Source organism: Mycolicibacterium austroafricanum (assembly GCF_000612725.1).
GTDB classification, from domain to species: Bacteria; Actinomycetota; Actinomycetes; order Mycobacteriales; family Mycobacteriaceae; genus Mycobacterium; species Mycobacterium austroafricanum.
Map to the genome: position 1 here is coordinate 143,951 of NZ_HG964454.1, position 57,671 is coordinate 201,621.

General features: G+C 68.4%; 49 protein-coding genes and 2 pseudogenes (1 of these 51 cut by a window edge). 27 read left to right on the forward strand and 24 right to left on the reverse strand.

The window, feature by feature from the left end; genetic code table 11:
* Positions 1 to 483 (forward strand): annotated as a pseudogene (locus BN976_RS17810) (hypothetical protein); the annotation flags it as partial.
* 52 nt (positions 484 to 535) lie between these two features.
* Positions 536 to 1,834, forward strand: a complete 1,299-nt coding sequence (locus BN976_RS17815; RefSeq protein WP_036372614.1) for an acyltransferase family protein — start codon at positions 536 to 538, stop codon at positions 1,832 to 1,834.
* On the opposite strand, the gene BN976_RS33860 is transcribed toward BN976_RS17815, so the two are convergent.
* Positions 1,788 to 1,931: a hypothetical protein gene (locus tag BN976_RS33860; protein WP_158498032.1), complete on the reverse strand. Its 144-nt coding sequence runs from the start codon at positions 1,929 to 1,931 to the stop codon at positions 1,788 to 1,790. The two genes, BN976_RS17815 and BN976_RS33860, sit on opposite strands and share 47 nt — an antisense overlap.
* A 255-nt stretch (positions 1,932 to 2,186) precedes the next feature.
* On the opposite strand from BN976_RS33860, the gene BN976_RS17820 reads away from it, so the two are divergent.
* Both BN976_RS17820 and katG read left to right on the forward strand, forming a co-directional pair.
* Positions 2,187 to 2,621, forward strand: coding sequence for a Fur family transcriptional regulator (locus tag BN976_RS17820; RefSeq protein ID WP_036372616.1), 435 nt, complete (start codon positions 2,187 to 2,189; stop codon positions 2,619 to 2,621).
* A 25-nt stretch (positions 2,622 to 2,646) separates the two neighbouring features.
* Positions 2,647 to 4,890 carry a catalase/peroxidase HPI gene (gene katG / locus BN976_RS17825; protein ID WP_036372617.1) on the forward strand — a complete coding sequence of 748 codons (2,244 nt, stop codon included), beginning with the start codon at positions 2,647 to 2,649 and terminating at the stop codon, positions 4,888 to 4,890.
* 10 nt (positions 4,891 to 4,900) lie between these two features.
* On the opposite strand, the gene BN976_RS17830 is transcribed toward katG, so the two are convergent.
* Both BN976_RS17830 and BN976_RS17835 read right to left on the reverse strand, forming a co-directional pair.
* Positions 4,901 to 5,656 carry an STAS domain-containing protein gene (locus BN976_RS17830; RefSeq protein ID WP_036372620.1) on the reverse strand — a complete coding sequence of 252 codons (756 nt, stop codon included), beginning with the start codon at positions 5,654 to 5,656 and terminating at the stop codon, positions 4,901 to 4,903.
* On the reverse strand, positions 5,649 to 6,662 hold the full coding sequence (locus tag BN976_RS17835; RefSeq protein WP_036372622.1) for a chemotaxis protein CheB: 1,014 nt from the start codon (positions 6,660 to 6,662) through the stop codon (positions 5,649 to 5,651). Before BN976_RS17835 ends, BN976_RS17830 begins: the two co-directional genes overlap by 8 nt.
* Before the next feature lie 175 nt (positions 6,663 to 6,837).
* On the opposite strand from BN976_RS17835, the gene BN976_RS17840 reads away from it, so the two are divergent.
* Positions 6,838 to 7,425, forward strand: coding sequence for a glycosyltransferase (locus tag BN976_RS17840; protein WP_235622076.1), 588 nt, complete (start codon positions 6,838 to 6,840; stop codon positions 7,423 to 7,425).
* A 10-nt stretch (positions 7,426 to 7,435) separates the two neighbouring features.
* Here the strand turns inward: BN976_RS17840 and BN976_RS17845 are convergent, their stop codons facing one another.
* Positions 7,436 to 8,140, reverse strand: a complete 705-nt coding sequence (locus tag BN976_RS17845; protein ID WP_036372624.1) for a phosphate signaling complex PhoU family protein — start codon at positions 8,138 to 8,140, stop codon at positions 7,436 to 7,438.
* A gap of 113 nt (positions 8,141 to 8,253) precedes the next feature.
* Between BN976_RS17845 and BN976_RS17850 the strand changes: the two genes are divergently transcribed.
* Positions 8,254 to 10,104, forward strand: a complete 1,851-nt coding sequence (locus BN976_RS17850) for a CheR family methyltransferase (protein ID WP_199558971.1) — start codon at positions 8,254 to 8,256, stop codon at positions 10,102 to 10,104.
* Between the two features lie 250 nt (positions 10,105 to 10,354).
* On the opposite strand, the gene BN976_RS17855 is transcribed toward BN976_RS17850, so the two are convergent.
* Positions 10,355 to 11,008: a UdgX family uracil-DNA binding protein gene (locus BN976_RS17855; protein WP_036372630.1), complete on the reverse strand. Its 654-nt coding sequence runs from the start codon at positions 11,006 to 11,008 to the stop codon at positions 10,355 to 10,357.
* 77 nt (positions 11,009 to 11,085) lie between these two features.
* A complete protein-coding gene (locus tag BN976_RS17860) occupies positions 11,086 to 13,233 on the reverse strand; it encodes a catalase (protein WP_011780408.1) in 2,148 nt (715 codons plus the stop codon).
* 219 nt (positions 13,234 to 13,452) lie between these two features.
* Here BN976_RS17860 and BN976_RS17865 point away from each other — a divergent pair, with 219 nt between their 5' ends.
* Together BN976_RS17865 and BN976_RS17870 are read left to right on the forward strand one after the other, a co-directional pair.
* Positions 13,453 to 15,774 (forward strand): Tex family protein, encoded by a 2,322-nt coding sequence (locus BN976_RS17865; RefSeq protein ID WP_199558972.1) that lies wholly within the window; start codon positions 13,453 to 13,455, stop codon positions 15,772 to 15,774.
* A complete protein-coding gene (locus BN976_RS17870) occupies positions 15,771 to 16,433 on the forward strand; it encodes a sensor domain-containing protein (RefSeq protein ID WP_051558485.1) in 663 nt (220 codons plus the stop codon). The genes BN976_RS17865 and BN976_RS17870 overlap by 4 nt, the downstream gene beginning before the upstream one ends.
* On the opposite strand, the gene eutC is transcribed toward BN976_RS17870, so the two are convergent.
* The 3 genes from eutC to eat are packed head-to-tail and all read right to left on the reverse strand — an operon-like array spanning position 16,434 to position 20,028.
* Positions 16,434 to 17,186 carry an ethanolamine ammonia-lyase subunit EutC gene (gene eutC / locus BN976_RS17875; protein WP_011780405.1) on the reverse strand — a complete coding sequence of 251 codons (753 nt, stop codon included), beginning with the start codon at positions 17,184 to 17,186 and terminating at the stop codon, positions 16,434 to 16,436.
* Positions 17,183 to 18,592, reverse strand: coding sequence for an ethanolamine ammonia-lyase subunit EutB (locus tag BN976_RS17880; RefSeq protein WP_036372634.1), 1,410 nt, complete (start codon positions 18,590 to 18,592; stop codon positions 17,183 to 17,185). The genes eutC and BN976_RS17880 overlap by 4 nt, the downstream gene beginning before the upstream one ends.
* Positions 18,589 to 20,028 carry an ethanolamine permease gene (eat, locus tag BN976_RS17885; protein WP_011780403.1) on the reverse strand — a complete coding sequence of 480 codons (1,440 nt, stop codon included), beginning with the start codon at positions 20,026 to 20,028 and terminating at the stop codon, positions 18,589 to 18,591. Before eat ends, BN976_RS17880 begins: the two co-directional genes overlap by 4 nt.
* Positions 20,029 to 20,383: 355 nt before the next feature.
* Between eat and BN976_RS17890 the strand changes: the two genes are divergently transcribed.
* Together BN976_RS17890 and BN976_RS17895 are read left to right on the forward strand one after the other, a co-directional pair.
* A complete protein-coding gene (locus BN976_RS17890; RefSeq protein ID WP_036372636.1) occupies positions 20,384 to 21,226 on the forward strand; it encodes a DUF7159 family protein in 843 nt (280 codons plus the stop codon).
* Positions 21,227 to 21,274: 48 nt separating this feature from the next.
* Positions 21,275 to 22,408 carry an acyl-CoA dehydrogenase family protein gene (locus BN976_RS17895; protein ID WP_051558514.1) on the forward strand — a complete coding sequence of 378 codons (1,134 nt, stop codon included), beginning with the start codon at positions 21,275 to 21,277 and terminating at the stop codon, positions 22,406 to 22,408.
* Positions 22,409 to 22,411: 3 nt separating this feature from the next.
* Here the strand turns inward: BN976_RS17895 and BN976_RS17900 are convergent, their stop codons facing one another.
* Positions 22,412 to 23,686 (reverse strand): spinster family MFS transporter, encoded by a 1,275-nt coding sequence (locus BN976_RS17900; RefSeq protein WP_036372642.1) that lies wholly within the window; start codon positions 23,684 to 23,686, stop codon positions 22,412 to 22,414.
* Between the two features lie 146 nt (positions 23,687 to 23,832).
* Here BN976_RS17900 and BN976_RS17905 point away from each other — a divergent pair, with 146 nt between their 5' ends.
* Both BN976_RS17905 and BN976_RS17910 read left to right on the forward strand, forming a co-directional pair.
* The gene (locus BN976_RS17905) at positions 23,833 to 24,108 is read left to right on the forward strand and encodes a hypothetical protein (protein ID WP_036372645.1); all 276 of its coding nucleotides are present in this window, start codon (positions 23,833 to 23,835) and stop codon (positions 24,106 to 24,108) included.
* 96 nt (positions 24,109 to 24,204) lie between these two features.
* Entirely contained in the window at positions 24,205 to 24,675 is a 471-nt protein-coding gene (locus tag BN976_RS17910; RefSeq protein WP_011780398.1) for a DUF5078 domain-containing protein, read from the forward strand.
* Positions 24,676 to 24,777: 102 nt separating this feature from the next.
* Here BN976_RS17910 and BN976_RS17915 read toward each other — a convergent pair whose 3' ends face one another.
* The 3 genes from BN976_RS17915 to BN976_RS17925 are packed head-to-tail and all read right to left on the reverse strand — an operon-like array spanning position 24,778 to position 28,432.
* The gene (locus tag BN976_RS17915) at positions 24,778 to 25,104 is read right to left on the reverse strand and encodes a DUF732 domain-containing protein (protein ID WP_036372648.1); all 327 of its coding nucleotides are present in this window, start codon (positions 25,102 to 25,104) and stop codon (positions 24,778 to 24,780) included.
* Positions 25,101 to 28,007 carry an MMPL/RND family transporter gene (locus BN976_RS17920; protein WP_036372650.1) on the reverse strand — a complete coding sequence of 969 codons (2,907 nt, stop codon included), beginning with the start codon at positions 28,005 to 28,007 and terminating at the stop codon, positions 25,101 to 25,103. Before BN976_RS17920 ends, BN976_RS17915 begins: the two co-directional genes overlap by 4 nt.
* Entirely contained in the window at positions 28,004 to 28,432 is a 429-nt protein-coding gene (locus BN976_RS17925; RefSeq protein ID WP_036372652.1) for an MmpS family transport accessory protein, read from the reverse strand. Before BN976_RS17925 ends, BN976_RS17920 begins: the two co-directional genes overlap by 4 nt.
* 221 nt (positions 28,433 to 28,653) lie before the next feature.
* On the opposite strand from BN976_RS17925, the gene BN976_RS17930 reads away from it, so the two are divergent.
* Entirely contained in the window at positions 28,654 to 29,844 is a 1,191-nt protein-coding gene (locus BN976_RS17930) for a cytochrome P450 (protein ID WP_199558973.1), read from the forward strand.
* Here the strand turns inward: BN976_RS17930 and BN976_RS17935 are convergent.
* Positions 29,824 to 30,261 carry an Rv0313 family protein gene (locus BN976_RS17935; RefSeq protein ID WP_011780393.1) on the reverse strand — a complete coding sequence of 146 codons (438 nt, stop codon included), beginning with the start codon at positions 30,259 to 30,261 and terminating at the stop codon, positions 29,824 to 29,826. The genes BN976_RS17930 and BN976_RS17935 overlap by 21 nt on opposite strands.
* A 66-nt stretch (positions 30,262 to 30,327) precedes the next feature.
* Between BN976_RS17935 and BN976_RS17940 the strand changes: the two genes are divergently transcribed.
* The gene (locus BN976_RS17940; protein ID WP_036372658.1) at positions 30,328 to 31,134 is read left to right on the forward strand and encodes a nuclear transport factor 2 family protein; all 807 of its coding nucleotides are present in this window, start codon (positions 30,328 to 30,330) and stop codon (positions 31,132 to 31,134) included.
* 78 nt (positions 31,135 to 31,212) lie between these two features.
* Positions 31,213 to 31,797 (forward strand): hypothetical protein, encoded by a 585-nt coding sequence (locus tag BN976_RS17945; RefSeq protein WP_011780391.1) that lies wholly within the window; start codon positions 31,213 to 31,215, stop codon positions 31,795 to 31,797.
* A gap of 21 nt (positions 31,798 to 31,818) precedes the next feature.
* Here the strand turns inward: BN976_RS17945 and BN976_RS17950 are convergent, their stop codons facing one another.
* Entirely contained in the window at positions 31,819 to 32,589 is a 771-nt protein-coding gene (locus BN976_RS17950; protein WP_036373185.1) for an SGNH/GDSL hydrolase family protein, read from the reverse strand.
* A 51-nt stretch (positions 32,590 to 32,640) separates the two neighbouring features.
* Here BN976_RS17950 and BN976_RS17955 point away from each other — a divergent pair, with 51 nt between their 5' ends.
* The gene (locus BN976_RS17955; protein WP_036372661.1) at positions 32,641 to 33,132 is read left to right on the forward strand and encodes an NUDIX hydrolase; all 492 of its coding nucleotides are present in this window, start codon (positions 32,641 to 32,643) and stop codon (positions 33,130 to 33,132) included.
* A 22-nt stretch (positions 33,133 to 33,154) separates the two neighbouring features.
* Here BN976_RS17955 and BN976_RS32755 read toward each other — a convergent pair.
* The 4 genes and pseudogenes from BN976_RS32755 to BN976_RS17970 form a co-directional block, all read right to left on the reverse strand.
* Positions 33,155 to 33,547, reverse strand: a pseudogene (locus tag BN976_RS32755) (nuclear transport factor 2 family protein); the annotation flags it as partial.
* 4 nt (positions 33,548 to 33,551) lie between these two features.
* Positions 33,552 to 34,649 (reverse strand): PDR/VanB family oxidoreductase, encoded by a 1,098-nt coding sequence (locus BN976_RS17960; protein ID WP_011780387.1) that lies wholly within the window; start codon positions 34,647 to 34,649, stop codon positions 33,552 to 33,554.
* Positions 34,646 to 35,548, reverse strand: coding sequence for a metal-dependent hydrolase (locus tag BN976_RS17965; protein WP_011780386.1), 903 nt, complete (start codon positions 35,546 to 35,548; stop codon positions 34,646 to 34,648). Before BN976_RS17965 ends, BN976_RS17960 begins: the two co-directional genes overlap by 4 nt.
* Before the next feature lie 83 nt (positions 35,549 to 35,631).
* Positions 35,632 to 36,117, reverse strand: a complete 486-nt coding sequence (locus BN976_RS17970) for a hypothetical protein (protein WP_011780385.1) — start codon at positions 36,115 to 36,117, stop codon at positions 35,632 to 35,634.
* 248 nt (positions 36,118 to 36,365) lie between these two features.
* Between BN976_RS17970 and BN976_RS17975 the strand changes: the two genes are divergently transcribed.
* The gene (locus BN976_RS17975) at positions 36,366 to 37,370 is read left to right on the forward strand and encodes an IS1595-like element ISMva1 family transposase (protein ID WP_036373187.1); all 1,005 of its coding nucleotides are present in this window, start codon (positions 36,366 to 36,368) and stop codon (positions 37,368 to 37,370) included.
* Between the two features lie 34 nt (positions 37,371 to 37,404).
* The gene (locus BN976_RS17980) at positions 37,405 to 39,198 is read left to right on the forward strand and encodes an HNH endonuclease signature motif containing protein (protein ID WP_036372664.1); all 1,794 of its coding nucleotides are present in this window, start codon (positions 37,405 to 37,407) and stop codon (positions 39,196 to 39,198) included.
* 15 nt (positions 39,199 to 39,213) lie between these two features.
* Here BN976_RS17980 and malQ read toward each other — a convergent pair whose 3' ends face one another.
* Positions 39,214 to 41,361: a 4-alpha-glucanotransferase gene (malQ, locus tag BN976_RS17985; protein WP_036372668.1), complete on the reverse strand. Its 2,148-nt coding sequence runs from the start codon at positions 41,359 to 41,361 to the stop codon at positions 39,214 to 39,216.
* 74 nt (positions 41,362 to 41,435) lie between these two features.
* Here malQ and BN976_RS17990 point away from each other — a divergent pair, with 74 nt between their 5' ends.
* Entirely contained in the window at positions 41,436 to 42,626 is a 1,191-nt protein-coding gene (locus BN976_RS17990; protein ID WP_011780381.1) for an MFS transporter, read from the forward strand.
* Positions 42,627 to 42,642: 16 nt separating this feature from the next.
* Here BN976_RS17990 and BN976_RS17995 read toward each other — a convergent pair whose 3' ends face one another.
* Positions 42,643 to 43,890, reverse strand: a complete 1,248-nt coding sequence (locus BN976_RS17995; RefSeq protein WP_051558486.1) for an acyl-CoA dehydrogenase family protein — start codon at positions 43,888 to 43,890, stop codon at positions 42,643 to 42,645.
* Positions 43,891 to 44,014: 124 nt separating this feature from the next.
* On the opposite strand from BN976_RS17995, the gene BN976_RS18000 reads away from it, so the two are divergent.
* From BN976_RS18000 to BN976_RS18015, 4 genes are all read left to right on the forward strand, one after another.
* Positions 44,015 to 45,586 (forward strand): carboxylesterase/lipase family protein, encoded by a 1,572-nt coding sequence (locus BN976_RS18000; protein ID WP_011780379.1) that lies wholly within the window; start codon positions 44,015 to 44,017, stop codon positions 45,584 to 45,586.
* Positions 45,587 to 45,646: 60 nt separating this feature from the next.
* A complete protein-coding gene (locus BN976_RS18005; protein ID WP_051558515.1) occupies positions 45,647 to 46,534 on the forward strand; it encodes a sterol desaturase family protein in 888 nt (295 codons plus the stop codon).
* 10 nt (positions 46,535 to 46,544) lie between these two features.
* The gene (locus BN976_RS18010; protein WP_036373193.1) at positions 46,545 to 47,954 is read left to right on the forward strand and encodes an NAD(P)/FAD-dependent oxidoreductase; all 1,410 of its coding nucleotides are present in this window, start codon (positions 46,545 to 46,547) and stop codon (positions 47,952 to 47,954) included.
* 81 nt (positions 47,955 to 48,035) lie between these two features.
* Positions 48,036 to 48,737: an Rv1815 family serine proteinase gene (locus BN976_RS18015; protein WP_011780376.1), complete on the forward strand. Its 702-nt coding sequence runs from the start codon at positions 48,036 to 48,038 to the stop codon at positions 48,735 to 48,737.
* Here the strand turns inward: BN976_RS18015 and BN976_RS18020 are convergent.
* On the reverse strand, positions 48,734 to 49,171 hold the full coding sequence (locus BN976_RS18020; protein WP_036372674.1) for a nitroreductase/quinone reductase family protein: 438 nt from the start codon (positions 49,169 to 49,171) through the stop codon (positions 48,734 to 48,736). The genes BN976_RS18015 and BN976_RS18020 overlap by 4 nt on opposite strands.
* Positions 49,172 to 49,281: 110 nt before the next feature.
* On the opposite strand from BN976_RS18020, the gene BN976_RS18025 reads away from it, so the two are divergent.
* The 3 genes from BN976_RS18025 to BN976_RS18035 are packed head-to-tail and all read left to right on the forward strand — an operon-like array spanning position 49,282 to position 52,004.
* Positions 49,282 to 49,974, forward strand: coding sequence for a TetR/AcrR family transcriptional regulator (locus tag BN976_RS18025; RefSeq protein ID WP_036372677.1), 693 nt, complete (start codon positions 49,282 to 49,284; stop codon positions 49,972 to 49,974).
* Positions 49,975 to 50,019: 45 nt separating this feature from the next.
* Entirely contained in the window at positions 50,020 to 50,496 is a 477-nt protein-coding gene (locus BN976_RS18030) for a VOC family protein (protein WP_011780373.1), read from the forward strand.
* Positions 50,497 to 50,498: 2 nt separating this feature from the next.
* On the forward strand, positions 50,499 to 52,004 hold the full coding sequence (locus BN976_RS18035; protein ID WP_036372680.1) for an FAD-binding protein: 1,506 nt from the start codon (positions 50,499 to 50,501) through the stop codon (positions 52,002 to 52,004).
* Here BN976_RS18035 and BN976_RS18040 read toward each other — a convergent pair.
* A complete protein-coding gene (locus BN976_RS18040; RefSeq protein ID WP_011780371.1) occupies positions 52,001 to 53,914 on the reverse strand; it encodes an ABC transporter ATP-binding protein/permease in 1,914 nt (637 codons plus the stop codon). The genes BN976_RS18035 and BN976_RS18040 overlap by 4 nt on opposite strands.
* Before the next feature lie 46 nt (positions 53,915 to 53,960).
* Complete coding sequence (locus BN976_RS18045; protein WP_011780370.1) at positions 53,961 to 55,859, reverse strand: ABC transporter ATP-binding protein/permease; 1,899 nt, start codon at positions 55,857 to 55,859, stop codon at positions 53,961 to 53,963.
* A gap of 86 nt (positions 55,860 to 55,945) precedes the next feature.
* Between BN976_RS18045 and secA2 the strand changes: the two genes are divergently transcribed.
* Positions 55,946 to 57,671 carry the 5' portion of an accessory Sec system translocase SecA2 gene (gene secA2, locus BN976_RS18050; protein ID WP_375167619.1) on the forward strand. Its footprint extends 692 nt past the window's final position, so the window shows 1,726 of its 2,418 coding nt (coding positions 1–1,726); it begins with the start codon at positions 55,946 to 55,948; the stop codon falls past the right edge of the window.

The following is a 57,671-nucleotide window of genomic DNA, read 5'->3' on the forward strand; positions in this document are numbered from 1 at the left end:
GGGGTGGTCCTGTACGCCTTCGTCGGCGGCTCACCGTCGCACGAGGTCCCCGACAACGCCGTTGCCGAGGCCGTGCTGCCCGCCCCGCCGGCTGCCGTCCCCGCCGCGCCGGTTCCCGCTCCGGTGCCCGCCGCCGCGCAGGCTGCCCCGCTCCCGGAGCCCGTCCCCGAAGCGCTGCCCGAGATCGCCACGACGCCCGAGGACACCTGGGTTCCCGACGTGGTTGACGCTGAGATCGCGGCGACTCCCGCAGCCGAACCCGTCGCCGAGGTGATCGAGGCGCCTGAGGTTGCCGTCGTTCACGGCCTCGACCCGGCTGCCCCGCAGGCAGTCTCGGCGGTCACCGGAGTGCCGCACCTGTCCGGTGCGGGGCCGGTGGCCGGGCCCGTCGCGCAGGCGGTGCCCGCTCCCGCGGCACCGGTGGCACCCGCCCCGCCGGCGCCCGCGGGCCCGCTGGGCGCTCTGTTCCGCGCTCTGCCCTGAACCCCGTAGTACTACTCATGCCCGGCCGGGCTGAGCCCGGCATGCTTGCCCCATGACACACGCAACGCGTGACCGCGCCGTCGACGTCGCCCGCCTCGCCGCGTTGGTGGTGGTCATGTTCGGGCACTGCGCGCTGCTGCTGGCCACCATCGACGGTTCCGGGGTGCGCATCGGCAACCTCATCGGACAGGTGCCTGCGGTCGCGCCGGTCACCTGGATCGTCCAGGTGATGCCGCTGTTCTTCCTGGCGGGCGGGGCGGCCGGGGCGTACGGACATCGTGCCGGAACACCCTGGGGCGCTTGGCTGTTCACTCGCGCGCAGCGGCTGTACCGGCCGGTGTTCTGGTACCTGGCCGCCTGGTCGGTGGGCCTGCTCGCCGCATGGGCGGCGCTCGGCGCCGACTCTGCGGCCGGGCTGGGGGGCGAGAGCGTCGCGCTGCTGTGGTTCCTCGGGGTCTACGTCGTCACGCTCGCGTTCGTACCCGCCCTGGTGCGGATGCGGACGGGCCGGGCAGCGGCGGTCGTCATCGCGTTCCTCGTCGCTGCCGCCGCAGCCATGGATGCGGTCCGGCTGAACACCGGCACCCCGGCCGTCGCCGTGGGCAACTTCCTGTTCGTCTGGCTGATCCCGGTGGCCCTCGGGGTGGCCTACGCACGCCGCCTCATCGGCCGTCACGTTGCGCTCGCCGTCGCGGTGGCCGCCTTCGCGGTGCAGACGGTGCTCGTCGCGGCCGGACCCTACGGGGTTTCGCTCGTCGTCACCGGGACCGAGCAGATATCCAACGTCTCGCCGCCGACGCTGCTGCTGGCGATGCACTGCCTCTGGATGTCCTGCCTGTTCGTCGCTGCGGCCGGCGCCATCGGCCGCTGGGCGCAGCGTCCGCGAGTGTGGACGGTGGTGGCCGCGGGCAATGCGGGAGCGATGACGCTGTACCTGTGGCACATCGTGGCGATCGCGATCGCCGCCTTCGGCCTGCACGCACTCGGCCTTGACGCCTACGACGTCACCGCATCCGGGTTCTGGGGTCTGCTCGCCCTGCGGGCCCTTGTGTTCTCCGTCGTGATGTTCGCGCTGTTCCGGCTGCTGGCACCGCTGGAGCGCCACCCGTTGCCGTGGTGGGACGCACCGGCGACCGCGGGCGGTGCCCGTGCCACCGCCGCCGGCGCCCTGCTGTGCGCCTCGGCCGTGGTGCTGGTCGTGATGGCCAAGTTCGGGCTCGGCGACGGGACGGGATGGTCGGCGCTGGCAGTCTTCCTCGGCCTGGCCGCGGCCGCCCGGACCTGCGCCGCGGCACCGGCGGCCGTCAGCGGCCCGCAGGCACCGACAGAAGTCGGCTCGCGGCGGCCTTGACCGGGTCGGGCAGCACCCGCATCGCCTTCGACATCACCGACGACGCCACCACCTGCCGGTCGCCGCGCATCAGCGCGTCGAACCCTTGCCGGGCCACCTGGTCGTGCTGCGAAAGAGGTGTTCCACTCCGTCGGGGGTCCGCAGGTCCACTTGGATCGGTTGCACGGAGACACCGGACGCGGCCAGGTCGCCGACCACGGCATGGATCCCGTCGTCCTCGGAGGCGACCACGAGGTCGTACCCGTTTTCGCCATGTGGATTGCGGTGCAAAATGCGAACAGATATGACTTGCTGCTGACAGGTTCGCCGGAAGACTTGATCCCATCCAGAGAAGGGGCAAGTATTGGAACCGATGACCGAAGAACCCGATTACTCGGCAGTGCTGAGGTCGGCGGCCTTACGTGTCACGCGGCCGCGGATGGCGGTGCTGCACGCCGTCGGACGACATCCTCACGCCGACACCGAACTCATCATCAATGCCACCCGCGAGCTTGTGCCGGACGTGTCCCGGCAGACGGTGTACGACGCGCTGAACGCGCTTGCCGCAACGGGATTGGTGCGACGCATCCAGCCGGCCGGATCGGTGGCCCGGTACGAGACCCGGGTCGGCGACAACCACCATCACGTCGTGTGCCGAAACTGCGGGGTGATCGCTGACGTGGACTGCGCGGTCGGTGAGGCCCCGTGTCTGACCGCATCGGACGACCTCGGCTTCGAGGTCGACGAGGCCGAAGTCATCTACTGGGGTATCTGCCCCGCCTGTTCGACAGCCCCATCACCGCAATGATGTCCGGATTACGAAAGGGAACACCGTGACCGATACCTCCGACGCCCGCCCACCGCACTCCGACGACAAGACCCGCAGCCACAGCGAATCCGAGAACCCGGCGATCGACTCGCCGGAGCCCAAAGTGCATGCGCCGCTGACGAACAAGGACTGGTGGCCCGAGCAGGTCGACGTCTCGGTGTTGCACAGGCAGAACGAGAAGGGCAACCCGCTCGGCGAGGACTTCGACTATGCGACCGAGTTCGCCAAGCTCGACGTCGAGGCGTTCAAGCGTGACGTCATCGACCTGATCAACACCTCCCAGGACTGGTGGCCCGCCGATTACGGCAGCTACGCCGGCCTGTTCATCCGGATGAGCTGGCATGCCGCGGGCACCTACCGCATCTTCGACGGCCGCGGCGGTGCCGGTCAGGGTTCCCAGCGGTTTGCGCCGCTCAACAGCTGGCCGGACAACGCCAATCTGGACAAGGCTCGCCGGCTGCTGTGGCCGATCAAGCGCAAGTACGGCAACAAGATTTCGTGGGCCGACCTGATCGCGTACGCCGGCAACGCCGCGCTGGAGTCGGCCGGCTTCCAGACCTTCGGCTTCGCGTTCGGCCGTGAGGACATCTGGGAGCCCGAGGAGATGCTGTGGGGCCAGGAGGACACCTGGCTGGGCACCGACAAGCGCTACGGCGGCACCAACGACAGCGACACGCGGGAGCTGGCAGAACCCTTCGGCGCCACCACGATGGGCCTGATCTACGTCAATCCCGAAGGCCCCGAAGGCAAGCCGGACCCGTTGGCGGCCGCCCACGACATCCGCGAGACGTTCGGCCGGATGGCGATGAACGACGAGGAGACCGCGGCGTTGATCGTCGGCGGCCACACGCTGGGCAAGACCCACGGCGCGGCCGATGTGAACGTCGGTCCCGAACCGGAGGGCGCGCCGATCGAGCAGCAGGGCCTGGGCTGGAAGTGTCCGTTCGGTACCGGCAATGCCGGTGACACCGTCACCAGCGGTCTGGAGGTCGTGTGGACCACCACGCCGACCAAGTGGAGCAACGCCTATCTGGAACTGCTGTACGGCTACGAGTGGGAGCTCACCAAGAGCCCGGGCGGCGCATGGCAGTTCGAGGCCAAGGACGCCGAAGCGATCATCCCGGATCCGTTCGGCGGGCCGCCGCGCAAGCCCACCATGCTGGTCACCGACGTCTCGATGCGGGTGGATCCCATCTACGGCCCGATCACCCGGCGCTGGCTCGATCATCCCGAGGAGATGAACGAGGCGTTCGCCAAGGCCTGGTACAAGCTCATGCACCGCGACATGGGGCCGGTCAGCCGCTACCTCGGGCCGTGGGTGGCCGAGCCCCAGCTGTGGCAGGACCCGGTGCCGGCGGTCGATCACGAACTGATCGACGAATCGGACATCGCGGCACTGAAAGCCGCTGTGCTGCAATCGGGTCTGTCGGTCCCTCAGCTCGTGAAGACGGCCTGGGCCTCGGCGTCGAGCTTCCGCGGGACCGACAAGCGCGGCGGCGCCAACGGTGCGCGGCTGCGGCTCGAGCCGCAGCGCAGCTGGGAGGCCAACGAGCCGTCCGAGCTCGACAAGGTGCTGCCGGTGCTGGAGAGGATCCAGCAGGACTTCAACGCCTCGGCGACCGGCGGCAAGAAGGTCTCGCTCGCCGATCTGATCGTGCTGGCGGGTTCCGCGGCGGTCGAGAAGGCGGCCAAGGACGGCGGCTACGAGATCTCGGTGCACTTCGCGCCCGGCCGGACCGACGCCTCGCAGGAGCAGACGGACGTTGACTCGTTCGCAGTGCTCGAACCGCGTGCCGACGGCTTCCGCAACTTCGCCAGGCCGGGGGAGAAGACCCCGCTCGAGCAGCTGTTGGTCGACAAGGCGTACTTCCTCGATCTGACCGCTCCGGAGATGACGGCCCTGATCGGCGGCCTGCGCACGCTGAACGCCAACCACGGCGGCAGCAAGCACGGGGTGTTCACCGAGCGGCCCGGCGTGCTGAGCAATGACTTCTTCGTCAACCTGCTCGACATGGGCACCGAGTGGAAGCCGTCGGAGCTGACCGAGAACGTCTATGACGGCAAGGACCGAGCCACCGGCCAGCCGAAATGGACCGCCACGGCGGCCGACCTGGTGTTCGGCTCGAACTCGGTGCTGCGCGCGGTGGTCGAGGTGTACGCCCAGGATGACAACCAGGGCAAGTTCGTCGAGGACTTCGTTGCCGCCTGGGTCAAGGTCATGAACAACGACCGGTTCGATCTGGGCTGAGCCCCGGCGGTCAGAGCCGACTCTCGGGTCCCAGGACCGTCCACACCGTCTTCCCGTTCGCCGTCGGAATCGAGCCCCATGATCGGCTCAACGTCGCCACGATGGCCAAACCGGAGACGGTGTGGGCGCCGGACCCCGAACTCTCGTGCAGGGCAGCGGGTGTCGGGCATTGGTCGCTGACCGCTACCGTCACGCAGCCGTCGAAGGCCTCAAGGACCAGGATGGGTCGGCTTGAGGTGTGCTCTAGGACGTTCTCGATCAGCACGGTGGCCACCGTGGACGCTGCCAGGATCAGGTCGGGGCACGCCCACTCCGTCAGCCATCGAGCGACCAATCCACGGGCCCGGGTGAGGCTGATCCGGTCAGCCGCCAGTTCGTCGCGGGCGCGCCTGCGGAGGCGGTGCGGTTCGCCGATCGAAGCCGCAGCGGAGGCTTCGTCGGGGTGTACCGGAACCCATCGGGAAGCACCGGATCGCTGGATGGCAGCGCGTCGCTCCTCCTGGGCGCACACCAGCACGATGGGAACGTCGGGCCACGTACTGACGTGCCACCTCGCGCTGGTGAACGCCGTCCACGCACTGCTGGCGGGAACGTGTAGATCGCTGACGTCGACGACGACCGCCTTCGGCTCGTCCAGCGCGGCCTTGATCACGCTGTTGCGAACCTCGCGGTACGTCCAGCTGTCCAGCGTCCCGGAGAGGACCAGCATGGCGCATCCGTCCAGCGATCTGCTCGCCGATACGTGAACGTGGGTACGGTCAACCATCGTCGGACGCGCCCGTCTCGGCGACGGCGACGGCAATCCGCTCCCGCAGCACGGCGAGTGCTTTCTCGGTTTCGGCGGCCAGCGCCGCATATCGTTCGTGAACGAGGTCGGAGACCGCCTTGCCGGCGAGTTTGCGGGCCAGCCGGGATTTCTCCTCCAGGCTGCGAACTGCGATCAGCAGCGCACCCTGTACCTCACGATCGCGCGCAGACAGCAGCGCATCGGCGCTCCAGGCGTGGCCGATGTGACACCGGTAGTAGCCGTCGGCGACGGTCAGAAGCGATCCGTTGCAGTCCGGACAGGTGAATCCCGAAGGCGGACCAAGGGTCTGGAGATCCAGCTCGGCGAGCGGCTCCGTCATCGCGATGTGGTTCTCCAACTCCAGATACGCGTCAGTTGACTTCGCATGCCCCGAAGATCCGCGCCGTGCGAGCCCCATGAGAACCGCCCCCATGTCCGCGGCAACGGCGGTGCGGTCCACGACACCTGCGCGCAGCGCATTACTCGGCATGGCGGCGAACAGCGCGTCGTCGGGGGACTGGCACAGCGTGGTGCCACCCCGCGCCCGAATCGCGGCCAGGCCCAGCACCCCGTCGTCGAGTACACCGGAGAGCAGCACTCCGATGGCTCGCGGCCCGAAAGAGACTGCCACAGAACGAAACAGCGCGTTGAGCGCCGGGCGGTGCCCGCTCTCGCTCGGGCCGTTCGACAGCACGATTCGGTGATCGCGGGTGAGCAGGTGCCGGCCGGGGACGGCCACATAGATGCGGCCGGGCTCCAGCGTCGCACCGTTCTCTGCGGCCACGGCAGGCAGCGGGCCGGCCCGATCGATGATCTGCGCGAGCACGCTAGGGCCCTGCTCGGGCAGGTGCAGGGCCATCAACACCGCGAACGGCAGGTCCTCAGGCAGGCCTGCGGCGACTCTCGACAGGGCTTCCACGCCGCCTGCGGAGCCTCCGATCGCCACAACTCCGCGCAGAGGATCGTCAGTCGACGTCACGGTCACCTGACCAGTGTTACCCACGCGCGGAACCGACAATCGCGTTTCATCGTGAAGTCCGGCAAGCGAAAGGGTCGGGACGCCAGGCGAAGAGGGCGGTCTCCGCCAGGGTTGCACCCGGGCCAAGGCGTCGGTACTCGCCCCGGGCATCGATGTCGATGATGTCTGCGCCGAGGAAATCGTGTTCCGCCACGGCGAGTCGTCCGGCCGGGTCGTGGCCGTCGCCAGAGACTTCTCCCCCCAGCAGGGCCTGGGCCAGGTGCTCCGGGTGTTCCCGTCGTCGAACGCGGCCGAACTCGTACTGGTCACCAGGGAACCTGACGACGAACCAGACTACGACGACATCCTCTCTCTCGCCCGCGAAAAGAAGGCCGCCAAGCGCGTGAACCTGGTCGCGGGTGCAGCCGGCGACGATCTCACTGCGCTGTTCCGGTCCGCCGATGTGGTTGTCGCGCCGGCGCGATGCGAACCGTCCTGCGCGACGGTATTGCAGGCGATGGCGTGTGGTGCGCCGATCGTGGCGACCTCCGCCGGAGGGGCCCGCGATGCCGTGATCGGGGAAGTGACCGGACTTCTCGTGCCGCCGGGCAACGCCGACGCGCTCGGTCGTGCGTTGCGGTCGACCCTCGGCCAAATGGTGCTGCGGGAGGGCATGGGACTCGCCGGCCGCTCCAGGGCCCGGTCGCGGTACAGCTGGGACCGCATCGCCACCGATGCCGAAGTGGTGTACGCGTCGGCGACAACCCGAGAATCCGCCTTCGCGTGTTGATCATCCGGGCCTATCTGAGCGCCGGGTGTGCCGACGGGTTCTGAGCCGCGATGCCGGGCCCGTCACCGCTGCCGCGCAGCTGCGTGCCGGTGGCCTGGAAGTGGACCCGACGGGCGATCTCCACGGCATGGTCGGCGAACCGCTCGTAGAACCGGCCGACCAGTACCAGATCGGCTGCCACCGTCGGGCCGTGCCGCCACCGCGGACCCATCAGCCGCGAGAACAACTGCCGGTGCAGCTCGTTCATCTGCTCGTCGCCGTCGCAGACCCGCCAGGCCAGCGCCGGGTCGCCGGTGCGCACCGTCGACTGCGCCAGCCCGGCCAGTTCGATCGCCGTGGCGGCCATGCCGGCGAACAGATCGTGGACGTCGTGCGGGACGACGCGGTCCGGATCGCGGCGGCGCGCCGCGCGGGCCACGTTCGATGCCAGCCCGCCCATCCGGTCGGCGTCGGCGGCGATGTAGAGGGCCGACACGACGACGCGAAGATCGCGGGCGACCGGTGCCTGCAGTGCGAGCAGGCAGTACGCGCGGTCGTGGACTGCGTTGCCCAGCCGGGTCAGTCGCTTCAGGTCGAACGCGACCGTGTCCGCACGCCGGATGTCGGCTTCGAGCAGTGCGGCCGACGCGGCCTGCATGAGAGCCGCGGCGCGACCGCACATCTCGGCCAGGTCGACTGTCAGTCGATCTAGTGCCTGATGGAATTCGATGCGCATGGCTCTCCCCGGATCTGTGCGGTACCGGGGGCCTTACCCCGTGGGCGCCATATCAAACTCGCCGTCCGAGTAAGTTCGAGGGCGTCTGACCACCGAGGCGAATGGATCGCGGTTTGAACGCACGAGCCGACAACGAGGCGAACGAGTCCTTCGAGGCTGTGCTGCGGTACATCCGCGATGCGCGGGGCTTCGATTTCACCGGCTACAAACGCGCCTCGTTGATGCGGCGGGTCCGCCACCGGATGGACCAGGCCGGCTTCAGCACGTTCGAGGAGTACCTCGACACCCTGCAGGCCAGTCCCGACGAGTTCTCGGCGCTGTTCAACACGATCCTCATCAACGTCACGAGCTTCTTCCGCGACCCGCCGGCCTGGGATTACGTCCGGGACGAGGTTGTGCCGACACTGCTGGCCGAGCGCCGCCCGAACGAGGCGATCCGGGTGTGGAGCGCCGGCTGCGCATCCGGAGAGGAGGCATACACGCTGGCGATGATCTTCGCCGAGGCGATGGGCGTCGACGACTTCCGGGCGCGGGTCAAGATCTACGCCACCGATGTCGACGAAGAGGCCCTCAACGAGGCCCGTGCCGCCTCTTATGACGCCAAGGCCGTTGAGCCGGTGCCCGCCGAGCTTCTCAGCCGTTACTTCGAGTCGGTCGGCGGCCGATACGTCTTCCGCAAAGACCTGCGGCGGGCAGTCATCTTCGGTCGCAACGACCTGGTCAAGGACGCGCCGATCTCACGGGTGGATCTGCTGGTGTGCCGCAACACCCTGATGTACCTGAACGCCGATACGCAGCGCACCGTGCTGGGCCGTCTGCACTTCGCGCTCGCGCCCCGAGGGGTGCTCTTCCTCGGGCACGCCGAGATGCTGCTGAGCCACGCCGACCGGTTCACTCCGCTGAATCTGAAGTACCGGATCTTCCACAAGGTGCTCACCGCGGGGGGCGCAGGTGGACGGCATCCCGGCGCCGTGCCGCTCGACCCTCCGGCCGACGCGTCGGGGCTGGCGACGGTCCGGGATCTCGCATTCCGGGCCAGCCCCGTGGCGCAGATCGTCGTCACCGGCGATGACACCGTCGCGATGATCAACAAGCAGGCCGAGACCACGTTCGGGCTCTCGGCCCGCGACATCGGCCGACTGCTGCGTGACCTGGACGTGTCCTACCGGCCGGTCGAACTGCGCGCCTACCTCGAACAGGCCAAGGTCGAGCGCCGGTCCGCGCGCATCCAGGACGTCCAGTGGTCGCGGCCCGGCGCCGACCCGGTGTGGTTCGAGATCCATGTGAACCCGCTGGTGGACACCGAGAACGGACTCCTCGGCATCTCGGTGGTCTTCTTCGACGTGACCTCGACGCGCGTACTGCTGGACAAGGTCGTCCAGACCAACCAGCAACTGGAGACCGCCTACGAAGAACTGCAGTCGACGAATGAGGAACTCGAGACGACCAACGAGGAACTCCAGTCCACCGTGGAGGAGCTCGAGACGACCAACGAGGAACTCCAGTCGACCAACGAAGAGCTCGAGACCATGAACGAGGAGTTGCAGTCGACCAACGACGAACTCCATACGATCAACGACGCGATGCGCGAGCGCAGCATCGAACTCGACGAAGCGACCGGTTTCCTCGATTCGCTCGTCGACTCCATCCGGCTTTGTCTCATTGTCGTCGACCAGCAGATGCGGGTGGTGGTGTGGAATCGTGGCTGCGAGGAACTGTGGGGGCTCCGTTCGGGCGAGGTCATCGGTAAACCGTTGTCCGCCTTGGATATCGGCCTACCCACCGATGAAGTCAAACCACTGATCGGCCGGGTTTTCGTCGACGCCGACCTCAGCGAAGAAACCACGGTGGACGCCGTGAACCGGCGCGGTCGATCGACCCGCGTGCGCGTACTGTGCTCGGCCTTCCGCGCCGGCGACGGTTCGGTCAACGGCGCGGTGCTGCTGAGGGAGCCGCTGGACTGACCAGCGTGGGGCAGCCCTGCGAGGCGCGTAGCGCAGGATCGCCGCGACGATCGAGGACCGGTCGGACCCCAGCTCGGAGAGCACCTCGGCAGTCGGCGCCACAGCGGTCGAGTTCGGCAGCTCGGCTTGTTTCTGCGCGTCAGCGGTGTCGTGTGAATCATCGACATACACCGAAGCGAACGGGCCCCTTCGCGTCGGTCAACGGGCTGAAGCGGCACGGCCGCATGAGATGTCCTCTGTCAATGCGTTGTCAGGCGTCGAGAAGCTCACCGGCGAACCTGAGGTCGGAAACCAGCGAGCGAAAGGACTCCTCACGTGCCTGCGAAGGTCCTCTCAGCACCGACGACGGGTGGACGGTCACCACGACTTTGGCGTCCCGGCCGCCCACTGGTTTGGTCTCCGCAGGCAGGCTCAGCACCTCGCCGCGATGTGCGGTCAGCCGAAACGCATTGCCAAGCAGGGATTTCGCGGCCGTGGCGCCCAACAGGACGACAACAGCAGGCTCTACCGCCTGCATCTCTGCGATCAGCCACGGCCGGCAGGCCACCACCTCGGTGCGGCTCGGTGTCTTGTGGATGCGGCGCGTACCGCGTTCTGCGGGAACGAACTTGAAGTGCTTCACCGCGTTGGTGAGATAGACGGGGGCGCGGGGCAGACCTGCCTCGTTCAGAGCCTTGTCGAGCAACCTGCCGGCCGGGCCGACGAACGGTTCACCGGCGACGTCCTCCCGATCGCCTGGCTGTTCCCCTACCAACATCATGCGGGCGCCGACCGGGCCGCTTCCGAACACGGCCCGGCTGGCGTTCTCGAAGAGGTCGCAGCCGCGGCACGACTGCGCGGCGGCGGCGAGCGTCGAAAGCTCCCGGGTCTGCGGGACGAATTCGGCGGCGCCCACGATCGTCATGACACCATGGGTACCCCGTCACGGTCGGTGCAAAAGGGTGCGACTGACGGCACATCCGGCCGGTCGGCGACGTCAGCTCACCGGCGGCGAGTCCTTTTCGTGGTCGGCGCCGCCGGACGCACCGGCGCCACCGCCGACGACATCACCGCGTCGGCTCGGTCCCACACCCGGTGCAGGCCGAGCGCGGCCAGCAGTTCCGCGCCGAACGACGACGAAGCGTCGTCGTCGGTCACCACGCCGGGATCCTGCAGGTCGATGTCGACCCTCTGCAGCGCGTTGCGCGCATCGCCCCACGCGCCCAGCGGCTTGCAGTGCCGCAGCATCTCGTGCAGCAGAACCACCATCTTGATGTCGAGCCGTTCCAGCGCACCCCCGGCCACCACGACGGCGTCGAACTCGATCGAGCGCGCGGTGTCGAAGGTGCGGTCCACGGTCAGGGTGCGTCGGCCGGACTTCAGGATGCCGCCCGCCGGCGCGACGATCGCCGGGATGACGCCGGCCTTATCCAACGCCTTGACCAGCTTGGCCACGCCGGCGAGGTCGGAATCGTCGTCGGCGATGATCGCCACCTTGCGGCCCTTCACGGGGCCGGGCGTGGTGACGACCTGTGACAACGCCGGTGACAGCGTGACCTCGGCGGGCGGCTTGCCTTTGGGCGCAGGCAGGCCCAGGCCCTGCGCGACCTGCTCACAGAGTTCGGCGTCGACATCGGCCAGAACCTCCAGCTGACGTTCCTTGACGGCCTGCTCGTAGCACTTGCCGAGCTCGAACGTGAACGCCTCGACGATGTGGGCCTGCTCGATCGGTGTCAGCGACCGGTAGAACATCGCCGCCTGGGTGAAGTGATCGTCGAACGATGTCGGCGCGACCCGCGCGACCCGGCCCTCGACCGGCCGGGCGGACTGCACATACCCGCCCTCGTCGGCGTCGGCAACCAGGGGTTCGCCCCCGTCGATGCTGTTGGGCCGGTACGGCGCCTGCCCGGTGTGGATCGCCGTCTGATGCATGCCATCCCGCAGCATGTCGTTGACCGGGCAGCGGGGGCGGTTGATCGGCAGCTGGGTGAAGTTGGGCCCACCGAGCCGGGTCAGCTGAGTGTCGAGATACGAGAACAACCTGGCCTGCATGAGCGGGTCGTTGGTGACCTCGATACCGGGCACCAGGTTGCCGGTGTGAAAGGCCACCTGCTCGGTCTCGGCGAAGTAGTTGGTGGGGTTCCGGTTGAGCGTCAGCTTGCCGATCAGCTGCACCGGCACCAGTTCCTCGGGGACGATCTTGGTCGGGTCGAGCAGGTCGATGCCCGCGTAGGTCTCGGTGCCGTCGTCGGGCATCACCTGCACGCCGAGCTCGTACTCCAGCGGGGCGCCCGCCTCGATGCCGTCGGCCATGTCGCGGCGGTGGAAATCCGGATCGAAGCCGGCGGCCAGCTGCGCCTCCTCCCACACCAGCGAGTGCACGCCCGCGACCGGCTTCCAGTGGAACTTCACCAGGCTGGTTTCACCTTTGGCGTTGACGAGCCGGAAGGTGTGCACCCCGAAGCCCTCCATGGTGCGGTAGGACCGGGGAATGCCGCGGTCGCTCATGTTCCACAACACGTGGTGGGTGGCCTCGGTGTGCAGGGACACGAAGTCCCAGAACGTGTCGTGCGCGGACTGTGCCTGCGGGATCTCCCGGTCGGGATGCGGCTTGCCCGCGTGGATCACGTCGGGGAACTTGATTCCGTCCTGGATGAAGAAGACCGGGATGTTGTTGCCGACGAGGTCGAAGGTGCCTTCCTCGGTGTAGAACTTCACCGCGAAGCCCCGGGTGTCGCGCACGGTGTCGGCCGACCCGCGGGAACCCAGCACCGTGGAGAAGCGGCAGAAGACGTCGGTCCGCTTTCCCTTGGACGCCAGGAACGCCGCTTTGGTGATCGAGGCGGCGTTGCCGTAGGCCTCGAAGACACCGTGGGCCGCAGCGCCTCTGGCGTGCACCACCCGCTCGGGGATGCGTTCGTGGTCGAAGTGGGTGATCTTCTCCCGCAGGTGGAAATCCTCCATCAGCGTGGGCCCGCGGCTGCCCGCCTTCAGCGAGTGGTCGGTGTCGGGGATCCGGACGCCCTGCGCGGTGGTGAGGAACCGGCCCGACTGGGCCCGCGGATCAGGTTGCTCGTCAGTGCTTTTCGACGCACCGGTGGGGCTGACCCTGGTTGGTGCGGACTGGTCTCGTTTACGCGGAGCGGGCATGTGGTGCCTCCGGAGGATGGTGGTACGGGGAGCCCTTGCGCTGTACCCCGCCAGGAACAGGCCAAACGCGCGTCCGCTTCCCGATGGCTCCGGGCCGCCGAAGTGTCCTCGATATCCCACCACCGCGGGGCGGTCGATGAGAAAGTCGGAGACCTCGGTATCCATCCGAGGGCGGCTACCCTGTGGGCGGCCACTCGAGAATCGAGTAGGGTTCCGCGCGTGATCAAGTCTGTAAACGTCCGTCTCGCTGAGGAACTGGAGGTGGCAGAGACGCAGGTGGCTGCGGCTGTGCGCCTGCTCGACGAAGGTGCCACGGTGCCTTTCATCGCCCGCTACCGCAAGGAGGCCACCGGCAGCCTTGACGACGGCCAACTTCGGGTTCTGGAGGAACGGCTGGCGTACCTTCGCGAGCTCGACGAGCGCCGCAGTGCGGTGCTTGCCTCGATCAAGGAACAGGGCAAGCTCACCGACGATCTGACCGCCGCGCTGATGGCCGCCGACACCAAGGCCCGCGTCGAGGACATCTACCTGCCCTTCAAACCCAAGCGGCGGACCAAGGCGCAGATCGCCAGGGAAGCCGGGCTGGAGCCGCTGGCAGACCGATTGCTGGCCGATCCGACACTGGTGCCCGAGCAGACGGCAGCGGAGTTCGTCGGCGAGGAGGTGGCCGACGTCACGGCGGCACTCGAGGGCGCACGGCACATCATCGTCGAACGCGCCGCCGAGGACGCCGAGCTCGTCGGCGGGTTGCGGGAACGGTTCTGGGAGTCAGGAACGCTGCGCACCCGGCCGGCCTCCGAGGCCGCCGCGAGCGCGGAGAAGTCGCAGAAGTTCCGCGACTACTTCGACTACGCGGAACCGCTGACGGAGATGCCGTCGCACCGGGTGCTCGCGGTGTTGCGCGGCGAGAAGGAACAGGCGCTGGCGCTGACCCTGGACGGGGGTGAGGAGGACTCCTACCTGGCGATGATCGCCTCCGCGCTGGGGATCGACCTGACCGCGGCCGCACCGGCCACCCGATGGCTGGCGTCCACCGTCGGCTTCGCGTGGCGCACCCGGCTCTCGGTGTCGGCGTCGGTGGATGCGCGGGTGCGGCTGCGCCTGCGCGCCGAGCAGGACGCCGTGACCGTGTTCGCCAAGAACCTCAAGGACCTGCTGCTGGCGGCACCGGCGGGCAACCGGACCACGATGGGCCTGGATCCCGGCTTCCGGACCGGCGTCAAGGTTGCCGTCGTCGACGGCACCGGCAAGGTGCTCGACACCTGCGCGATCTACCCGCACCAGCCGCAGAAGCAGTGGGATGCGGCCAAGGCGACGCTGGCTGCGCTCGTCGCGCGGCACGGCGTCGAGCTGATCGCGATCGGCAACGGCACCGCGTCGCGTGAAACAGACGCGCTGGCAACCGAACTCATCGCGGACATCCGCACGGCCGGGGCGAACGCGCCGGCCAAGGCGATCGTCAGCGAGGCCGGCGCTTCGGTGTACTCGGCGTCCGCCTACGCCGCCCACGAACTGCCCGACCTCGACGTCACGCTGCGCGGCGCGGTGTCCATCGCCCGCCGCCTGCAGGACCCGCTCGCCGAGCTCGTCAAGATCGAGCCGAAGTCCATCGGTGTGGGGCAGTACCAGCACGACGTCACCCCGGGCACCCTGGCCAGGAGCCTGGGAGCGGTGGTCGAGGATGCGGTGAACGCGGTCGGCGTGGACCTCAACACGGCGTCGGTCCCGCTGCTGGCGCGGGTCTCCGGGATCACCGAGTCGCTGGCCGAGGCGATCGTCGCCCACCGCGACAAGACCGGCCGCTTCCAGAACCGTCGCGCGCTGCTCGACGTTCCGCGGTTGGGCCCCAAGGCTTTCGAACAGTGCGCCGGGTTCCTGCGGATCCGTGACGGCGAAGATCCGCTCGACGCCTCCGGCGTGCATCCCGAGTCCTACCCGGTGGTGCGGCGCATCCTCGACCGCGCCAACGTCACGCTGGCCGAGATCATCGGTAACGAGCGCACGCTGCGCGCGCTGCGTCCCGCAGACTTCGCCGACGACCGGTTCGGTATCCCGACCGTCACCGACATCCTCGGTGAGCTCGAAAAGCCCGGCCGTGACCCGCGCCCGGCCTTCACCACCGCGACGTTCGCCGCGGGCGTGGAAAAGGTGGCCGACCTCAAGGTCGGGATGATCCTCGAGGGTGTGGTGACCAATGTGGCGGCCTTCGGCGCGTTCGTCGACGTGGGGGTGCACCAGGACGGTCTGGTGCACGTCTCGGCGATGGCCGACCGCTACATCTCCGATCCCCACGAGGTGGTGCGGTCCGGGCAGGTGGTGCGGGTGAAGGTGGTCGACGTCGACGTCGACCGGCAGCGCATCGGGTTGAGCCTGCGCCTCAAGGACGACGTGAAGCCCGAGCGCGGCGGCGGCCGGCGAGGTGACCGGCCCGCCAATCCGAAACGAAATCCGCAGCGCGCCAACAACTCCGGTCGCCGGGAAGCCGGCAGCGGTGGCGGGTCGATGGCCCAGGCGCTGCGGGACGCTGGTTTCGGTCGATGAGTCGGGCAGCGCGACGGTGGCCGGCCACGGCGGTGGCCGTGGCCGGTGTCGTCGCGCTGCTGCTCGCCGGCTGCACCCGTCACGTCGACAGCCCGCAGGCCAGGCCGGAGTCGCTGGCCGCACCGATCACCACACTGCAGGTCGTGGACCTGCTCAGCCCGAAGGTGGTCGGTGACGAGGGGAACCTGTTCGCGGTCGCCGAGCCGGAACGCTGTGCCGGCCTGGCGCGGGAGGTCGACCCGCCGTTGCTCGACGCCCACCGCCCGCTCGCCTCCGACGGCGGCCACTGGACCGGCGAGGAAGGCGAGTTCTACATCGAGGAGATGGTCGCGGTCTACCGGGCCGAGTTCGACCCGGCGGCCGCACTGGACATGGCGCGGCGGACCGTCGACGAATGCCTCGGCACCACGCTGAGTGTCACCACGATGCGGGATCGCACCTACGAGTTCGACGTGCAGCCCGCGGCGGCCGAAGGCCCCGACGGCAGCGTGCTCTGGTCGCTGCGCGCGGTCGACTGGAACTGCGACAACCTGTTCGTCGCCGCCCACAACGCCGCGATCGAGATCACCACCTGCGGACCTGTGCCCGGCTACGACGTGGTGTCGCTGGCCGGGGAGGCACTGGAGCGGATCGACGCGCTGGCCAACACCGCCGCGTGATCAGCCCGGCAACTCGGCGGGGGAGGTGTCCTTGAGGGCGACGCCGGAGCGCCCCAGCTGCCGGGCGCCGGCCACCAGGGTGGCCGCGATGCGCGCCGCGCGCCGGTAGTCGAGTCCGTCGGGCGGATGGATGTTGGAGATGCAGTTTCGGTCGGCGTCGGTGCGGCCCGGCCGCGGCAGATGCGTCAGATAGATACCGAGGCTGTCGGCCACGGACAGTCCGGGGCGTTCCCCGATGACCATGAGCAGCGTCGACACCCCGAGCGCCGCGCCGATGTGATCGCCGAGCGCCACCCTGGCCTGCGTGGCGATCACCGGCGGCGCCAGCCGGTAGCGTCCGCCGAACTCGTCGATGAGCGCGGCGAGCAGGCCGGCGCCGTGTTCGGCCAGCGCACGCGGTGAGAGCCCGTCGGCCAGCACGATGCCGACGTCGGCGCCCGAATTCGGCAGCGCGCTCAGATCCGCGGGTGCGCGTCCCAGGTCGGGACGACGCAGGTACTCGCCGCGGTCGGCGGCGCGACTGCACACCTGCGCCGGTGCGCCCAGGCCCAGCGTCTCGACCTCGATGGCCAGCGCCTCGGCGTCCAGCGGCACGTGCACCGCGTCGCGGGCGGCCGCATGTGCGGCCTTGAACTCCAGAACACGTTGGGAGGGAAGGGCATTGCCCGCACGTCCGAGCCCGATCCTGGCCTGCGTGGTGCGGCGCAGAGGCGCCCAGACGTCCTCGACGGGCAGCTCGTCGGCGGCGCTCATTCGCCGGCCGCCAGCGCGAGCAGGGGAGAGCCGGCCGGATCCACCGGCAGCACCCGGCCGTCACCGTCGGCCATGCCCAGCCGCGCCAGCCAGGCCTCGAACTCCGGTGCGGGCCGCAGGTTCAGCGCCTTGCGGACATAGAGCGCGTCGTGGAACGACAGGCTCTGGTAGCCCAGCATCACGTCGTCGGCGCCGGGCACGGTGATCACAAACGCGGCCCCGGCGACGCCGAGCAGGGTAAGCAGCGTGTCCATGTCGTCCTGGTCGGCTTCGGCGTGATTGGTGTAGCAGACGTCGACGCCCATCGGCAGGCCGAGCAGCTTGCCGCAGAAGTGGTCCTCCAGCCCCGCCCTGACAATCTGTTTGCCGTCGTAGAGGTACTCGGGACCGATGAAGCCGACGACGGTGTTCACCAGCAGCGGGTCCAGAGCACGGGCCACCGCGTAGGCCCTGGTCTCCAGCGTCTGCTGATCCACGGGCCGACCGCCGGTGCCTAGGTGCGCACCGGCCGACAGCGCCGAGCCCTGCCCGGTCTCCAGGTACATCACGTTGTCGCCGACGGTGCCGCGGCCGAGCGCCCGGCCGGCCTCGTTGGCCTCCCGCAGCATCGGCAGCGTCACCCCGAAACTCGCGTTCGCGCCCTGGGTTCCGGCGATCGACTGGAACACCAGGTCGACCGGTGCGCCGCGCTCGATCAGCTCCATCGTGGTGGTGACGTGGGTGAGCACGCACGACTGCATGGGGATGTCGAAGCGCTGCCGGATCTCGTCGAGCAGATGCAGCAGATCACTGGTGGCCCTGGGGGAGTCGGTGGCCGGGTTGATGCCGATCACCGCGTCCCCGCAACCCATCAGCAACCCGTCCAGGGTGGCCGCCGCGATGCCCCGGGGATCATCGGTCGGATGGTTGGGCTGCAGGCGCGTCGCCAGGGTTCCGGGCACCCCGATCGACGTCCGGAACCCGGCGCTGACGGTGGTGGCCGCCGCGACCGAGATGAGATCCTGGTTGCGCATGATCTTCGACACCGCCGCGACCATCTCGGGCGTCAGCCCCGAAGCGACCGCCGCGATTCGCTCGGCGCTGCGCGGTCCGGAAGCGGTGTCGAGCAGCCAGTCCCGGAACCCTCCGACCGTCAGATGCGAGATCGAGGAGAACGCGTCCCGGTCGTGGGTGTCGACGATCAACCGGGTCACGTCGTCCGTCTCGTACGGCACCACCATCTCGTCGAGGAACAGCGACAGCGGAAGGTCGGCCAGAATCCATGCGGCAGCGGCTCTTTCGGCATCCGATTGGGCCGCGCAACCCGCGAGCTCGTCACCGGAGCGCGGCGGGGACGCCTTGGCCATCAGGTCGACGAGCCCGTCGAACTGATAGGTGTGGCCGGAGACCTGCTGACGGTAGCTCACTTGAGTTCGCCCTCGGCGGCGGCGAGCGCGGCGAACTCCTCGTCAGGTGAGTTGGCTACCAGATGGTGCCGGCTGTAGATGCCGAAGTACGCCATGAACGCGGCGAACACCACCAGGCAGCACAGCGCGGCGACACTGTCGACGAGGAAGGTCGCGATGACCGCCAGCACCGCGATCACGAGCGCGAAGCCGGTCGTGACCACGCCGCCGGGGGTGCGGTACGGGCGGGGCATATCGGGCTCGCGCCTGCGCAGCACGATGTGGCTGACCATCATCAGCACGTAGCTCAGCGCGGCGCCGAACACGGCCATGTTCAACAGCAGCGCCCCCTGACCGATCAACGACAGCAGGAACCCGATGACGCCGGGCACGATCAGCGCCAGCGTCGGCGCCTTGCGCGAGTTGGTCACCGACAGCACGGTCGGCAGATAGCCGGCCCGCGACAGCGCGAACAGCTGCCGCGAGTAGGCGTAGATGATCGAGAAGAAGCTCGCGATCAGACCGGCGAGGCCGATGTAGTTGACGACCTTGGCCCAGCCGCTGTCGCCCAGCGCCTCCACCAGGGGGTTACCCGACTCGGACATCGCGGCCGCACCGCCCGCGCCGGTGGTGAGCACCAGCACCGTCACGCACGTGACGAGCAGCACCGCCATCCCGGCGATGATGCCCTTGGGCACGTTGCGCTCCGGTTCGGCGGTCTCCTCGGCGGCCAACGGCACGCCCTCGATCGCCAGGAAGAACCAGATCGCGAACGGGATGGCCGCCCAGATACCCAGCAGCCCGAACGGCAGCAGGGCCGACGCGCCTGCGGCGTCGGTGACGGCGATATCGGTCAGGTTGGTGGAGTCGAAATGGGGGATCGCCGCCACGGCGAACACGACGAGGCCGACCAGAGCGATCGCGGTGATGACGAACATGACCTTGAGCGCCTCACCGACACCGGACAGGTGGATGCCGATGAAGATGGCGTAGGCGGCGAGGTAGACCCACCAGCCGTCGGTGATCCCGAAAAGGCCGAGCGATTCGACATAGGCGCCGATGAACGTCGCGATGGCCGCCGGCGCGATCGAGTACTCGATCAAGATGGCGGTGCCGGTGGCGAAACCGCCCCACGGCCCGAGCGCGCGGCGCGCGAACGTGTAGCCGCCCCCGGCTGCGGGCAGCGCCGACGACATCTCGGCCATGCCGAGCACCATCGCCAGATACATCGCGGCGATCACGACGGCCGCGATGGCGAGGCCGCCGAAGCCGCCCTGACCCAGACCGAAGTTCCATCCGGAGTAGTCCCCGGACACCACGTAGCTGATTCCCAGTCCCGCCAGCAGGATCCAGCCCGCGCTGCCCTTCTTGAGCTGACGCTTCTGCAGGTAGGCATCGGACTCCCGATGCGCTTCCACGCCGCGCGTTGTGTGTGTGCTGTGAGCCTCGCCGCTCATGAAATCGAGCTCCCTTCAACGGTGTGACCTGGCACACTACTGACCGCGGGGTTGCAACAACGTTGCATCCGGAGTTCGAAATGCGTTGATACGCAAAGGTATTGGAGCATTTTTCAGCGCACTTCGGACCGGCGCGACGACGATGTCGCATCGCGCACGCCGCGCGGAACCCGCGTATCGGCGTTAGGCTCCTGCCGGTCTGCCGAGGACAGGTGCCGATCTAAAGGTCTGCCGATAGACCTTTAGGGGAAGCCTATGGGGCGCGATGGGCTCTGTCCAGCCGGCTGGTTTGTAACAGCACTGCGGTGGTGCCCGATAGAGGGCACACACCGGTGAGACGACGGAAGGGATCCACGTGGGCGTGGTGCTGGGGCTGTCACTGACCACTCGGGCCGTCGTCTGGGTGTTGGTCGATGACACCGACGGCAGCATGATCGACCACGACGTGCTCCAGTCCCGGGCCGACACCGAGATCGCCGGTGCCGCCGCCCGCGGTGCCCAGGTGATCGCGGCTGCCGGCGGCCACCACATCGAGCGAGTCCGGCTGACCTGGACCGACGACGTCGCGGAAGACGCGATGGAGTTGCGGACCCGGCTGGACCGCACGGGCTTCGCCGAGGTGGCGACCGTCCCGCTGGACTGCGCGGGGTCCGTCGAGGTCGATCCCGACGCCACGCCCGGCCTCGCATTGGCCTACGGCGCCGCGCTCGCCGACATCACGCCCGCCGACCCGGTCGCCGTCCCGGCTCGGCGGCGGGTTCGCGCCCGGCGCGGCGTCACGCGGATCGCGGTCGCGGTCCTCGGCGCCGCCGCTGCAGCTGCCGTCGGCGGCCTACTGTTGACCTCGGGTTCGGTGTCCCCGGTTCAGGAGACCGCCGTCGTGGGCGATCAGCCTGCCCCCTCGGGCCCCGGCTGGGTCGCCGTGCGCGCGCCCTCCGACGGTGCCGCCCATCCGGTCCGTAAAGTCGTCGAGCCGACGGAGGGCGACGACACCGAGGCATGGGCGCCACAGCCCGCGGTGGTGGCCCCCGTCGCAGTACCCCTCGCTGTGCCTGCCGAGGAGCCGGTTCCCGAACCGCTGCCGGCCGCGCAGGCGCACCTGTCCGGGGAATGGCCCGGGCCGGCGACCGTCGTCACGGCGGTGCCGGCGCTTCCCGAGATGACAGATCCGGCGAATCTGTTCACTGCGCTGCCCTGACCCGCTAACGTCGACGCCGTGACGGCGGTGGTGGAACGTGCCCGCGGGATGCGGGACCTGGTGCGCGCGCAGGCCGCCGAATCCGAACAGATCCGCACGATGACACCGGCCATCGTCGAGGCGATGTGGTCGACCGGACTGATGTCGGCGTTCAACCCCGCACCCGCAGGAGGAGTCGAACCCTCGTTCGCCGAGATGATCGAGACGTGGATCGAAATGGCTTGGCAGGATGGATCTTTCGGCTGGGTGGGGATCGCCAACCTGCCGTCGTCGTTCGCCGCCGCCACCTATCTTCCCGACGGCGGCTTCGCCGAGGTCTTCACCGCCAACCACAACCGCGTCACGATGGGCGGCCAGTTCTTCCCCAACGGGCAGGGACACGCCGTCGACGGCGGGTACCGGCTCACCGGGTCGTGGAGCTTCGGTTCGGGCACCGGGCATGCCGAGTACGTGGCGGCCGGGTTCCTGCCGATGGTCGACGGCGAGATCCGCTGGGCCGGCGACGGCGTGCCCGACATGCAGGTGGCCGTGGTTCCGCGCGCCGAGGTCTCCTTCAAGGACGGCTGGCATGTCCAGGGGTTGAAGGGAACCGGGTCCTACGACTACTCGATCGACGATGTGTTCGTCCCGCATGACCGCACCTTCGCGCTGTTCACCCGCGAACCGCGGCGGGGGAGCTCACCGGCCACGCGGATGGGCATGATGCCGGTGACCGCCGCAGGCCACGCGGCGTGGGCACTCGGGGTGGCCAAGAGCATGCTCGACGACGTCTCGGAGCTGGCGGCGACGAAGTTCCGGATGAGCGACATGGCGGCGCTGGCCAGCCGTCCGACCTTCCAGAAGGGTTTGGCGCACCACGTCGCCGCCTGGCGGGCGGCGCGGCTGCTGGTGCTCGACGCATTCGGCACCGCAGAGGCGGCCGTGGCCGGCGGCGACGACCTGACCCCGACGCTGCGCGCCGACATGAGGGTGGCCGCGGTGTTCGCCACCGACACCGCGCGGGCCTGCGCCGAGTGGGCCCATCTGGTTGCGGGTACGAGCTCCATCCGCGAGGGCAGCCGGCTGGAGCGGGCGTTCCGCGACGCCTACACCGGCACCCAGCACGCGTTCATCAGCGAGAAGGTCGCCATCGACGCCGCGCAGGTGTGGCTGGGCGTCGTCGAGGACCAGTTCGGCCTCTAGCGACTAGTCGACGATTTCGCGCACATAGCGCCGGCTGGCCAGCAGATAGCACCCGATGGCGACCAGGTGCATCAGCGGCACCACACACAGCAGCGCACGCCCCAGCGACATGGTCCCGAGATCGGCCTTCAGTGTGTCGCTGATCAGACCCGTCACCAACGGCCCCACCGAGCCGAGGATCGCGCTGAAGAACAGGAAGATCGCCGACGCCGTCGCCCGCTGCTCGGCGGGCACCAACCGCTGGATCGCTGCGATCGACGGCGCCATGTAGGCGGTTCCGACGACATAGCTCAACGCGATGAAGCACACCGCCAGCGTGCTGCTGTCCACCAGGAACCCGAGAGTGGAGAACGGGATCAGCGTGGCGGTCATCGCGGCCACCAACCACAGCAGCCAGCGGGGATCTGCCGCCGACAGGCGGTCGGCGACCTTGCCGACGACGATCAGACCGAGGATGCCGGTGACGCCGCTGGCGATGCCGTACTGCAGACCGACCTCGCCGAGCGACATGCCGCGAGCACGCATCAGGAAGGCGGGGGCGAACGTCGTCAACGCGTAGCCCGCCACCGAGATCGACGCCGCGCCCGCGACGATCGCCAGATAGCTGGGCTTGCGCAGGATGTCCCACCAGTTCGCCGAAACCTGCTCGGCTGCAATGGATTCGATCACCGGGCGCTGTCTGCGCCCGACGACGGCCAGCACGACGGGGACGAACACCACGCTGAGGGCACCCATCACCAGGAACGCGGTGCGCCAGCCGAGCGCCTGGGCGAGCAGCCCGCCGCCGATCAGGCTGGCCGCGCTGGCCAGCGGGATGGCCAGCGTGATGACCGCGAGCGGCGCGGCGCGGCGCTCGGGGGCGAAGTTGCGCGCCACGTAGGCGTGCGCGGCCGGTGTGGACCCGGCCTCGCCGATCGCGACACCGACCCGGGTCAACGCCAACTGGAAGCCGGACTGCACCGCCCCGCCGAGCATCGTCATCACACCCCACAGCGACAGGCACCCGGAGATCACCAGGCCGTAGGCGCCGCGGTCGGAGATGCGGGCGATCGGGATGCCGACGAGCGCGTAGACCACGAGGAAGCCGAACCCGTTGATGACACCGAGCGCGGTGTCGGTCAGTGCAAGCTCCTCACGGATCGGTTCGGCGAGGACGGCGGGCAAAAACCGGTCCGCGTAGTTCAGCGTGCCGACGACCGCGAGGACCGACACCGCCGCCCACGCCCGACGCGGTCCGTGTGTCTCGGTGGTCGTCGCCGGGGCCGTCGGTGCCGACATCGGATCTCCTCGCTCTGCGTTACAGACGGCTCTCAGAATGTCATGGGCACGGTCAATCGGAGTGTTGAAACGGGGACGCGGTTGAGCGCCGCGCCCGCTGGTTATATATGCTAAATATCTGTCCGTACCGATGCGGGAGTGATGCGATGACCTTGATCAGGACCACGCTGTCTGCGGCTGTGGTTGCGTGTGGTTTGGCCGCCGGGATGCTGGGTTCGGGCGCGCCGGCGGGCGCACAACCCGCCCCGCCGCCCGCGCCCGTCCAGGGCGAGGTCCCGCCGGCCTGGGCGCCGCCGAAGCCTGCAGAGACCTGGGCCGGACATCCGGTCGTGTGGTACTCGGGCTGGGGCGGACGCTGGGGCGTGTGGATCAACGGCAGCTTCATCTCGCTGACGTCGAACCCGGTCACGGGCGGCGGCTGATCCGACGAGCGAGGCCCTGCGGGCCCTGCCGGCCTATACAATTTCTGCGGGAAAGAGCCGCGGGTCGACGACGAAACAGATGAAAACGGAGTAACGATGACTGCACTGATGAGTCGCGTCGCGCGGGTGGGCCTTGGGTTCCTCGGAGCCGCGGCGGTCTGTCTGGGCACTGCAGGCCCGGCGCTCGCCGATTCCACCGAGGACTATCCGATCCCGCGTCGGATCATCCACACCACGTGCGATGTCGAGCAGTACATGGCCGCGGCACGGGACACCAGCCCGGTGTACTACGAGCGCTACATGCTGGACAGGAGCAACCGGCCACTCGACGTCCAGCAGGCCGCGTTCGACCGCATCCACTGGTTCTTCTCGCTCGATCCGGTGGGACGCCGCCAGTACTCGGAGAACACCGCGACCAATATCTACTACGAGCAGGTCGCGACCCGTTGGGGCAACTGGGCGAAGCTGTTCTTCAACAACAAGGGTGTCGTGGCGCACGCCACCGATGTCTGCATGAACTATCCCCGCGGCGACATGTCCGTGTGGAACTGGCCCGTCGCCCGATAACTGCCGTCACACGAATCCGCCTTCTGCAGCGAAAGTTCGAAGAACCACGCTGGAGAAGGCGGATTTCTGTTGCTGCTGAGGATGGCGCGCGGATACCGCGCGCTACTGCCGCGCCTGGTCGAGGATCGGCAGCTTGTCGGGGCAGTACGTCCGCAACCCCGCGGCGAGGAACTTCCACGCCTGTTCGGTCGTAGCGCCCTTCTCCAGCTGGTTGTGCACGAAATCCGCCGCCTCGAAGGCGTTCGCGTCGACGCCGGTGGTGATCCGCTTGCACGTGATCTTGCCGATCCAGGCGTTGTAGTCCTTCTGGCCGTAGATGCCGTACGTGTTCAGCTCGTTGGTGAACGCCGTGTCGGGGTCGGCGGCAGCGGGTGCCGCCGTCACCAGTGCGGCCGCCGCGGCTGCGACACCGATCAGAATGCTCCTCATGCCTTCACTCCTTCTGATGGATCTGATTGCAGCCCACCGGGTCTCGGCCACGGCGCCGGCACGGGGCGAGTACGCACCCGTTGCGGCCACCAGAACCACGGACCCAACAGCGCCGCGATCGACGGGGTCATGAACGCGCGGATCACCAACGTGTCGAACAACAGGCCGAGGCCGATCGTGGTGCCGACCTGACCGATCACGGTCAGCTCACTGACCGCCATCGACATCATCGTCAATGCGAAGACCAACCCCGCGGCCGTCACCACCGACCCGCTGCCGCCCATCGCGCGGATGATGCCGGTGCCGATGCCCGCGTGTATCTCCTCCTTGAGCCGCGAGACCAGCAAGAGGTTGTAGTCCGCGCCCACCGCCAACAGAATGATCACCGCCATGGCGAGCACCATCCAGTGCAGCGGCTGGCCGAGGATGTGTTGCCAGAACAGCACCGACAGGCCGAACGAGGCGGCCAGCGACAGCACCACGGTCCCCACGATCACCGCCGCCGCGACGATGGCCCGGGTCAGGATCAACATGATGATGAAGATCAGGCCCAACGCCGAGATACCGGCGATCAACAGGTCGTAGTTGTTGCCGTCCTGCATGTCCTTGAAGGTCGCTGCGGTGCCGCCGAGGTAGATCCTCGAACCTTCCAGCGGGGTGCCCTTGACGGCCTCCTTCGCCGCGGTCTTGATCTTGTCGATCTTGGCCACGCCTTCGGGGCTCAGCGGGTCACCTTCGTGGGAGATGATGAACCGCACCGCATGACCGTCGGGGGACAGGAACTGCTCCAGGCCGCGCTGGAAATCCTTGTTCTCGAAAATCTCCGGCGGCAGGTAGAACGAGTCGTCGTTCATCGAGTCGTCGAATGCCTCACCCATGGCGTCGGCGTCCTCCGACATCGCCGCCATCTGATCCTGCTGACCCTTCTGGGACTGATACATCGTCAGCATCATGGTCCGCATGGTTTTCATGGTCTCGATCATCTCGGGCATGAGCGCGACCATCTGCGGCATCAGGCTATCGAGCCGTTTCATGTCCGGCAGGATTTCGCGGAAGTCGTCGGTCATCACGTTGATGCCGTCGAGGGTGTCGAACACCGACCGGAGCGCCCAGCACACCGGGATGTTGTAGCAGTGCGGTTCCCAGTAGAAGTAGTTGCGGATGGGGCGGAAGAAGTCATCGAAGTTGGCGATGCTGTCGCGCAGGTCCTCGATGTCGGTGAGCATGTTCTCCATCTTCGAGACCATGGAGTGCGTGATCTCGGCCATCTGCTCGGTGAGATTCGACATCTTCTCCATGGTCGCGATGGTGTTCGCCATCTCGTCCGCCTGGACCAGCATGTCGGCCATCCGGTCCTGCATGTACTTCTCGTTGAGCCGCTGCGTGGTGCCCTGCATGCTCATCTGGAACGGGATCGACGTGTGCTTGATCGGCTTGCCGTCGGGCCGGGTGATCGCCTGCACGCGCGCGATTCCCTCGACCTTGAAGATGGCCTTGGCGATCTTGTCGATGACGAGGAAGTCCGCCGAGTTCCGCAGGTCGTGATCGCTTTCGATCATCAACAGCTCCGGGTTCATCCGGGCCTGGTCGAAATGGCGATCCGCGACCGCGTAACCCTGGTTCGCAGGCAGATCCGCCGGCAGGTAGTCGCGGTCGTTGTAGTTGGTCTTGTAGCCGGGCAGCGCGAGCAGACCGACGAGCGTGATCGACATCGCCGCAACCAGGATCGGACCCGGCCAGCGGACGATCGCGGCACCGATCTTGCGCCAGCCGCGGATGCGCATCGCGCGCTTGGGCTCGAGCAGTTTTCCGAACCGGGTGGCGACGCTGATGATCGCGACCATCAGCACAACGCCGGCCATCACGACCACGAACATGCCGATCGCCAGCGGGATACCCATGGTCTGGAAGTACGGCAGTCGGGTGAAGCTCAGGCAGAACGTCGCGCCGGCGATGGTCAGGCCCGAGCCCAGCACCACGTGCGCGGTGCCGTGGAACATCGTGTAGTAGGCGGACTCCTTGTCCTCGCCGAGCGTTCGGGCCTCCTGATATCGGCCGATCAGGAAGATTGCGTAGTCCGTGGCCGCGGCGATGGCCAAGGTCACCAACAGGTTGGTGGCGAACGTCGACAGGCCGATGATCTCGTGATAGCCGAGGAATGCCACGACACCTCGGGCCGTGGTCAGCGACAGCACCACCATGACCAGGGTGATCAACACGGTCACGATGGACCGGTAGACCAGCAGCAGCATGATGATGATCACCGTGAAGGTGGCCGCCTCGATGAGCCGCATGCTGCGGTCGCCGGCGATGTGCTGGTCGGCGGCCAGCGCGGCCGGGCCGGTCACGAACGCCCGGACGCCCGGGGGTGGCTCCAGGCTGTTGACGATCTGCTGGACCGCCTTGACCGACTCGTTGGCCAGCGCCTCGCCCTGGTTACCGGCGAGCTTGACCTGGACGTAGGCGGACAATCCGTCGTTGCTCTGGGAACCCGATGCGGTGAGTGGGTCGCTCCAGAAGTCCTGTACCGACTGCACGTGCGTGGTGTCGGCCTCCAGACGGTCGACCAGCTCGTCGTACCAGGCATGGGCCTCGTCGCCGAGGGGCTGATCGCCCTCGAAGACGATCATCACCGAGCTGTCGGAGTCGCCCTCCTCGAACAGTTGGCCGACCTTCTTCATCGAGATCATCGACGGCGCGTCTTGCGGGCTCATCGACACGGCCTGCATCTCGCCGACCTTCTCGAGCTGCGGCACGGTGACGTTGACGATGACGATCAGCGCGATCCAGCCGAAGATGATGGGAAGGGCGAACAGCCGGATCATCCGGGGGATGAACGGGCGGTGCGGTTGGCGCGCGGCGGGGAATTCGTCGGTGCGGGCGTCCGAAACGGGTGCGCTCATGCGGATTTCACAAAGCAGAAGGTCTGGGCGTTCAAGCCGTCGGTCGTCCTCTCGTCCTTCAACTCGTCGTCGACGAAGATCCGGCACGTGATCGTGGAGCCGTCACCCTGGGCGACGATATTGGGCGCCGCCGACGGCTCGGTGGTCTCCAGCGTCAGAGACCACGGCAGGGCCGCGCCGTCGACACGCTGCGGCTTGGCGTCCAGGTCGAGATAGTTCACGTCGGCATACGACCCCGACCCGGTGATCTCGTATCGCACGACCTTCGGGTCGAACGGTTCGGGCAGATCGGCGAAGTTGCGCGGCGTCTCGATGATGCCCTCGGCGCCGAAGAACGTGCGGATCCGCGCGACCGTCAAGCCGGCGATGACGACGACGACGACGATGAGCAAGGGCAGCCACACCTTCTTGGCGATGGCGATCACGACTGCCTGCCCCGACTTTTGGCGCGCATTTGACCCCTGGATTTCGTATCTTTGGTTTAGCAGATCGTAACTTAGCCCGTATAAGTTCTCACCCAGCGACAGATTAGCTCAAGTCAATGTGGTGCTGCTAACTCGTTTCTCGTGTGTGCGAACCACGTCACTTTTCGGTCCTGATTGCCATAGGATGCTGAGCGGTCGCACAGTCGGTGAGGAGCGTGTCGGTGGCGGACGATCTCTATTACGACCCCTACGACCAGGGCATCGTCGCCGATCCCTATCCCACGTACGCGCGACTGCGCGACGAAGCACCGCTGTACTACAACGGGCGTTACGACTTCTGGGCGCTGTCGCGCCACGCCGACGTCGAGAAGGCGCTCCAGGATTGGTCGACGTTCTCCAACAGTCGCAGCGACATCCTCGAACTGATCAAGTCCGACTTCGACATGCCCAAGGGCGTGATGATGTTCGAGGACCCGCCGGAGCACACGATGCTGCGGGGGCTGATGTCGCGGGTGTTCACCCCACGACGGATGGCAGAGATCGAAGACCAGATCCGCCGGTACTGCGTAAACTGCCTCGACCCGTTGATCGGCTCCGACGGCTTCGACGTCATCGCCGAACTTGCGGCGATGATGCCCATGCGGGTGATCGGCATGCTGCTCGGCATCCCGGAGTCAGAGCAGGTCTCGGTGCGCGACGCCAACGATGCCAACCTGCGGACGAGGCCAGGCGCGCCGATGAAGGTCGCCGACCCCGACCGGATCGCCGACGGTCGCATCTACTCCGATTATGTGGAATGGCGTGCGGCCAACCCGTCCGACGATCTGATGACCGCGCTGCTCAACGTCGAGTTCACCGACGAGGCGGGCGTGCACCGCAAGCTGACCCGCAAGGAGGTCCTGCACTACACCCAGGTGGTCGCAGGCGCCGGCAACGAGACCACCGGACGACTGATCGGATGGCTGGCCAAGGTACTCGCCGAACACCCGCAGCAGCGCCACGAGATCGTCGAGGATCGCTCACTGCTCGGCCGGGCGGTCGACGAGACCCTGCGCTTCGAACCCACCGGTCCGCACGTCGCGCGCTATCTGGCCAGAGATTTCGAATACGACGGCACGACGGTGCCGGCAGGCAGCGCGATACTGCTGCTGTTCGGTGCGGCCAACCGCGACGAACGCCGCTACCGGAATCCCGACACCTTCGACATCCACCGCGACAACATCAGCCACCTCACGTTCGGGAAGGGGCTGCACTACTGCCTGGGCGCCAACCTGGCCCGGCTCGAGGGCCGGGTCGCACTCGACGAACTGCTCAACCGATGGCCCGAATGGAACATCGACTACGACACCGCGCGCCTGGCCCCGACCTCCACGGTGCGCGGCTGGGAGCACCTACGGATGCTGGTCGGCTGAGCCGGAGTCGTCGCCGTCGGCCGGATTGGTTTCGCCGCCTCCGGCGGCCGACTCAGATTCGCCGCCTCCGGCGGCCGCATCCAGGACGCTGACGGCGATGCCGTACGGCAGGAACCGCACCCGCCGCTTCGGGTCGACGTTGTCCTTGTTGGCCCGCAGCGCGTCCAATTCGGTCGGGTACACCTGCTCGATGTGGGCGCCGCCGGTGGCGTCGGTCGTGTAGATGGCCCAGACACCGTCGCCGGCCTCGCCGGTGGTCTCGGGCTGGGTACGGGGCCGCGCACCGCGCGAGAACTCGTCGAACAACGTCGACCAGCCCGCCCGCCCCAGCGCCTCACGCAATCCCTCGCCCGCTTCGCGGACCACGCGCTCGAAATCTTCGGGGTCGAACCCGAACGGGCCGTTGCTGCTGCTCATGAACACCAGTGTGCCCGTCGCGGCAGGCCTAGTCGACTGTCGGCGGCCCAGGTGGTAGGCATCCATATGCCCTTCACACGAGCCGACGTGTTGTCGGCGGCGCAGCAGTCGCTGGCAGCCGCGGGAGCACACGACCGCGGCGGCTGGATCGGTCTGTTCACCGCCGACGCGCGGGTCGAGGATCCGGTCGGTTCCGCGCCGCACCGGGGGCACGTGGCGCTCGGGCACTTCTACGACACCTTCATCGGCCCGCGCGTCATCACCTACCGCCCGGACACCGACATCGTCGTCGGTACCACCGTGATCCGCGACCTCGAACTCGACATCCAGATGGCCCCCACGCTGACCATGCACGTCCCGACCTACATTCGCTACGACCTGCGCGCCGACGGTGACGAGCTCAAGATCGCCGCGCTTTCGGCCTACTGGGAGCTGCCCGCGATGATCGGCCAGTTCGCCCGTGGGGGGCTCGGCGCCGTACCCGCCGGCATCGCCTTGGGCAGAAGCATGGTCGCCAACCAGGGCCTGTCGGGTGCGCTCGGCTTTCTCGGCGGGTTCCGCGGCCTGGGTGCGGGCGGCGGAACGCTCTTCGCACGCTTCCTCGACGATGCCTGCGGCGGTGACGAGGTCGGAATCCGCCGCCTGGTGTCCGACGCCCCCGTCACCGCCGGCGACAGCGAACCGATGACCTCCTCGGACCTCGTCAAGCAGCTCGCCGGCGGCGCCTGGAGCAAGCTCGTCAGCTCCGGCCGCTCGGTCGCGGCCCGCGTCGAGCACGACGGCCGCCGCAGCGTGCTCATCGGCGAGATCGGAGGCACCGGCCGCGCCGGCGCCAAGATCGCCCGGATCCGGTTGTTCGGCGACATCCATTGACGCGGTCTCTCGGCACGGCCATGGTTTCGGCCACGTTGTCGCGCCGGGCACGCAAGACGTGAGAACGTAGGCAACACCATGTCCGATTCTGCGTCTGAGCCCGTCCCCGCCGAATTCCTGACCTACGAGACGTTCGGCCGCCGGTTCTTCGAGATCGCGGTGACCGAGGAGCGTGTCGGCGCCGCGATCGGGGAGATCGCCGGCGAGGCCTTCGAAATGGGCCCGATCGCGCAGGGCCCGGGCCGACTGGCCAAGGTGACGGCGAAGGTGAACATCCAGCAGCCCCGGGTGAGCCGGCAGCTCGGCGAGCTGATCACCTTCGCCATCCGGATACCGCTGGAGATCGACATGGTGGTCGACCTGCGGATCGACAAGCCGAAGTTCATCGTGTTCGGCGAGATCGCGCTGCGCGCCACCGCCAAGGCGGCCGAACCGCTGCTGCTGATCCTCGACGTCCAGAAGCCGCGGCCCGCCGACATCGCGATCCACGTGACGTCGAAGTCGCTGCGTGCCGAGGTGGTGCGCATCATCGGCGGCGTGGACGCGGAGATCAAACGCTTCATCGCGTTGCACGTGGCCGGTGAGATCGACAGCCCGGCGTCCCAGAAAGCCAAGATCATCGACGTGGCCGAGCGCCTGGACGAGGCCTGGACCGGCGTCTGACCCCGGGGTGATGGGCCTACCTCAGGCGGTGAGCGCGGCGAGCGCCGGGCGCCGCGGGGCGCGGCCCTCACCGACCGACTTGCCCCGCAGGTGCGTCCACAGCCAGGGCATCAGCATGTTCTGGGTCCACAGCACCTGCGAGTACATCCGCGACCGCAGCGACGGCTGCGCCGCCGACGGGTCGGCCAGCGCCCAGGCGTGACTGCTGCCGGGCAATCCGAGCGCCTCGGCGGCTGCCGCCGCGAACAGCATGTGCCCCTTGGGGGAGCCGTGCACCCGGTCGATACTCCACGTGTCGGGCTGGGTCATCGAAGGGGCCACCGACAGGTCGACCAGCCGGAACCCGTGCCGCTCGGCGGCGACGCGGATCCGGGCGTTGATCGCCACCACCCGCTTGGCGAGCACCCGGCCGATCGGAAGGATCCTGGCCAAGTCGGGAAACGTGGTGGTCACCACCGTGGCATCAGACGCAGCCAGGCGCTCGTGCAACTCGTCGAGCTGCTCGAGCGCACGCTCGAAGCCCGGACCCGGCCGTGTCATGTCGTTCATCCCGATGCAGAGGGTGATGAGGTCCGCACGCATCTCCAGCGCACGCGGCAGCTGCTCGTGGAGGACGTGACCAATCTGCTTGCCGCGGATCGCCAGGTTCGCGTAGTGCAGGCCCGGCCGAATACCGTCGAGCATCTCTGCGAGACGGTCGGCGAAACCGGCAAGGCCGGTCTCGTCGTCGCCGTCCCAGAGCCCCTCTGTCTGACTGTCGCCCAACGCGACATACCGGCAGTACCCCGTCATTTCATCCTGACGCTCGCACCGGCCCATCCTCGCACGGGATATCGTCGAGCGGTGCCCAAGCTCAGTGCCGGCCTGCTGTTGTTCCGGGAGTCCGACGGCGTGCTCGAGGTGCTGCTCGGCCATCCTGGCGGACCGTTCTGGGCGCGCAAAGACGAAGGCGCATGGTCGATTCCCAAGGGCGAGTACACCGAGGGGGAGGACCCCTGGGCGGTCGCCCAGCGGGAGTTCACCGAGGAGCTCGGCAAACCGCCGCCCACAGGTCCGCGGATAGATCTCGCGGCGGTGCGTCAGCCGGGCGGCAAGGTCGTCACCGCGTTCGCCGTGTGCGGTGACCTCGACCTCTGCGACACCGTCAGCAATACGTTCACCCTCGAATGGCCCAGGGGCTCAGGAACATTCAAGGAGTTTCCGGAGATCGACCGGGCGGCCTGGTTCGGCCTGGCGGAGGCCCGGGCGAAGCTGCTGAAGGGGCAGCTCCCGCTGCTCGACCGGCTGGAGGAGGCACTCGGACGCGGCGGGCCGGACGTGTCTCGATCGCGTTGATCGTCAGCGCGCGGCCGTGGAACCGCCACCCTCTCGGGGTCCGCAGGTACTCGTCGTCGTAACGCAGGTGCCACACCACGTCGGTCGCCGAATCGCCGGCGACGGTCCAGTGGTGGGCCACGCAGGTGATCCTGCCCAGCGCGTACCCGGCCACGTCGCCGCGGGCGTACACCTCGCCGACGATGGCATGCTCGGTGCGCGTCACCGCGGCCAAAGCGGACAACGCGCTGCGCACCCCGTCGCGTCCGAGGTGGCGACGTGTCGGCTCCAGGGACCTCGGCGGTTCCGGGACGCGCAATTCCGCTGTCTCGGTGAACAGTTCGAGCACATCGTCGAACCTGCGGTCGTCGACGGCCGACGCGTACAGGTGCACCAGGTCGCTGACTGCGAGCCGGTCCGCCACGTCAAGCGTCACGGGGTCACAGATCCAGCGTCAGGCCGGAGCCGTCCCCGGCCCGGGACACGCACGTCAACATCAGTCCTGCGGCGCGCTCTGGACCGGTCAGCAGCGTGTCGCGGTGCTCGACCGAACCCGCGAGAACCCTGGTCCGGCAGGTTCCGCAGAACCCCTGCTGGCATGAGTACGACGCGTCCACCCCGGCCCTGCGCAGGGCGGCCAGCAATGTCTCGTCGGCGCCGACGTCGACCTGCTGCCCGGTGGACGCGACCGTCGCCTGGAAGGGCCGTCCGTCGGTGACCGGTGGTGCGGCGAAACGTTCGAAGTGCAGTTCGACGTCGTCACGTCCGACGAGCGCGGCGCGCACGGCGGTGAGCATCGGGGCCGGGCCGCACGCGTACACGGCCGTGCCGTCGGCACAGTCGCCGAGCAGTTCGGCCGCCGCGGGCAGCCCGTGACGGTCGTCGGTGCGGATGTCGACGGCTGCGCCGAACGCGGTGACCTCGTCGACGAACGGCAGGCTGTCGACGCTGCGCCCGGTGTAGACCATCGACCAGTCGACGCCGAGGCGCCGGGCCAGGCCGAGCATCGGAAGGATCGGGGTGATGCCGATTCCGCCTGCGATGAAACGGAATCGGCGGGCGGGGGAGCCGTATCCCGGCACGGTCAACGGGAAGGCGTTGCGCGGCCCGTGGGTGTGCACCGTCGAACCGATCTCGAGCGCGTCGTGCACCTCGACCGAGCCGCCACCGCCGTCGGGAATGCGCCGTACGGCGATCCGGTATTCAGCGGAGTCGGGGTCGCCGCACAGCGAGTATTGCCGGACGCGTCCGCTGGGCAGGTGCACGTCGAGGTGTGCGCCCGGGAACCACCGGGGCAGGCGGTCGCCGGCCAGCGTCAGTTCGACCACATCCTGGTCGTGGGCGACGACCCGGCGCCCGGTGACGGTCAGCGGGATGGTGTCCGGACCGGCGGCAGGCATCCGGACGCGCCGTACCGCCGCGGAGGCCGCGAACATCCCGGCGATCGCGGTCTCGGCAATACCGAGCATCACGTCGTGACGCAGGCGCCCCGACGGACTCGGCGGCGTCTGCCTGAACTGGCTGAACAGCCGCGTCATAGGTGCGCCGCGCGGGCCGCCGGCGAGGACGCCAGGTAGGCGACGGCCTGCGCCGTGGAGCCCAGTTGCTCCGGCGCATACCCGGGCCGGAAGTAGCCGAGAGTGCTGGACCCGAACAGCTTTCGATACTTCGGGAGCAGTCCGAGCTTGGAGTCGCGCATGCGCATCCGGTTGAACGCCCACCAGTTGGCATCGACGCCGGGGTCGTGCTTCACCAGGTACCAGGCGGTCCGTTGGAAGAAGACGAAGAGCATCGTGGCCGCCACGGACATGGCACGGATTCTGGCCAGGTAGCTGTCGTGGAAGTACATCGCGACATCGTGTGCGACGCTTCGGTGTTCGACCTCTTCGCTGCCGTGCCAGCGGAACAGGTCGACCAGCGTGGGGTCCGCTCCGTGATCGTCCCAGGTGCAGTTGAGTGCGAAATCGCCCATCACCGCGGTGTAGTGCTCGATCGCGGCGATCAACCACAGCCGGTCACACAGGTGGCTCCAGCGCCGGGACTCGTCGACCGTCTCGTCCGGTGGGGCGAGAACGCCGGTGAACATGTGCTCGATCTGGGCGAGGATCGGAGCGGGGTTCACCCCGTGGCTGACCATGAACTCGTGCAGGACCTGGTCGTGCACGTCGGCGTGGGTGGCCTCCTGGCCGATGAAGCCGCGGATGTCATCGGCCAGCTTGGGGTCCTTGACGAGCGGCAAGGCCTCGTTGAAGGTCTGGACGAACCACCGCTCCCCGGCGGGCAGCACGATGTTGAGCACACTGACCACGTGCGAGGCGACCGGGTGGCCGGGGATCCAGTGCAGCGGCACGTCGGCCACGTCGAAATGCACCTTGCGCGCCTGGATCTGCACGGGCCCCGGGTCGATCTCGGCGTCGAAACGGCGCGGTCGCAACATCTGCGGCTCCTGTTCGTCGGTGAACTTCGAGCTGAGTTTACGACGAATTAGTGGGAACGCAGGTACCGGCTAACGTCCGGAGGTCAGGGCTGCGGCGAAGTGTTCGCGATGATGGGGGCGCCCTGACCGGCGGGCATGTTCGACACGACGCCGGGTGCGGGCGGCGCCATCCCGGCGCCGGGGGCACCGGCGATCGGCACCATCGGGGTCGGGGTGACCGTGGTGACGCCGTTGGCGCCGACGGTCGGGCCACCCGTGGGGCCCATGGCCTTGATCTGGTCGGCCGCCTCCTGGGTGCAGTCCAGCATCAGCAGCATGCGGCCGCCGCTGGTCACCTTCTGCTGACCGACCAGGCACGCCGACTGCGGCAGCACGCTGCCGGTCGAGCCGCCGAAGTAGGCCTTGACGCCCTGGCTCTTGAGAATGGCCAGTGCGCGACCGTACTGCTCACCGACGACGTTGTACGGGCTCGTCTGAGTTGACGGCTGCGAGATCGCCACACCGGCACCGATCAGCGCGACTGTTCCGGCGGCGATCATTCCGCCGCTGAGCACAACGAGCTTGTTCACTACAACTCCCTCGGTTCGGTATGCGGTGCGAACATATCGCAGCAGTGACGAATGTGAAACCGCTGCAGAGGCCGCCGGCGTTACACGGACGGCACTTGCCGGGTGGTTATCCCCAGATCCGGATTCATCCACAAGTCGGGATTCTGGGGTTCGTGCGGGCCGGCGGGCACTGCGATAATCGAATGTATGTACTGCTTATCTACTTAAGTGGACCTATGCTGGTCAGCATGGGTATCCAGGGCGCTCCCGTGGGTGGTGTGGACTATCCACGGACCTACCAGGAATTCCGGGAGTGGTTCCCCGACGATGCCTCGTGCGCAGCGTATTTGGCCCGTTTGCGCTGGCCAGACGGCTTTCGATGTCCATCGTGCGACCACGATCGGGCGTGGCAAACCTCGACCCGACACTGGAAATGCGTGAGCTGCGGCCGCAAGACCTCCGTCACGGCGGGCACCATTTTTCATCGCACCCGGACCCCGTTGAGTACGTGGTTCGCCGCCATCTGGTTGGTCACCTCGCAGAAGAACGGTGCATCAGCCAAGAATCTGCACGACATGCTCGGCTTGGGCTCTTACGAGACCGCCTGGGCGTGGCTGCACAAACTGCGCCGGGCCATGGTGCGCCCTGACCGAGAATTGCTCAGCGACGTCGTTGAAGTCGACGAGTCTTTCCTCGGCGGCCGCGCCACCGGCAAGCTAGGGGCCCCCACCAGCAAGGCGCCAGTCATGATTGCGGTGGAAAACCTTGGGCCGCAAGTGAATCGAAAGCTTCGGCTAGGCCGCGTCCGACTCGGCGTGGCAGACTCTCCAGGCTCGAAACAGCTCGTCGACTTCGCCCGCACGACCGTCGAACCTGGCTCCGTCATCCGCACCGACGGCGCCCGCATGTTCCGCACCCTGGCCAGCGAAGGCTTCAAACACGAGTACATCTCCGGTTACAGCTCACCAGAGCCCGGCCACGTCACCCTGCCGGGGCCACACCGGGTGGCCTCATTGCTCAAGCGCTGGAACGCCGGCACTCATCACTACCGCGTCGAACGCGAGCACCTGCAGTACTACCTCGACGAATTCACTTTCCGGTTCAACCGACGCAGATCATCCGCCCGCGGCATGCTCTTCTACCGGCTGCTGCAGCAAAGCGTCAACACCGACCCTCACCCGCTGGCCGAACTGGTAAGCCGCACGTCAGAGCTGTTCCCGCTCAACGACAATGCCGCCGAATTCGTGCCCAGCGACACCCACGGAGAATTCTGACATCTCGGTCCACTTAAGCAGATAAGCAGTATGTATGTTCGGTTCGGTGTTCGCGGGTTTGGACGAGTCCGCGTTGATCGCTGTGATCGAGCAGTGTGCGCGTGAGGAGGCCCAGGCGGGAGCGCGTAAGTCGGCCGCGATCGCGGCGTTGGTGTACGAGTGCGTGACGTTTGACGATGTGCGTGATGGGTGGGTGTGGGACTCGTGGGCCGCGACGGCCTGCGAGCTCGGAGCCGCCCTGAACATGGGGCACAAGCGGGCCTCGGGCCAGATGCGCATCGCCGTCGCCCTGCGGGATCGGCTGCCCAGGGTCGCCGCCCTGCATGCGCAGGGCCGGCTCAGTGCCCGGCTGATCGGGCAGGTCACCTGGCGCACCCGGCTGGTGCAGGACCCGCACCTGCTGGCGCTGGTGGATGCCGAAATGGCGGAGAAGGCCCTGCGGTGGGAAGCGCTGTCCGATGACAAGCTGACCGCAGCCCTCGACGCGGTGATCGAGCGTTATGACCCCGATGCGGTGATTCGGGCCCGTGAGGTGGTCAAGGGCCGCGATTTCCACATCGGGGCCAGCGACGACCCCGATGCGCTGGTCACGGTGTGGGGCAAGATACTCGGCTGTGACGCCGCGGTGCTGGCCGCACGGATCGCGGCGTTGCTCAAAGGGATCTGCGACAACGACCCCCGCGACATGGGTGACCGGCGTTCGTGCGCGGTCGGGGCCATCATTCACGGCCAGGACCAGCTGTCCTGCCGCTGCGGCTCCCCCGACTGCACCGCCTCTGCGCCACCGGCGCCGGGTTCGTCGAATGTGGTGATCTCGGTGCTCGCCGACCCCGCCGCACTCGAAGCCGTCCGCCGGCTGATCGCCTCCCAGGACCGCGAACAACAAGACAAGCTCACCGAGAACACCCCGCCCAGGACAGAGCCCGCCCCGGAGTCGGAGCCTGCGGGAGAGGCCGTCGAACCCGAGCCTCAGCCGGCCAGCGAGGACGAATCACCCGAGCCCACCGAGCCCGAGGCTGAGCCGGAGCCTGAGCCCGGGCTCGAGGTCGAGGCCGAGGCTGCGGGAGAGGCCGTCGAACCCGAGCCGCAGCCGGCCGGTGACGGCGCGTCTGCCGGGCCGTTGGTGCCGAATCCCCTTGCGTGTGTGCGGGATTCGGGGGTGGCGTTGCTGCCCGGGGTGAAGGTCTTGCCGTTGGTGGCGTTGGCTGAAGCGATCCGGGCCGGCGCGGCGATCAAAATCCTGTGGCTGCCCGGCCCCGACCCGGAACCGCACTACCGGCCCTCGGCCAAGCTGGCGGCGTTCGTGCGTGCCCGGGACCTGTTCTGCCGTTACCCCGGCTGTGATGTGCCCGCCGAGCGCTGCGACCTCGACCATGTGGTGCCCTATCCGTACGGGCCCACCCATCCGTCGAACCTGAACTGCAAATGCCGTACCCACCACTTGGGCAAGACGTTCGCCGAGGGCTGGCAGGAACAGCAGTTCCCGGACGGGACGGTGCTGTGGACGACCCCGGCCGGGCAGCGCTGCACCACGGTGCCCGGTAGTTGGTTGTTCTTTCCCGGTTGGGACACCACCACCGCCGAACTCCCGCCGATGGCCCAGCCGCCACCGGATCCCGACCGGCTGGCCAAGATGCCGAAACGACGACGTACCCGCGCCGCCGACCAAGCCGCCCGCATCAAAGCCGAACGCGAACACAACGCCATCCAGCGCGCCCTCGAACGACAACAGGCCCTCGACCGACAACCGAGAACCGAAGCCGGACGAATTCGGGGTGAAGGCCGACCGCCGGCACCCAGCTACGGCGACGACCTCCCACCCTTCTGAGGTTCGACCGCTGGGTCAGACTCGCGGTTCTACCGCGGCACGCATCGCTTCACACAGGGTCGCAGCGCGCTCGTCCTCGAAGATGTCCTCCAGCAGAATCTGCCTGCCGTCCGGCCCTGCGAGCGGCACACGCCAGTTGGGGTACTCGTTGGTCGTTCCCGGCTGGTTCTGGGTTCGTACCTCGCCCACAGCGTCGGCCAGCGACAGCGCGAGCAGCCGCGACGGCGTGCGACCGAGGTACCGGTGCAATGCCAGCACGACCTCGTCGACGTCGGGGGTCTCTCCGCCGAGCAGCCCGACCCGGCGTAGCTCGGCCATCCACGCCTGCTGATGTGCGCCGTCGGCGGCCAGCTCCTCTTCGGCCGGCCGTGTGAGCAGTCCGAGTTCGTCACGCAGCCGCACATGTTCGCCTGCCAGATACCCGGCCGTCGGCGGCAGGTCATGCGTCGTGACCGCCGACAGACACGACTGCCGCCACCGTTCCGCCGGCAGCGGCCCGCCGTCGCCGTCGTGATCGCCCTCGAACCACAGGATCGACGTGCCGAACAGCCCGCGGTCGCGCAGATAATCGCGCACCCACGGCTCCACCGTGCCGAGATCCTCCCCGACGACGACCGCGCCGACCCGGTGCGCCTCCAGCGCGACGATCCCGATCATCGCCTCGTGGTCATAGCGCACATAGGTGCCCTCGGTCGGCAGCGCTCCCTTCGGAATCCACCACAACCGGAACAGGCCGATGATGTGGTCGATCCGCACCCCACCGGCATGCCGGAGGATCGCGCCGACCATCGCCCGAAACGGTTCGTACGCCGCCTCCGCAAGCCGGTCAGGTCGCCACGGCGGTTGCGACCAGTCCTGACCCAGCTGGTTGAACTCGTCCGGCGGGGCGCCTGCCGTCACACCCAGCGCCAGCGCGTCCTGCAGCGCCCAGGCGTCGGCGCCGTCGGGGTCCACGCCGACCGCGAGATCGTGCATGATGCCCAGCTCCATGCCGGCCTGGATGGCCCGATCCTGCGCGGTCGACAGTTGCTCGTCCACGAGCCACTGCAGCCAGCGGTGGAAGTCGACCTCGGCATGGTGATCCCCGACGAAGGCGGTCACCGCCTCGTTGCGCGGGTGCTGCAGTTCCTCGGGCCACTGCCGCCAGTCGGCCCCGTGGTGCTCGGCCAGTGCGCACCAGGTGGCGAAGTCGTCGAGGCTGTGCCCCTCGCGCTTCCGAAACGCCTGATAGGCGATTTCCCGGCCCGCCGAGCGCCCGACCAGATACAGCGTCTCCAGTGCCGCTCGTTTGGCCTTCCAGGCGCTGTCCCGGTCGATCCGCTCGGACCTGTTCGCGCGGGCCTGCACCTGAGCCTGCGCCTTGCGGATTCGACCGCGGTGCCGGACGTAGGCGAATTCCGGCACGGCCTCCACCCGCAGGTACATCGGATTGACGAAGCGTCGCGACGTCGGCAGATACGGCGACGGCTCCATCGGGGCCACAGGCGCTGCGGCGTGCAACGGGTTCACGAGCACGAAACCGGCGTGATGCCGCGCGGCCGACCACACCGCCAGATCGGTCAGATCGGTCAGATCGCCTACCCCGCAGGAGTTTCCGGAGCGCACGCTGTAGAGCTGGGTGGCCAGGCCCCAGGCGCGGCCCGCCCGGAGCCTGGTACCGCGATCCAGCGTGGACGGCGACACGATGACGATGGTGCTGACGTCGGACGAACCCACCTGCAGGTGCAGCCGGTGATACCCGATCGGAAGGTCCGGCGGTAGCTCGAAGGTGGCTTCGCCGACCAGTCGCCCATCGAGATCGTAAGGCGGCCTGTTGTTTTCGAGCTGACGAAGTCCGGTCCGGACGCTGCCGTCCTCCAGTCGCAGCCACAGCCTGGCCGGGTCACCGTGGGTGACGTGCACCCAGAACGGCTCCGCCGTGCCGGTGCGCCCGACGATCGAGGGAGGTAGTTCGCGGGCCCAGTGGTCGCGCTCGTGCCGGGAGAGGGCCTCGGCGCGGTCCTTCTCGGTGGCGGCGGCCACACCCAGCGCGTCGAGCACCGCGATCAGGGTGGCCGCCGACACCGGCACCGGCCTGCCCGTCCAGTCCGTGTACTCGCTTGCCACCCCATACCGTCGCGCGAGCTCGACCAGAGCCGCGGGCACTGCAGTGTCGTCCGACATGGCGCCAATCTTGCCCTGTGAAGCGGCATTGCAAACGCCGAGCACGGCCCGGGCGTTCGGTAGGGTCGCTCATCATGGCGCCAGAACCGCTCGGCAGCGGCGAAGCGCGCAACCGACGGGCCCGGATCGCGGTCGCCGCGCTGTTCCTCACCAACGGCGCACTGTTCGCCAACCTGCTGCCCAGGTACCCGGAGATCAAGGCGGACCTGGCGATGTCGAACGCCGCCTACGGGGCCGCCGTCGCCTCGTTCTCGGCAGGCGCGCTGCTGGCCGGCCCGACCGCCGCGGCCCTGATCCGGCGTTTCCAGTCGTCGCGGGTCGCCCTCGCCACGACCGTCGCGCTGGCGGTGTTGATCGTGGTCGCCGGGTTGGCCGGCACACCGCTGCTGTTCGCCGTGGCGCTGTTCGCCGCCGGTGCCTGTGACGCCGTCACCGACGTCGCGCAGAACGTCAACGGGCTTCGGCTGCAACGCAACTACGGACGGTCGATCATCAACTCCCTGCATGCGGTCTGGGCGGTCGGCGCGATCGTCGGCGGCCTGATGGGAGCGGGTGCGATCGCCTTGCAGATTCCCCGCCCGATCCACCTGGCCGCCGCGGCGGTGCTGTTCTGCGGCGTCGTGCTGGCCGCATACCCGTCCCTTCTGCACGGCCCCGACCACGACGACCACCCGTCGACGCGCAACACGGACGGCTCGGGCGTCCGCGCGGTGGTGCTGCTCACCTTGCTGGCGTTGGTCGGCATCGCGGTCGCCGGTGCGACGGTCGAGGACGCAGGCAGCTCCTGGGCGACGCTGTATCTGCGCGACAGCCTCGGAGCCCCCGGCGCGGTGGCCGTCATGGGCTACATCGCGCTGGTGGGATTCATGTTCATCGGGCGGATGACCGGAGATCGACTGGTGGATCGGTTCGGCGAGCGCGCGGTGGCGCGCAGCGGGGGACTGATCACCGCGGCAGGCATGGGCGCCGCGTTGGCGTTCCCGTCGGTGCCGGGCACCATCGCCGGGTTCGCCGCCGCGGGCCTCGGCGTGGCCACGGTGATCCCCGCGGCGATGCGCGCCGCCGACGAACTGCCCGGGCTGCGCGCCGGCACCGGACTGACCGTCCTGACCTGGCTGATGCGTGTCGGGTTCCTGGGCGCACCGCTGATCGTGGGTGTCGTCGCCGATGCGACCAGCCTGCGGGCCGGCCTGCTCACAGTCCCGGTCGCGGGGGCGGCGCTTGTCGTCCTCGCCGGGGTTCTCGGCTCCCGCTGCCGGGGGTGATCGGTCTCCGTCGCGTCTAGAGGATCAGCCCGAGGCGCGGCGGGCGGGTGCCGTGCAGGGTGTGGTTGCCGAGGTGGACGTACTTCCAGCGTGCGGGATCGTGCAGCGAGTGCACCCGGACGTTGCGCCAGTGCCGGTCCAGGTTCACCGCACCGTCGGTGCCCGACGTGCCGGTGAGCTCGAAGATCGCGCCGGCGATCTCGACGGCGTCCTGCTGGGCCAGCGCCTTGGCCGCCGCCACCGTCAGCGAGGCGTGCGCGGCGGCATCCCGGGTCACCTCGGGGGCCGCGTATGCCTCGTCGATGAGCGCGGTCCCGCGCGCCAGCAGCGCCTCCAGCGCGTACAGGCGCGCGGTCAGTTCACCGAAGCGGCGCACGACGTGCGGTTCCTGGTCGGCCCGCTCGATGCCGGCGTCGAGGGCCTCCTTCCACGGCCGCGACCTGGTGCGGACGAACACGGCCCCGTCTTCGAGGGCGGCCCGGGCGATGCCGATGTCGATCGCGGCGTGCAGGGCTTGGTCGAAGGCGCCGAGCACCGACGGATCCGCGGTGATCGGGTCCGGCGGCGGGCCCTCGTCGATCAGCAGGTCGTCGTCGACCACCACGTTGTTCAGGCGCACCTCGCCGCTGGCCGTGCCCCGCTGGCCGAAGGCCGACCAGGACTCCAGGTCCAGCGTGACACCTTCCTGGTCCGGGCGGACGAATGCGGTTGCGGTGTCGCCGTTTTCGCGACCCTCGATGCGTGCGGCGACGGCGATCCACGTCGCGCCGAGCGTGCCCGTGGCGTAGTACTTGGTGCCGTTGAGCACCCAGTGGCCGTCTCGGCGGGTCACGGTGGTCCGCCGGTCCAGTGCGTGCGCGGTGCCACGCTCGGCGCTCGCGTTGCCCAACTGGGCGCCCGCCAACAGGTCGGCGTAGATGCGGGGTGCCGGCTGGGTGTGCCCGAGCCCGGAGATGGCCTGCGCGACGACGAAGTGCGACAGCAGCAGCTGTCCGACCGCACCGTCGGCCCGGGCCAACCGGCGCAGCACCTCGACCACCGTCGAAGCCGGCAGTCCGGGTCCGCCGTGTGCGGTGGGCACCGAGATGCCGAGCAGGCCGGACTCGGCCACCAGCCTCAGCTGCGGGGTGAGCACCGCTCCTGCGCGTTCACGTTCGGCGCTACCCGCAGCGATGGCCTCGGCCACCTCTTCTGCGGCGGCGAGTGCGTCCGCGGGTGTTCGCAACAGCGTGTCTGGGATGCGGTCGGTGATGTCGGTTGCCATGAGCGCAACGTACGGAGCCTGCCGCGTGCTGCAGATATTTGCGAGCAGCGAGAATGTTTGTCACCGGGATGCCGCGCGTGCGCTGGTACAGTGACGTACCGGAGACCGATCTAAGGAGCTCGGCATGACCGCGGACGCCACAACCCGCAGTTCGGCAGGCGGACGACCCGTCGTGGAGACCACGAACGGGCCCGTGCGCGGTGTGGACGACGGAAGTGTGAAGTCATGGAAGGCCGTTCGCTACGCGGCGGCCCCGGTCGGTGAGCTGCGGTGGCGCGCACCCGAGCCGCCGCAGGCCTGGTCGGAGCCCGTCGACGCCGGCCGGGTGGGCCCGGTGTGCCCGCAGCCGACGGATCCGAGGATTCCCATCGACCTCGGCGCCCCGCAGGGTGAGGACTTTCTCACGCTGAACATCTGGGCCCCGTCGGGCACCCAGCCCGGTGACGCAAAACCGGTGATGGTGTGGATACACGGCGGCGCCTACATCCTGGGCTCGGCCAGTCAACCGCTCTACCACGGCGGCACGCTGGCGTCCGGTGGGGATGCGGTGGTGGTGACCGTGAACTACCGGCTCGGCGCGCTGGGCTTCCTGGAACTGTCCACCCTCGGCGCCGACCCCGAGCGGTTCGCCACCAACCTGGGCCTGCGCGACGTGCTGGCGGCCCTGGAGTGGGTGCGCGACAACATCGCGGCGTTCGGTGGTGACCCCGGCCGGGTCACCGTGTTCGGTGAGTCCGCCGGCGGTGGCATCGTGGCGTCGCTGCTGGCAAGCCCGGCCGCGGCGGGATTGTTCAGCGCCGCGATCGCGCAGAGCGCGCCGGTGACCTCCACCTACGAGCTGGGCCGGGCCCAGCGGGTGGCCGAGCGGTTCCTCGACGTGCTCGGAGCCCGCCCCGACGACCTGCACCGGCTCTCCGAGGCGCCGATCGACGTGCTGGTCGAGGCGTCCCGGACGGTGTTCGACGAGGTTCCGGTGCGCACCCCCGGGACGCTGGCGTTCGCCCCGACCGTCGACGGCGACCTGCTCCCGGACTATCCGGTGAACCTCGCCAGGCAAGGCAGGACGCATCCGGTGCCGCTGATCATCGGCACCAACAAGAACGAGGCCGCGCTGTTCCGGTACATGAAGTCGCCGCTGATGCCGATCGCGCCGGCCTCCATCAAGGCGATGTTCGCCGAGATCGCGGCCGAACAACCTGGTCTGCAGCTGCCCAGCGAGGACATTCTGAAGGGCACCTACCGCGGCCGCGGCAAGACCAAGGGGCTGGGGCTGACCAGTGACCTCGGATTCCGGATGCCGTCGCTCTGGTTCGCCGACGGACACCGTGCGGTGGCGCCGGTCTACCTGTACCGCTTCGATTTCCACACTCCGCTGCTGCGGCTGGTGCGCCTGCACGCCGCGCACGCCACCGAGCTCCCGTTCGTGTGGGGCAATCTCGTCGCCGGCCGCAGGGATCCGACGTTCGCGCTCGGCGGTCGCAAGTCCGGGGCCGCGGTCTCCGAGCGCATGCGGGCGCGTTGGGTGAGTTTCGCCGCGCACGGCGCACCCACCGGTCCTGCAGGCGAGCCGGTCTGGCGGCCCTACGGGGCTGACGACCGCGCGACGCTGGTGATCGACAAGCAGGACACCGTCGTCGACGACCTCGACGCCGACGTCCGGCGCGCCTGGGGCGACGACGTCCTCAGCTTCCTGTAGGACCGTAAACTCACCTCGGAGGTGCTCACCGTGGAGTTCCTGGACTTCCTTCCGCCGCAGATGCGCGAACCGGTGCTGTTCGCGATCCCGTTCTTCCTGCTGCTGCTCACCATCGAGTGGACCGCCGCGCGCAAGCTCGAGCACACCGCCCCGGACGGGGGAAGTCCGGCCGTCGGCGCGTACCACACCCGCGATTCGTGGGCGAGCGTGTCGATGGGGCTGGTGTCCACCGTCACCATGAGCGTGTGGAAGTTCCTCGCGCTGTTGGGGTATGCCGCGCTGTACGCCTATGTGGCGCCGTGGCAGCTGTCGGCGACCCAGTGGTACACGTGGGTGATCGCGCTCGTCGGCGTCGACCTGCTGTTCTACGTCTATCACCGGATGGCGCACCGGGTCCGGATCGTCTGGGCCACCCATCAGGCGCACCACTCCAGCCGGTACTTCAACTTCGCGACCGCGCTGCGGCAGAAGTGGAACAACAGCGGTGAGATCCTGATGTGGATCCCGTTGCCGCTGTTGGGTGTTCCGCCGTGGATGGTGTTCTTCGCGTTCTCGGTCAGCCTGATCTACCAGTTCTGGATCCACACCGAGCGGATCGGAAAGCTCTGGCGTCCCGTCGAATTCATCTTCAACACGCCGTCCCACCACAGGGTCCACCACGGCATGGACAAGCTGTACCTGGACAAGAACTACGGCGGGATCCTGATCATCTGGGACCGTCTCTTCGGCACGTTCCAACCCGAGGTGTTCCGGCCCCACTACGGGCTGACCAAGCCGGTGGACACGTTCAACATCTGGAAGCTGCAGACCCACGAGTACGTCGCGATCGGGCGCGACGTCCGTGCCGCGCGGGGGCTGCGCGCCAAGCTCGGCTACATCTTCGGTCCGCCGGGATGGGAACCGTCGACGGCCCCGGGGGCGCGGGCGGCGGCGCATGCCACGCCGTAGTGTGCGCGCTGTGCAGACAGTCTTCGATGCCGATGTCGACCCGGCGCTGGTGGACCGCTCGCTGGCCGGGACCACGTCGGGGTCGGTGTGGCTCGACATCCCGCGCCCGCAGTTCCCGACCCCATCCGGCCCTCCCGTCACCTGCGACCTGCTGGTCATCGGCGGCGGCTACACCGGCCTGTGGAGCGCGCTGCACGCCGCCCGTCGCCACCCGGACCGCCGCATCGTCCTGATCGAGGCCGACCGGATCGGCTGGGCCGCCTCCGGCCGCAACGGCGGATTCGTCGACGCCAGCCTCACCCACGGCTACGAGAACGGAAAATCGCGCTGGCCCAACGAGATCGACACGCTCGAAGCGATGGGCGTGGAGAACCTGGACGGCATGCAGGCCGAGATCGCCGAACTCGGACTCGACGTCGAGTGGGAACGCACCGGCATGCTCACCGTGGCCACCGAACCGCACCAGGTGGAATGGCTCGCCGACGCCGCCGCCGACGGGCAGGGACTGTTTCTCGACCAGCCGCAGGTCCGCGCGGAGGTGGACTCACCCACCTACCGGGCCGGGCTGTTCAGCGCCGACACCTGCGCGATCGTCCACCCCGCCAAGCTGGCGCTGGAACTGGCGCGGGCCTGCCGCGAGGCCGGCGTCGAGGTGTTCGAGCACACCACCGCGACACGAATCGATTCGGGCGGCGCCGCGCTGCGGGTGCACACCGACGGACCCGCGATCAGCTGCCGCCAGGTGGTGCTGGCCACCAACGTGTTTCCCAGCCTGCTGCGGCGCAACCGGCTCTACACCGTGCCGGTGTACGACTACGTGCTGGCCACCGAACCGCTCACCGAAACCCAGCTCCACCGCATCGGCTGGCAGGCCAGACAGGGAATCGGCGACAGCGCCAACCAATTTCACTACTATCGCCTGACGAAGGACAACAGGATCGTCTGGGGCGGCTACGACGCCGTCTACCACTTCGGCAGGCGGGTGAACGCGGCCTACGAGGACCGCGATGAGACCTACCGCCGGCTGGCCGCGCATTTCTTCATCACGTTTCCGCAATTGGACGACGTCCGGTTCACCCACCGGTGGGCGGGCGCCATCGACACCAACACCAGGTTCTGTGCGCACTGGGGGCTGGCCCGCGAGGGCAGGGTCGCCTACGTCAACGGCTACACCGGACTCGGCGTGGCGGCCACCCGCTTCGCCGCCGACGTGTGCCTGGACCTGCTGGACGGCGCACCGTCACCGCGCACCGAGCTGGAGATGGTGCGCAGCAAGCCGTTGCCGTTCCCGCCCGAGCCGCTGGCCAGTATCGGAATCCAGGCCACCAGATGGTCCCTGGATCGCGCCGACCACTCCGCGGGCCGGCGCAACCTGCTGTTGCGGGCCCTCGACGCCGCCGGCCTCGGCTTCGATTCCTGAGCAGCTGAGCCGTTTGTAACGACCCTTTATCCGACCGCGATGAGCTGGTTACATCATCATCACGGGTAGGTCGGAGGGGCTGTGTCTGGTCGGTCGTCATCTCGAGTGCTGCACCTGCTGTTCGCAGTCCTCGCACCCGTGCTGGCGCTCGCGCTGCAGACAGTGCCCGCGCAGGCCCAGCCCGGCGTGCTGGTCTTCCCGGGGATGGAGATCCACCAGGACACGGTGCTGTGCACCCTCGGGTACGTGGATCCGCAGACCCGGATCGGCTACACCGCGGGCCACTGCCGCGCCTCCGGCACCGTCTCCGACAAGTTCGGCACGATGATCGGTACGCAGGGCACGTTCCGGGACAACACCCCCGACGGGATGACGGTCGACACCAACCACCAGATCATCGATTGGGAGGTCATCCACCTCGCCCCGCACGTCGCGGTCAACAACGTGCTGCCCGGGGGCAAGGTGCTGGTCACCGATCCTGCGGTGCTGCCCGTGCGGGGGATGCCGGTGTGCCACTTCGGCGTCGTGACCGGCGAGAGCTGCGGCACCATCGAGTCGGTGAACAACGGTTGGTTCACGATGGCCAACGGCGTGGTGAGCCGCAAGGGTGACTCCGGCGGACCGGTCTACACCCCGACCCCGGACGGCCGCACGGTGCTCGTCGGCTTGTTCAACAGCACCTGGGGCACGCTTCCTGCGGCCATCTCCTGGCAGGTCGCCAGCCAGATGGCCGAGGCCGACACCATCTCGGCCGCGTCGGCGGTCGTCGCGCCCCAGCCCTAACCGAGCTCGAACACCGGGATCGACGGCGCGACCTCACGGATCTCGGCCGGGGTCGACTCCGGGGTGAGGCCGCCGACATGGCCCTTCACCTGCCAGTACCACCGGTCGAGGTAGCGCCGCAGCAGTTCGGGCTTGGCGTCGTCGGCGATCTCGACCACGGTGTGCGGGCGCGACCGCCAGCGCGGCCCGACCTGGACCTGCCCGGCGGCTCGGGCGTTTCGGGCCCACTGCGTGTTTCCGCGTGGGGAGACCAGGTAGCGGCGGCCGTCGACGGTCAGCAGGTTGACCACGACCCCGCGGAGTCGGCCGGTGGTGCGTCCGCGCACCCTGATCGCGGTGCTGCCCTGGATGCTGACCCCGAGGTCGGCGCACCAGCGGACGACGTCGTTGAAGATCCGGGCCCCCGTGCCGGGGGCGTCGTAACGAGTTGACATGGGCTTCTCCGTTCTGAGGACATTTTCGAGAGCAGTGCTCTTGGTTCAAGCGTGTCACGGATGGCGCTGAAATTCAAGAGCAGTGATCTCGGTTGTGCGACACTGGCCGCGTGGGCAAGCGACAGGACACCCGGGATCGCATCGAGCGCCAGATCGTCGAGATCGGCCGCGCCCACCTTGTGACCCACGGAGCCGCGGCCCTGTCGCTGCGCGCCATCGCCCGCGAACTCGGCATGGTGTCCTCGGCGGTCTACCGATACGTCGCCAGCCGTGACGAGCTCCTGACCCTGCTGCTTGTCGACGCCTACGGCGAGCTCGCCGACTCCGTCGAGCGCGCCCGCGACGCCGCGGCCGGAGATTGGCAGGACCGGCTGCGCGCCGTGGCGCACGCCACGCGTGCATGGGCCGTTCACCATCCGGCCCGCTGGGCACTGCTGTACGGCAGTCCGGTTCCGGGCTATCACGCCCCCCGGGAGCAGACCGTCGGACCCGGCACCCGGGTCGTCGGCCTGCTCTTCTCCGCGATCGCCGAGGGTGTCGCCGCCGGGGCTGTTCGAACTTCTAAAGTCGCTGTGCCGCAATCACTGTCGTCGGACTTCGACCGATTGCGGGCCGAGTTCGAGTTCGTGGCCGACGACGACGTGGTGGCCAGGTGCCTGGTGTTGTGGGCCGCGCTGGTCGGCGCGATCAGCCTCGAGGTGTTCGGTCAGTACGGGGCCGACACCTTCGCGGACGCCTCCGTCGTCTTCGATGCGCAGATGGATTTCGTGATCGACCTGTTCTGCCGGCAGGGCGCGAATTAGAACACGTTCTAGCTTGTGCGGGCCGCTGGCGATATTCTCGATGCGATGCTTGACCAGACACCTGTCCAGATCGCCTGGGTGACCCGTGACCTCGACGCCACCGAGACGGCGCTGACGTCGTTGCTCGGCGCCAGAAGGTGGGTGCGCATGCCCGGCGTGCACTTCGGCCCGGACACGTGCACGTACCGCGGCGGACCCGCCGACTTCGTCGCCGACATCTCGCTGAGCTATGCCGGCGACACCCAGCTCGAGCTGATCGCCCCGGTCAGCGGGGACAGCATCTACCGCGAGTTCCTCGACCGCTGCGGCCCCGGGCTGCACCACGTGTGCGTGGCGCTGGCGGCGGACGAGTTCGACGCCGCCGTCGCGCAGGCCGACATCGTCATGGCGGGCACGATGGCCGGCGGCATGCGGTTCGCCTACGCCTCCGCCGCGGACGCGGGCGTACCGTTCATCGAATTCGCCTACATTCCACCGGAAATCCGCGCATTTTTCGACCACATCAAACAGGAGCAGAAGTGAGCATGCAGCACATCCCCGAGACCGTGAACGTCGGCGACGTCACGTCCTGGTCCGACGAGGTCGACGTGGTGGTGGTCGGTTTCGGCATCGCGGGCGGGTGCGCGGCCGTCAGCGCCGCCGCCGCAGGCGCGCGGGTGCTGGTGCTCGAGAAGGCGGCCGCCGTCGGCGGGACGACGTCGATGGCCGGCGGGCACTTCTACCTCGGCGGCGGTACCGCCGTGCAGCAGGCCACCGGACACGACGACTCGGCCGAGGAGATGTACAAGTACCTGGTGTCGCAGTCGCGCGACCCCGAGCACGACAAGATCCGCGCGTACTGCGAAGGGAGTGTTGAGCACTTCAATTGGCTTGAGGCGCTTGGCTTTCAGTTCGAGCGCAGTTACTACCCGGGCAAGGTCGTGGTGCCGCCGGGAACCGAGGGGCTGTCCTACACCGGCAACGAGAAGGTGTGGCCGTTCTGTGAGCAGGCGAAACCGGCGCCCCGCGGCCACTCGGTGCCGGTACCGGGGGAGCTGGGCGGCGCGGCGATGGTGATCGATCTGCTGCTCAAGCGGGCGGCCGACCTGGGTGTGCAGATCCGCTACGAGACGGGAGTGACCGGCCTCGTGGTGGACGACGACGGCGCCGTGGTGGGTGTGCGGTGGAAGCACTTCACCGAAACCGGTGAGGTCAAGGCCAAATCGGTGGTCATCGCCGCCGGCGGGTTCGCGATGAACGCCGAGATGGTCGCCGAGTACACCCCCGCTCTCGCCGCAGAACGCAAGACCAAGCACCACGGCACGGTCGCGCCCTACATCCTCGGCAACCCCAACGACGACGGCCTCGGGATCAAGCTCGGTGTCTCGGCCGGTGGCGTCGCCGCCAATCTCGACCAGCTGTTCATCACCGCGGCCGCCTACCCGCCCGAGATCCTGCTCACCGGCGTCATCGTCAACAAGGACGGGCAGCGGTTCGTCGCCGAGGACTCCTACCATTCGCGCACTTCGGCTTTCGTGCTCGAGCAGCCCGAGCAGACGGCGTACCTGATCGTGGACGAGGACCACATGCAGATGCCGGAGATGCCGCTCATCAAGTTCGTCGACGGCTTCGAGACGATCGCGGAGATCGAATCGGCGCTCGGTATCCCCGACGGCAACCTCGCCGCCACGCTGGAGCGCTACAACGCCAACGCTGCTGCCGGTGTCGACCCCGATTTCCACAAGCAGCCCGAATACCTTGCCGCACAGGACAAGGGGCCGTGGGCGGTGTTCGACCTGTCCCTGGGCCGCGCGATGTACTCGGGATTCACCATGGGCGGGCTGACCGTGTCCATCGACGGCGAGGTGCTGCGCGAGGACGGCAGCGCGATCCCGGGCCTGTACGCGGCGGGCGCATGCGCGTGCAACATCGCCCAGGACGGCAAGGGGTATGCGAGCGGTACGCAGTTGGGGGAGGGATCGTTCTTCGGGCGGCGGGCGGGAGAGGCCGCAGCGCGGCGGGCGGGAGAGGCCGCAGCGGAGCGGGCCTAGGGGGCGTCGGCTCCGGCGAGCCCGAGCCGCCACCGGCCGTCGCCGAGAAGAGCCAGCTCCTTTTCGCACTGTCTGATCACGGTGCCGCGGTGCGCGACGCTGACCAGGATCGTGTCCGGGAGCTCGTCGCGCACCATCTGATAGAGCATCGTCTCCAGGCCCACGTCGAGGGCGGAGGTGGCTTCGTCGAAAAACGCCGCCTTGGGCCTGGTCAGCAGGATGCGGGCGAACGCCACTCGCTGCTGCTCACCCGGGGACAGCACCTTGGCCCAGTCCTGCTCTTCGTCGAGACGGCTCACCAGATGCGGAAGAGCGACCTTGTTCAGGACCGCGACCAGCTCGCTGTCCGGGATGTCCCCAACCTGACGGGGGTAGGACAGCACCGCGCGCAGATCGCCGAGCGGGACGTAGGGCAGCTGCGAGAGGAACATCGTCTCGTTGGTTCCCTGCGGGCATCGCAGCGTACCCGTCGTGTACGGCCACAGCTGCGCGAGACTGCGCAGCAGCGTCGTCTTGCCCGTACCCGAGACGCCGGTGACCGCCAGCGTGTCACCCGCCTCGAGGCGAAGATCGATCGGGTCGATCAGCTGGGTGCCGTCGGGCTTGCGCACTTCGACGTCGTCGAGTTCGACCGTGTTCCCGGAACTGGGTTCGACTGTCAGAGTGGGCAGTTCGCGACCCTCCTCGTTGGCGACCACCAGTCCGTGCAGACGGATGATGGCGGCGCGGTATCCGGCGAACTGGTCGTAGGCGTTGCGGAAGAACGACAGCCCGGTGAGGATCTCGCGGAACGCGCCCGCGGTCTGCGAGAGCTGTCCCAGCGTGATCTCGCCGCTGAAGAACCGTGGGAACTGCACGATGTAGGGGATGAGCTCCTGTGCCTGGCTGATCGACAGGTTCCAGCCGAGGAAGCCGGCCATCCGGTTCACGTACTTCTTGTAGTTCTCGACGATCGGCCCGAACCGGCGCCGCAGCCCGGTCCTCTCGGCGATCTCGCCGCGGTAGAACGCCACGGCTTCGGCCGCATCACGCAGTCGGACCAGCGCGTAACGGAACGCGGCGTTGAACTTCTCGTTGTTGAACGACAGCGTGATGATCGGACGTCCGATCACGAACGCGACGACCGTCGCGAACAGGATGTAGACGATGCCGATGACGAACATCGCCTTGGGCAATTCGAACCCCACGAACGGCAGTGTCACCGGACCCGACAGGTTCCACAGGATCGTGGTGAACGAGATCATCGCCGCGATCGAGGACACCGCCCCGAACAGCAGCGTCGACCCTGAGGTGTTGTTCGGCATGTTCGGCAGCGGGCCGACACCCGCGGTGAAGATGTCGATGTCGGCCTGGATGCGCTGGTCGGGGTTGTCGATGGTGTCGTCGATGAACCGGGACCGGTAGTAGGCCTTGCCGTCGAGCCAGTCGCCGGTCAGCCGATCGGTGAGCCAGGTCCGCCACCGCAGCATGAAGCGCTGCGTGAGCAGCAGATCGACCATGATGCTGACCACGTTGATGACGGCCAGCACCGCGAAAACGCCCATCGACATCCAAAAGCCGTCCCCGCCCGACTGTTTGACGGCGTCATCGCCCGCACCGACGCCGGACGCGATGACCTGGAAGCTGGTCATCATGTCGTTGCCCTGGAAGCTGAACAGCACCGACAGCCGCACGCTCAGGATCACCAGCAGCAGGATGACGGCCAGCCACAGCCAGACGATCAGGCTCTCGGGGCCGGTGAAATAGCCACGGGTGACGCGCCAGAACTGGCGACCCCAGGTGGTGAACCGCACGATCAGCGCCAGCACGACGATGGTGGCCACCGCGGCATATGCCCAGCCCTGGGCGATCCACCACAGCGAGGTCCACAGCTCGTTGCCCCAATCAAGTGTCGGGGTGAACGTTTCCATTCGGGCAAGGTACCCCGACGGTTCGCCGACGGCCTGTCACAGGGGGCTAACCCGGGGGTGCGAGTCTTTCCAGCCGCCATTCGCCGCCGCCGATGAGCTCGAGGTGCCTGTTGTGGAACGGCGAAACGGAGCTGCGGTGGCTGACGCTGACGACGATGGTGTCCGGTAGCTCGGTGCGCAGCAGTCGGTAGAGCATCTCCTCGAGACCCTCGTCCATCGCCGAGGTCGACTCGTCGAGGAACACCGTCCTCGGGCGGGCGACCAGGATCCGGGCGAACGCGATGCGCTGCTGCTCGCCGACCGAGAGGACCTTCGCCCAGTCCTGGACGTCGTTGAGCCGGATCACCAGTTTGGACAGCGCGACGTCGAGCAGCGCCTTCTGCACGACCCTGTCGTCGTAGGTGCCGGGCGGCTGTGGATAGCTCACCGCGGTGCGCAGATCACCGATCGGGAAGTACGGCAACTGCGGAACGAACATCGTCTCGTCGCGGCCTTCCGGTAACCGCACCCGTCCCGACGCGTACGGCCACATCCCGGCCAGACTCTGCATCAGCACCGTCTTGCCGATTCCCGACGGGCCGGTGATGACAAGGGCCTCACCGGTGTCGATCTGCAGGTCGAGGGTGTGCACCAGAGGTGTGCCGTCGGGCCTGCGCACCTCGACGCCCTCCACCGCCAGCTCACCGTCGTCGGACGCTGTGGTGTCCACCGCGGTGAAGGCGCCCGCACGGGTGTTCTGGTCGGCCAGCCCGTCGAGCCGGATGATCGCCGCGCGGTAGCTCGCGAACTGGTCGTAGGCGTTGCGGAAGAAGGACAGCGAGTCGTGGATGGCGCCGAACGCGTTCGACGACTGCCAGACGTCGCCGAACGTGATCCGCTGCGCGAACAGGCCCTGCGCCTGCACGAGCCAGGGGAGCGGGTTGATCGTCTGGCTCACCGACACGTTCCAGCCGAAGTACAGCATCATGCGGTGCAGCCAGCCGCGGTAGTTGTCCATCACCGAATCCAGCCGGCTCTTGAGCACCGACCGTTCCGCCGGCTCGCCCCGGTACAGCCCGATGGCCGCGCCGGCGTCGCGCACCCGGACCAGGGCGTACCGAAATCCTGCGTTGCGCAACTCATTCAGGTAGCTCAACCGGATCAGCGGCCGTCCGATCGCGAACGCCACGATCGTGGCCACCAGCACGTAGACGATGACGATCCAGAACAACGCCCGGGGCAGCGTCAGCCCGCCGAGAGTGACGGGTTCGGACAGCCGCCACAGGATGGGACCGAACGACAGCACCGACAACACCGCCTCGACGGCACCGAACAGCAGCGTGTTGCTGGAGTTGTAGATCGGGTTGTTCGTGTTGCCCCCGACCCCGGCGGTGAACACGTCGACGTCCTGCTGGATCCGCTGGTCCGGGTTGTCGATCGGCCTGCCAGCGAACTGTGCGCGGTAGTAGGCGAGATCGCCGAGCCAGTCGTCGATGAAGCGCCGGCTCAGCCAGACCCGCCACCGCATCATGAACCGCTGCGTGAGGTACATGTCGGCGAGCAGGCGCACGACGAAACACACGGCCAGCACCGCGAACACCCGCATCGACGCCCAGAATCCGGCGACCCCGCTGGACATGCCGCCCTGGAAGGCCACCTGCAGCGACGTGAACAGATCGTTGACGTAGTAGGTCAGCAGCACGTTGATGCGGACCGAGACGATCACCGACAACAGCAGGACCGCGACCAGCAACCAGGCCGCCGCGCTGCGCCGGCCGGTGAAGAAATCGCCGGTGATGCGCCAGAACTGGCGTCCCCACTCGGTGAACCGGGCGAGCCCGACCAGGACGACCAGCAGGCACAGCGTCGTCAGCGCGAACGTCGTCGCCACCCAGATCAGCGAGTTCAGGTACTCGCGACCCCAGTCGAGAGTCGGCTGGAACGTCCCGGTGTCAACCGTGTCCACCGCCGAGCGACCTCCCCTCCGGACGCGTTCCGGCCTGCGGCGAAGCTACCCCAGGTTGAGGCGCAGCGGGGAGACCCGTCACACGAATGTCGGGGGCGGCGCCGCCGTCGGGGCCGCCGCGCCCGAGCGCCAAGTACCGTGATCGTGTGGCACGCACCTCCTCCAAGACGGACTCCCCTAAGACCGGCCGCCTGTCCGGCAGATTCTGGAAGCTGCTCGGCGCCAGCACCGACAAGGACCAGGCCCGCTCGATGGCCCAGGTGCACAAGGCGGCCGAGTTCGACGCCAAGGCCGCCGACCTCGACGACGAGCAACTGCGCAAGGCCGCGCGACTGCTGGAGCTCGACGACCTCGCCGACTCCACTGACGTCCCGCAGTTCCTGGCGATCGCCCGCGAGGCCGCGAAGCGGACCACCGGGCTCACCCCGTTCGACGTCCAGCTGCAGGGTGCGCTGCGGATGCTGGCCGGTGACGTCGTCGAGATGGCCACCGGCGAGGGCAAGACCCTTTCCGGGGCCATCGCCGCGGCCGGGTATGCGCTCGCCGGACGCAACGTCCACGTCATCACGATCAACGACTACCTGGCCCGTCGCGACGCCGAATGGATGGGGCCGCTGATCGAGGCCATGGGCCTGACCATCGGCTGGATCACCGCCGACTCCACCGCCGCCGAACGCCGCGCGGCCTATCGATGCGACATCACCTACGCATCGGTCAACGAGATCGGTTTCGACGTGCTGCGCGACCAACTCGTCACCGACGTCGACGACCTGGTGTCCCCTAACCCGGACGTGGCGCTGATCGACGAGGCCGACTCCGTGCTCGTCGACGAGGCACTCGTGCCGCTGGTGCTGGCGGGCACCAGCCATCGCGAGACACCCCGGCTGGAGCTGATCCGTCTGGTCGGTGAACTCGACGAGAACACCGACTTCGCCACCGACAACGACAGCCGCAACGTGCACCTGACCGAGGCCGGCGCGCGCAAGATCGAAGCGGCCCTCGGCGGAATCGACCTGTACTCCGAGGAGCACGTCGCCACCACGCTCACCGAGGTGAACGTCGCCCTGCACGCCCACGTGCTGCTGCAGCGCGACGTGCACTACATCGTGCGCGACGATGCGGTGCACCTGATCAACTCCTCCCGCGGCCGCATCGCGACCCTGCAGCGCTGGCCGGACGGGTTGCAGGCGGCGGTCGAGGCCAAGGAGGGCATCGAGACCACCGAGACCGGTGAGGTGCTCGACACCATCACCGTGCAGGCGCTGATCAACCGGTACCCGCGGGTGTGCGGGATGACCGGCACCGCGCTGGCGGCCGGGGAGCAGCTGCGCCAGTTCTACAAGCTCGGGGTGTCGCCGATCCCGCCCAACAAGCCGAACATCCGGCAGGACGAGACCGACCGGGTCTACGTCACCATCGCCGCCAAGAACGATGCCGTCATCGAGCACATCGCCGAGGTGCACGAGACCGGTCAGCCGGTGCTCGTCGGTACCCGCGACGTCGCCGAGTCCGAGGAGATCCACCGGCGGCTGGTCAAGGCGGGCGTTCCGGCCGTGGTGCTGAACGCCAAGAACGACGCCGAGGAAGCCGCCGTCATCGCCGAGGCCGGCAAGCTCGGCGCGGTCACCGTGTCCACCCAGATGGCCGGCCGCGGCACCGACATCCGGCTCGGCGGCTCCGACGAGGAGGACCACGACCGGGTGGCCGAACTCGGCGGTCTGCACGTCATCGGCACCGGCCGCCACCACACCGAGCGGCTGGACAACCAGCTGCGTGGGCGCGCCGGGCGGCAGGGCGACCCCGGCAGCTCCG

Excerpts from the sequence above, each read along its gene's own strand:
- BN976_RS17815 (WP_036372614.1), top strand. The coding sequence starts at position 536 with ATGACACACGCAACGCGTGACCGCGCCGTCGACGTCGCCCGCCTCGCC.
- BN976_RS17820 (WP_036372616.1), top strand. The coding sequence starts at position 2,187 with ATGACCGAAGAACCCGATTACTCGGCAGTGCTGAGGTCGGCGGCCTTA.
- BN976_RS17830 (WP_036372620.1), bottom strand. The coding sequence starts at position 5,656 with ATGGTTGACCGTACCCACGTTCACGTATCGGCGAGCAGATCGCTGGAC.
- BN976_RS17845 (WP_036372624.1), bottom strand. The coding sequence starts at position 8,140 with ATGCGCATCGAATTCCATCAGGCACTAGATCGACTGACAGTCGACCTG.
- BN976_RS17855 (WP_036372630.1), bottom strand. The coding sequence starts at position 11,008 with ATGACGATCGTGGGCGCCGCCGAATTCGTCCCGCAGACCCGGGAGCTT.
- BN976_RS17860 (WP_011780408.1), bottom strand. The coding sequence starts at position 13,233 with ATGCCCGCTCCGCGTAAACGAGACCAGTCCGCACCAACCAGGGTCAGC.
- BN976_RS17870 (WP_051558485.1), top strand. The coding sequence starts at position 15,771 with ATGAGTCGGGCAGCGCGACGGTGGCCGGCCACGGCGGTGGCCGTGGCC.
- eutC (WP_011780405.1), bottom strand. The coding sequence starts at position 17,186 with ATGAGCGCCGCCGACGAGCTGCCCGTCGAGGACGTCTGGGCGCCTCTG.
- eat (WP_011780403.1), bottom strand. The coding sequence starts at position 20,028 with ATGAGCGGCGAGGCTCACAGCACACACACAACGCGCGGCGTGGAAGCG.
- BN976_RS17895 (WP_051558514.1), top strand. The coding sequence starts at position 21,275 with ATGCGGGACCTGGTGCGCGCGCAGGCCGCCGAATCCGAACAGATCCGC.
- BN976_RS17900 (WP_036372642.1), bottom strand. The coding sequence starts at position 23,686 with ATGTCGGCACCGACGGCCCCGGCGACGACCACCGAGACACACGGACCG.
- BN976_RS17905 (WP_036372645.1), top strand. The coding sequence starts at position 23,833 with ATGACCTTGATCAGGACCACGCTGTCTGCGGCTGTGGTTGCGTGTGGT.
- BN976_RS17910 (WP_011780398.1), top strand. The coding sequence starts at position 24,205 with ATGACTGCACTGATGAGTCGCGTCGCGCGGGTGGGCCTTGGGTTCCTC.
- BN976_RS17915 (WP_036372648.1), bottom strand. The coding sequence starts at position 25,104 with ATGAGGAGCATTCTGATCGGTGTCGCAGCCGCGGCGGCCGCACTGGTG.
- BN976_RS17920 (WP_036372650.1), bottom strand. The coding sequence starts at position 28,007 with ATGAGCGCACCCGTTTCGGACGCCCGCACCGACGAATTCCCCGCCGCG.
- BN976_RS17935 (WP_011780393.1), bottom strand. The coding sequence starts at position 30,261 with ATGAGCAGCAGCAACGGCCCGTTCGGGTTCGACCCCGAAGATTTCGAG.
- BN976_RS17940 (WP_036372658.1), top strand. The coding sequence starts at position 30,328 with ATGCCCTTCACACGAGCCGACGTGTTGTCGGCGGCGCAGCAGTCGCTG.
- BN976_RS17945 (WP_011780391.1), top strand. The coding sequence starts at position 31,213 with ATGTCCGATTCTGCGTCTGAGCCCGTCCCCGCCGAATTCCTGACCTAC.
- BN976_RS17950 (WP_036373185.1), bottom strand. The coding sequence starts at position 32,589 with ATGACGGGGTACTGCCGGTATGTCGCGTTGGGCGACAGTCAGACAGAG.
- BN976_RS17960 (WP_011780387.1), bottom strand. The coding sequence starts at position 34,649 with ATGACGCGGCTGTTCAGCCAGTTCAGGCAGACGCCGCCGAGTCCGTCG.
- BN976_RS17965 (WP_011780386.1), bottom strand. The coding sequence starts at position 35,548 with ATGTTGCGACCGCGCCGTTTCGACGCCGAGATCGACCCGGGGCCCGTG.
- BN976_RS17980 (WP_036372664.1), top strand. The coding sequence starts at position 37,405 with ATGTTCGGTTCGGTGTTCGCGGGTTTGGACGAGTCCGCGTTGATCGCT.
- malQ (WP_036372668.1), bottom strand. The coding sequence starts at position 41,361 with ATGTCGGACGACACTGCAGTGCCCGCGGCTCTGGTCGAGCTCGCGCGA.
- BN976_RS17990 (WP_011780381.1), top strand. The coding sequence starts at position 41,436 with ATGGCGCCAGAACCGCTCGGCAGCGGCGAAGCGCGCAACCGACGGGCC.
- BN976_RS17995 (WP_051558486.1), bottom strand. The coding sequence starts at position 43,890 with ATGGCAACCGACATCACCGACCGCATCCCAGACACGCTGTTGCGAACA.
- BN976_RS18000 (WP_011780379.1), top strand. The coding sequence starts at position 44,015 with ATGACCGCGGACGCCACAACCCGCAGTTCGGCAGGCGGACGACCCGTC.
- BN976_RS18005 (WP_051558515.1), top strand. The coding sequence starts at position 45,647 with ATGCGCGAACCGGTGCTGTTCGCGATCCCGTTCTTCCTGCTGCTGCTC.
- BN976_RS18020 (WP_036372674.1), bottom strand. The coding sequence starts at position 49,171 with ATGTCAACTCGTTACGACGCCCCCGGCACGGGGGCCCGGATCTTCAAC.
- BN976_RS18030 (WP_011780373.1), top strand. The coding sequence starts at position 50,020 with ATGCTTGACCAGACACCTGTCCAGATCGCCTGGGTGACCCGTGACCTC.
- BN976_RS18035 (WP_036372680.1), top strand. The coding sequence starts at position 50,499 with ATGCAGCACATCCCCGAGACCGTGAACGTCGGCGACGTCACGTCCTGG.
- BN976_RS18040 (WP_011780371.1), bottom strand. The coding sequence starts at position 53,914 with ATGGAAACGTTCACCCCGACACTTGATTGGGGCAACGAGCTGTGGACC.